The organism is Bradyrhizobium sp. Mp19, assembly GCF_029952935.1.
In the GTDB taxonomy this organism is placed as follows: domain Bacteria; phylum Pseudomonadota; class Alphaproteobacteria; order Rhizobiales; family Xanthobacteraceae; genus Bradyrhizobium; species Bradyrhizobium elkanii.
Window position 1 is genome coordinate 1 of the sequence record NZ_JASAUT010000036.1, and the last position, 57,059, is coordinate 57,059.

57 protein-coding genes (1 of these 57 running past the window's edge) are annotated in these 57,059 nt (G+C 61.4%); 31 read left to right on the forward strand and 26 right to left on the reverse strand.

Annotation, left to right across the window (positions count from 1 at the left end):
* Positions 1–441: 441 nt before the first annotated feature.
* Positions 442–708, reverse strand: a complete 267-nt coding sequence (locus QJT82_RS30495; protein WP_244435628.1) for a hypothetical protein — start codon at positions 706–708, stop codon at positions 442–444.
* A gap of 30 nt (positions 709–738) precedes the next feature.
* Positions 739–1,140, reverse strand: a complete 402-nt coding sequence (locus QJT82_RS30500; protein WP_080583171.1) for a thermonuclease family protein — start codon at positions 1,138–1,140, stop codon at positions 739–741.
* Positions 1,141–2,691: 1,551 nt separating this feature from the next.
* Between QJT82_RS30500 and QJT82_RS30505 the strand changes: the two genes are divergently transcribed.
* The 4 genes from QJT82_RS30505 (at position 2,692) to QJT82_RS30520 (ending at position 5,583) form a co-directional block, all read left to right on the forward strand.
* Positions 2,692–2,898 carry a hypothetical protein gene (locus QJT82_RS30505; RefSeq protein ID WP_028342771.1) on the forward strand — a complete coding sequence of 69 codons (207 nt, stop codon included), beginning with the start codon at positions 2,692–2,694 and terminating at the stop codon, positions 2,896–2,898.
* Positions 2,899–2,908: 10 nt separating this feature from the next.
* Positions 2,909–3,616 carry an SOS response-associated peptidase gene (locus QJT82_RS30510; RefSeq protein ID WP_051448013.1) on the forward strand — a complete coding sequence of 236 codons (708 nt, stop codon included), beginning with the start codon at positions 2,909–2,911 and terminating at the stop codon, positions 3,614–3,616.
* Between the two features lie 530 nt (positions 3,617–4,146).
* On the forward strand, positions 4,147–5,037 hold the full coding sequence (locus tag QJT82_RS30515; RefSeq protein WP_028342772.1) for a 3'-5' exonuclease: 891 nt from the start codon (positions 4,147–4,149) through the stop codon (positions 5,035–5,037).
* Between the two features lie 162 nt (positions 5,038–5,199).
* Entirely contained in the window at positions 5,200–5,583 is a 384-nt protein-coding gene (locus QJT82_RS30520) for a hypothetical protein (RefSeq protein WP_245288819.1), read from the forward strand.
* A 412-nt stretch (positions 5,584–5,995) separates the two neighbouring features.
* On the opposite strand, the gene QJT82_RS30525 is transcribed toward QJT82_RS30520, so the two are convergent.
* The 6 genes from QJT82_RS30525 to QJT82_RS30550 all read right to left on the reverse strand — a co-directional run bounded on the left by QJT82_RS30525 (position 5,996) and on the right by QJT82_RS30550 (position 11,943).
* Positions 5,996–7,225 carry an ABC transporter substrate-binding protein gene (locus QJT82_RS30525; RefSeq protein ID WP_028342774.1) on the reverse strand — a complete coding sequence of 410 codons (1,230 nt, stop codon included), beginning with the start codon at positions 7,223–7,225 and terminating at the stop codon, positions 5,996–5,998.
* A gap of 78 nt (positions 7,226–7,303) precedes the next feature.
* Positions 7,304–8,083, reverse strand: a complete 780-nt coding sequence (locus tag QJT82_RS30530) for a fumarylacetoacetate hydrolase family protein (RefSeq protein ID WP_028342775.1) — start codon at positions 8,081–8,083, stop codon at positions 7,304–7,306.
* Positions 8,080–8,889, reverse strand: a complete 810-nt coding sequence (locus QJT82_RS30535) for an alpha/beta fold hydrolase (RefSeq protein WP_028342776.1) — start codon at positions 8,887–8,889, stop codon at positions 8,080–8,082. The genes QJT82_RS30530 and QJT82_RS30535 overlap by 4 nt, the downstream gene beginning before the upstream one ends.
* A 30-nt stretch (positions 8,890–8,919) precedes the next feature.
* Positions 8,920–10,434, reverse strand: coding sequence for an AMP-binding protein (locus QJT82_RS30540; RefSeq protein WP_035632342.1), 1,515 nt, complete (start codon positions 10,432–10,434; stop codon positions 8,920–8,922).
* A gap of 5 nt (positions 10,435–10,439) precedes the next feature.
* Positions 10,440–10,841 (reverse strand): hypothetical protein, encoded by a 402-nt coding sequence (locus QJT82_RS30545; RefSeq protein ID WP_028342778.1) that lies wholly within the window; start codon positions 10,839–10,841, stop codon positions 10,440–10,442.
* A gap of 73 nt (positions 10,842–10,914) precedes the next feature.
* Positions 10,915–11,943, reverse strand: a complete 1,029-nt coding sequence (locus QJT82_RS30550) for an amidohydrolase family protein (protein WP_063607106.1) — start codon at positions 11,941–11,943, stop codon at positions 10,915–10,917.
* A gap of 197 nt (positions 11,944–12,140) precedes the next feature.
* Here QJT82_RS30550 and QJT82_RS30555 point away from each other — a divergent pair, with 197 nt between their 5' ends.
* From QJT82_RS30555 to QJT82_RS30590, 8 genes are all read left to right on the forward strand, one after another.
* Positions 12,141–13,352: an FAD-dependent oxidoreductase gene (locus QJT82_RS30555; RefSeq protein WP_028342779.1), complete on the forward strand. Its 1,212-nt coding sequence runs from the start codon at positions 12,141–12,143 to the stop codon at positions 13,350–13,352.
* Between the two features lie 16 nt (positions 13,353–13,368).
* Positions 13,369–14,664 (forward strand): aromatic ring-hydroxylating dioxygenase subunit alpha, encoded by a 1,296-nt coding sequence (locus tag QJT82_RS30560; RefSeq protein ID WP_051448015.1) that lies wholly within the window; start codon positions 13,369–13,371, stop codon positions 14,662–14,664.
* A gap of 10 nt (positions 14,665–14,674) precedes the next feature.
* Positions 14,675–15,160, forward strand: coding sequence for an aromatic-ring-hydroxylating dioxygenase subunit beta (locus QJT82_RS30565; RefSeq protein WP_035632344.1), 486 nt, complete (start codon positions 14,675–14,677; stop codon positions 15,158–15,160).
* A gap of 13 nt (positions 15,161–15,173) precedes the next feature.
* Positions 15,174–15,935 (forward strand): SDR family oxidoreductase, encoded by a 762-nt coding sequence (locus tag QJT82_RS30570; RefSeq protein ID WP_028342782.1) that lies wholly within the window; start codon positions 15,174–15,176, stop codon positions 15,933–15,935.
* Positions 15,932–16,255, forward strand: coding sequence for a non-heme iron oxygenase ferredoxin subunit (locus QJT82_RS30575; RefSeq protein ID WP_028342783.1), 324 nt, complete (start codon positions 15,932–15,934; stop codon positions 16,253–16,255). The genes QJT82_RS30570 and QJT82_RS30575 overlap by 4 nt, the downstream gene beginning before the upstream one ends.
* A gap of 154 nt (positions 16,256–16,409) precedes the next feature.
* Entirely contained in the window at positions 16,410–16,988 is a 579-nt protein-coding gene (locus tag QJT82_RS30580; RefSeq protein WP_028342784.1) for a TetR/AcrR family transcriptional regulator, read from the forward strand.
* Positions 16,985–17,875, forward strand: coding sequence for a hypothetical protein (locus QJT82_RS30585; protein ID WP_051448016.1), 891 nt, complete (start codon positions 16,985–16,987; stop codon positions 17,873–17,875). Before QJT82_RS30580 ends, QJT82_RS30585 begins: the two co-directional genes overlap by 4 nt.
* Before the next feature lie 26 nt (positions 17,876–17,901).
* Complete coding sequence (locus QJT82_RS30590; protein WP_028342786.1) at positions 17,902–18,750, forward strand: VOC family protein; 849 nt, start codon at positions 17,902–17,904, stop codon at positions 18,748–18,750.
* 483 nt (positions 18,751–19,233) lie between these two features.
* Here the strand turns inward: QJT82_RS30590 and QJT82_RS30595 are convergent, their stop codons facing one another.
* The 4 genes from QJT82_RS30595 to QJT82_RS30610 all read right to left on the reverse strand — a co-directional run bounded on the left by QJT82_RS30595 (position 19,234) and on the right by QJT82_RS30610 (position 23,616).
* Complete coding sequence (locus QJT82_RS30595; RefSeq protein WP_028342787.1) at positions 19,234–20,340, reverse strand: nitronate monooxygenase family protein; 1,107 nt, start codon at positions 20,338–20,340, stop codon at positions 19,234–19,236.
* Between the two features lie 32 nt (positions 20,341–20,372).
* On the reverse strand, positions 20,373–21,182 hold the full coding sequence (locus tag QJT82_RS30600) for an enoyl-CoA hydratase-related protein (RefSeq protein WP_035632348.1): 810 nt from the start codon (positions 21,180–21,182) through the stop codon (positions 20,373–20,375).
* A gap of 68 nt (positions 21,183–21,250) precedes the next feature.
* Entirely contained in the window at positions 21,251–22,396 is a 1,146-nt protein-coding gene (locus QJT82_RS30605) for an acyl-CoA dehydrogenase family protein (protein WP_028342789.1), read from the reverse strand.
* Positions 22,397–22,410: 14 nt separating this feature from the next.
* Entirely contained in the window at positions 22,411–23,616 is a 1,206-nt protein-coding gene (locus QJT82_RS30610; RefSeq protein WP_028342790.1) for an ABC transporter substrate-binding protein, read from the reverse strand.
* Between the two features lie 280 nt (positions 23,617–23,896).
* On the opposite strand from QJT82_RS30610, the gene QJT82_RS30615 reads away from it, so the two are divergent.
* Positions 23,897–25,510 carry an AMP-binding protein gene (locus QJT82_RS30615; RefSeq protein WP_028342791.1) on the forward strand — a complete coding sequence of 538 codons (1,614 nt, stop codon included), beginning with the start codon at positions 23,897–23,899 and terminating at the stop codon, positions 25,508–25,510.
* Between the two features lie 11 nt (positions 25,511–25,521).
* On the opposite strand, the gene QJT82_RS30620 is transcribed toward QJT82_RS30615, so the two are convergent.
* Both QJT82_RS30620 and QJT82_RS30625 read right to left on the reverse strand, forming a co-directional pair.
* Positions 25,522–26,163: a TetR family transcriptional regulator C-terminal domain-containing protein gene (locus QJT82_RS30620; protein WP_028342792.1), complete on the reverse strand. Its 642-nt coding sequence runs from the start codon at positions 26,161–26,163 to the stop codon at positions 25,522–25,524.
* 239 nt (positions 26,164–26,402) lie between these two features.
* Positions 26,403–26,576: a hypothetical protein gene (locus QJT82_RS30625; RefSeq protein ID WP_155258656.1), complete on the reverse strand. Its 174-nt coding sequence runs from the start codon at positions 26,574–26,576 to the stop codon at positions 26,403–26,405.
* 696 nt (positions 26,577–27,272) lie between these two features.
* Between QJT82_RS30625 and QJT82_RS45630 the strand changes: the two genes are divergently transcribed.
* The 3 genes from QJT82_RS45630 to QJT82_RS30640 all read left to right on the forward strand — a co-directional run bounded on the left by QJT82_RS45630 (position 27,273) and on the right by QJT82_RS30640 (position 29,519).
* Positions 27,273–27,812: a hypothetical protein gene (locus QJT82_RS45630; protein ID WP_155258657.1), complete on the forward strand. Its 540-nt coding sequence runs from the start codon at positions 27,273–27,275 to the stop codon at positions 27,810–27,812.
* 93 nt (positions 27,813–27,905) lie between these two features.
* A complete protein-coding gene (dinB, locus tag QJT82_RS30635) occupies positions 27,906–29,009 on the forward strand; it encodes a DNA polymerase IV (RefSeq protein ID WP_028342794.1) in 1,104 nt (367 codons plus the stop codon).
* Between the two features lie 282 nt (positions 29,010–29,291).
* Positions 29,292–29,519 (forward strand): hypothetical protein, encoded by a 228-nt coding sequence (locus QJT82_RS30640; protein WP_155258658.1) that lies wholly within the window; start codon positions 29,292–29,294, stop codon positions 29,517–29,519.
* A gap of 29 nt (positions 29,520–29,548) precedes the next feature.
* Here QJT82_RS30640 and QJT82_RS30645 read toward each other — a convergent pair whose 3' ends face one another.
* Positions 29,549–29,881: a hypothetical protein gene (locus QJT82_RS30645; RefSeq protein ID WP_225162473.1), complete on the reverse strand. Its 333-nt coding sequence runs from the start codon at positions 29,879–29,881 to the stop codon at positions 29,549–29,551.
* A 226-nt stretch (positions 29,882–30,107) separates the two neighbouring features.
* Here QJT82_RS30645 and QJT82_RS30650 point away from each other — a divergent pair, with 226 nt between their 5' ends.
* Positions 30,108–30,365, forward strand: coding sequence for a hypothetical protein (locus QJT82_RS30650; protein ID WP_028342797.1), 258 nt, complete (start codon positions 30,108–30,110; stop codon positions 30,363–30,365).
* A 345-nt stretch (positions 30,366–30,710) separates the two neighbouring features.
* Here QJT82_RS30650 and QJT82_RS30655 read toward each other — a convergent pair whose 3' ends face one another.
* Positions 30,711–30,833 carry a hypothetical protein gene (locus QJT82_RS30655; protein ID WP_259244196.1) on the reverse strand — a complete coding sequence of 41 codons (123 nt, stop codon included), beginning with the start codon at positions 30,831–30,833 and terminating at the stop codon, positions 30,711–30,713.
* 104 nt (positions 30,834–30,937) lie between these two features.
* Here QJT82_RS30655 and QJT82_RS30660 point away from each other — a divergent pair, with 104 nt between their 5' ends.
* The gene (locus QJT82_RS30660; protein ID WP_245288820.1) at positions 30,938–31,093 is read left to right on the forward strand and encodes a hypothetical protein; all 156 of its coding nucleotides are present in this window, start codon (positions 30,938–30,940) and stop codon (positions 31,091–31,093) included.
* Positions 31,094–31,297: 204 nt separating this feature from the next.
* On the opposite strand, the gene QJT82_RS30665 is transcribed toward QJT82_RS30660, so the two are convergent.
* Positions 31,298–32,890, reverse strand: coding sequence for a recombinase family protein (locus tag QJT82_RS30665; RefSeq protein WP_259244198.1), 1,593 nt, complete (start codon positions 32,888–32,890; stop codon positions 31,298–31,300).
* Positions 32,891–33,432: 542 nt separating this feature from the next.
* On the opposite strand from QJT82_RS30665, the gene QJT82_RS30670 reads away from it, so the two are divergent.
* Positions 33,433–34,197, forward strand: a complete 765-nt coding sequence (locus tag QJT82_RS30670; protein WP_196238205.1) for a TetR/AcrR family transcriptional regulator — start codon at positions 33,433–33,435, stop codon at positions 34,195–34,197.
* 7 nt (positions 34,198–34,204) lie between these two features.
* Here QJT82_RS30670 and QJT82_RS30675 read toward each other — a convergent pair whose 3' ends face one another.
* The gene (locus QJT82_RS30675; protein ID WP_051448019.1) at positions 34,205–35,017 is read right to left on the reverse strand and encodes an enoyl-CoA hydratase/isomerase family protein; all 813 of its coding nucleotides are present in this window, start codon (positions 35,015–35,017) and stop codon (positions 34,205–34,207) included.
* A gap of 69 nt (positions 35,018–35,086) precedes the next feature.
* Here QJT82_RS30675 and QJT82_RS30680 point away from each other — a divergent pair, with 69 nt between their 5' ends.
* Positions 35,087–37,033, forward strand: coding sequence for an AMP-binding protein (locus QJT82_RS30680; protein WP_028342800.1), 1,947 nt, complete (start codon positions 35,087–35,089; stop codon positions 37,031–37,033).
* A gap of 102 nt (positions 37,034–37,135) precedes the next feature.
* Here the strand turns inward: QJT82_RS30680 and QJT82_RS30685 are convergent, their stop codons facing one another.
* Complete coding sequence (locus tag QJT82_RS30685; RefSeq protein ID WP_028342801.1) at positions 37,136–37,945, reverse strand: enoyl-CoA hydratase/isomerase family protein; 810 nt, start codon at positions 37,943–37,945, stop codon at positions 37,136–37,138.
* 132 nt (positions 37,946–38,077) lie between these two features.
* Here QJT82_RS30685 and QJT82_RS30690 point away from each other — a divergent pair, with 132 nt between their 5' ends.
* From QJT82_RS30690 to QJT82_RS30735, 10 genes are all read left to right on the forward strand, one after another.
* Complete coding sequence (locus QJT82_RS30690; RefSeq protein ID WP_028342802.1) at positions 38,078–39,619, forward strand: AMP-binding protein; 1,542 nt, start codon at positions 38,078–38,080, stop codon at positions 39,617–39,619.
* Positions 39,616–40,797: a thiolase gene (locus tag QJT82_RS30695; protein WP_051448020.1), complete on the forward strand. Its 1,182-nt coding sequence runs from the start codon at positions 39,616–39,618 to the stop codon at positions 40,795–40,797. Before QJT82_RS30690 ends, QJT82_RS30695 begins: the two co-directional genes overlap by 4 nt.
* On the forward strand, positions 40,797–41,213 hold the full coding sequence (locus QJT82_RS30700; protein ID WP_028342804.1) for a Zn-ribbon domain-containing OB-fold protein: 417 nt from the start codon (positions 40,797–40,799) through the stop codon (positions 41,211–41,213). The genes QJT82_RS30695 and QJT82_RS30700 overlap by 1 nt, the downstream gene beginning before the upstream one ends.
* Positions 41,214–41,389: 176 nt before the next feature.
* Entirely contained in the window at positions 41,390–42,988 is a 1,599-nt protein-coding gene (locus QJT82_RS30705; protein WP_348652250.1) for a carboxyl transferase domain-containing protein, read from the forward strand.
* A gap of 15 nt (positions 42,989–43,003) precedes the next feature.
* Positions 43,004–44,998 carry a biotin carboxylase N-terminal domain-containing protein gene (locus tag QJT82_RS30710; protein WP_028342806.1) on the forward strand — a complete coding sequence of 665 codons (1,995 nt, stop codon included), beginning with the start codon at positions 43,004–43,006 and terminating at the stop codon, positions 44,996–44,998.
* Positions 44,999–45,029: 31 nt separating this feature from the next.
* Positions 45,030–45,800, forward strand: a complete 771-nt coding sequence (locus tag QJT82_RS30715) for an enoyl-CoA hydratase-related protein (RefSeq protein WP_035632350.1) — start codon at positions 45,030–45,032, stop codon at positions 45,798–45,800.
* Positions 45,801–45,893: 93 nt separating this feature from the next.
* On the forward strand, positions 45,894–47,096 hold the full coding sequence (locus QJT82_RS30720; protein ID WP_028342808.1) for an ABC transporter substrate-binding protein: 1,203 nt from the start codon (positions 45,894–45,896) through the stop codon (positions 47,094–47,096).
* 108 nt (positions 47,097–47,204) lie between these two features.
* Complete coding sequence (locus tag QJT82_RS30725; RefSeq protein WP_028342809.1) at positions 47,205–47,999, forward strand: enoyl-CoA hydratase-related protein; 795 nt, start codon at positions 47,205–47,207, stop codon at positions 47,997–47,999.
* A gap of 4 nt (positions 48,000–48,003) precedes the next feature.
* A complete protein-coding gene (locus QJT82_RS30730; protein WP_028342810.1) occupies positions 48,004–48,822 on the forward strand; it encodes an SDR family oxidoreductase in 819 nt (272 codons plus the stop codon).
* Positions 48,823–48,904: 82 nt separating this feature from the next.
* Positions 48,905–49,324 carry a DUF2000 domain-containing protein gene (locus QJT82_RS30735; RefSeq protein ID WP_028342811.1) on the forward strand — a complete coding sequence of 140 codons (420 nt, stop codon included), beginning with the start codon at positions 48,905–48,907 and terminating at the stop codon, positions 49,322–49,324.
* 209 nt (positions 49,325–49,533) lie between these two features.
* Here the strand turns inward: QJT82_RS30735 and QJT82_RS30740 are convergent, their stop codons facing one another.
* A complete protein-coding gene (locus QJT82_RS30740) occupies positions 49,534–50,328 on the reverse strand; it encodes an enoyl-CoA hydratase/isomerase family protein (protein ID WP_051448021.1) in 795 nt (264 codons plus the stop codon).
* Between the two features lie 189 nt (positions 50,329–50,517).
* Between QJT82_RS30740 and QJT82_RS30745 the strand changes: the two genes are divergently transcribed.
* Complete coding sequence (locus QJT82_RS30745) at positions 50,518–51,027, forward strand: ParB N-terminal domain-containing protein (protein WP_028342812.1); 510 nt, start codon at positions 50,518–50,520, stop codon at positions 51,025–51,027.
* A 217-nt stretch (positions 51,028–51,244) separates the two neighbouring features.
* Here the strand turns inward: QJT82_RS30745 and QJT82_RS30750 are convergent, their stop codons facing one another.
* The 6 genes from QJT82_RS30750 to QJT82_RS30775 all read right to left on the reverse strand — a co-directional run.
* Positions 51,245–51,646, reverse strand: coding sequence for a zinc ribbon domain-containing protein (locus QJT82_RS30750; RefSeq protein WP_080686862.1), 402 nt, complete (start codon positions 51,644–51,646; stop codon positions 51,245–51,247).
* Positions 51,647–51,729: 83 nt separating this feature from the next.
* Positions 51,730–52,926: an acetyl-CoA acetyltransferase gene (locus QJT82_RS30755; protein WP_259244206.1), complete on the reverse strand. Its 1,197-nt coding sequence runs from the start codon at positions 52,924–52,926 to the stop codon at positions 51,730–51,732.
* Positions 52,923–54,206, reverse strand: coding sequence for a CoA transferase (locus tag QJT82_RS30760; protein WP_028342814.1), 1,284 nt, complete (start codon positions 54,204–54,206; stop codon positions 52,923–52,925). Before QJT82_RS30760 ends, QJT82_RS30755 begins: the two co-directional genes overlap by 4 nt.
* A gap of 53 nt (positions 54,207–54,259) precedes the next feature.
* Positions 54,260–55,483, reverse strand: coding sequence for an ABC transporter substrate-binding protein (locus QJT82_RS30765; RefSeq protein ID WP_028342815.1), 1,224 nt, complete (start codon positions 55,481–55,483; stop codon positions 54,260–54,262).
* Positions 55,484–55,510: 27 nt separating this feature from the next.
* A complete protein-coding gene (locus tag QJT82_RS30770; RefSeq protein WP_080686863.1) occupies positions 55,511–56,476 on the reverse strand; it encodes a PDR/VanB family oxidoreductase in 966 nt (321 codons plus the stop codon).
* Positions 56,473–57,059 carry the final stretch of a Rieske 2Fe-2S domain-containing protein gene (locus QJT82_RS30775; RefSeq protein WP_028342817.1) on the reverse strand. The gene runs 733 nt beyond the window's last position, so 587 of the gene's 1,320 nt are visible here — the last part of the coding sequence; its start codon lies off the right edge, out of view; the stop codon is at positions 56,473–56,475. The genes QJT82_RS30770 and QJT82_RS30775 overlap by 4 nt, the downstream gene beginning before the upstream one ends.

The following is a 57,059-nucleotide window of genomic DNA, read 5'->3' on the forward strand; positions in this document are numbered from 1 at the left end:
CCTCATGCGCGGCGGCGGCTCGACTGTGACGGAGACCGGTGGCGCCGCTATGCTGGCGCTAAAGGACATACGGACTTCCCTCTCATCGATGAGAACGCTGGACAGCTCGGCAGAGGTTGGGACTCAAGGTGAGAGTGAGAAAGCCAAGGAAGGCAGCCGCCGACGGGGCAGTGATAGCGACGCGGGCATGCAATGGCCGCGGGCCCCGAGGCGACTGCAGTCGCAAGACCGGTCAACAAGGTACCCGAGCGCGGGACAGTGATAACGACGCCGGCATGCCAAGACGGCGGGGCCCGCGGGCGAGTGCCTCCGGCGAGCGACACATGATGGCGCGCGGGGGATCGAAGCCGGATGGCCGAGACGCCACGCGGCTCGGTTCACGAGGGCCCGCCGCGGCGACGGCCGCACGCGCGCAAACTAAATCCTGAGAAGACGCGGGGTTCAGGGAATCCGGATTTCCTCCCGAGCCTTGGTTTCCGCGTCATAGATTCTCACCTGAAGCCTTGGAAAACGCTTCTTGAGCTCTTCGCCACCTGCCCTGGCGCCGGCCTGGGTTGAGAATTCGACTTTCAACCGGCCATCCACTTCGAGCCCGTAACCCGAAGTTGGCAATTTAGGAGTGGCTGCAACCATGTCGTCCCCGTCGTGCAATGAAGGCAATCGAGGGCGATTTGGTAACGTGAGTCGCCCGAACCAGGCCAGCGTCACTTCCGCCAACAACCGGATTGTCCGCCTGTATCAAGGATGCGCGTTCGCATCGTCCGAGCAGGAGGACGGCTTACCATTCGCCCGGACGCAGGCGCGATAGAGCCACGGCTCCACATAGCTCCCCTTCCAGATACCTCGACCGGCGCGCTCTGCGTCCTGCTGAGCTGCGTCATATCTGCCCTTCGAGTATCGAGGCCAATCCAGTGCAAGGCCACTGCGCACAAGCCATTCCCCGAGATCGGCACCGCCGACCGAACAGGTCCCCACCGTCCGACCATATGGATCGAGGCTGAGCGGTATGCAGTCGACCGATCGTCGGCCGATACAGGCGTCGAGGTCGTTTGCCGCCGGCGCGCCACAGCGATACTGAAGACTGTCCTCGCCGCGGCAGAGCTGGCTGCTCTCCGGCGCGTCAATTCCCCGGAGACGGATGCGCTCGTCGCGTTCATCGTCAGCTTAGGCTGGCTTCTGATCGGCCGAACTGTCGTACCTCATGGATGTGACTCAAGCTTGGTCTCAGCGCTCTCCCGGGCGCTAGGGCCTTTTCTTTGGGCGACATCTCGTCACCGGGATTCTACGGAATCCACCTCTACGTCATTGGGCGCTAACTTTGCTCTTGCCGGGGCTAGATTTCATTCCGAAGCAATTTTCAAATTTCCGGTAGAGGGGCCGTCTCGCGACACGGCCCCTTTTCATTTGGCCCTCGCTGGGGCCGTTTCTTTGGTGCAAGAAAATGCCCGCCATCGCGGCGGGCTTTCGGATTAGGCGGCTTTCTTTAGCCTGTGGTTGCTTGGGTCCGTGCCATCGATGATGGCGCTGGCGGAGCTGTGCCCTGTATGCACCACCCAGAAATCTCTGTGACTTTGGTATCAGTCGGTAACCCAAGCATCTTGACCCGCTCGACGGCCCCTTAAGGCCGATTGCGGGGTATTCCGGGCTCGCGCCATGGTGGCGTCGACTTGCCGTTTCTCTTAAGGGCGTTGCCCGCTCGTGGTATGACCGGATCTGACGAAGAGGCCGCCAACTGAGGCGGCCTTACTATTGAGCGGCCCCAGCAACTTTGGGGGCATGGGGGCCGTTGCTGGGGCCATCTACCGAGCCCGATGCTCCGAGCCAGGTTTGTGAAAGGCTACTGCTGGCCAACTGGCCAATCTTTTCGCTGCGTCCACGATCTGAGTTTGAGAGTGGATTTCTAGCTTCCTAAGCAAGCGAAGGCGCTGAACCGATACCTGCGCTTCGGTGCCGCCGATCTGCACGGCAATCTCAGCATCGCGCCGCCCGAGAGCCATGCGTCTCAGGAGCTTCTTTTCACGCGGGCTCAGTATCAGCGCCGTCACGGCGCGAACATCACTATGCCGACGATGATGAGTGGACTTAGTCCGAACAGAACAATGCAAGCGCCTTTAAGTATGTCACTGCCCATGACACAACCCCTACGGTTGGGGGTTGAAATCCTATTCCCGAATGCCGGATGGCCGCTAGTGCAATTTGTGCCATGGCAAAGCGCCGTGAGGTGGTAAATAGCTGGTTCTCGGAGCATATTAGCCTTTATGAGACCGTGGCTAAAAATGGCGCTGATGGTTTTCGGCTTGTGCGCAGGCTGGATGGTCGTTGGTCTATTGACCGTCGACGACGACGACGAATTCCACCAAGTCATCGCGGTATACAAACCGCGCTAACTGGGGGACTGGCACTCCGTTCACCCACGGAGAACCCCGGACACCGTCGCTGTTCCGCTCGTTGAGCTAAATCAAGAACGGATGGCGTCCCATGGAAACTGATGGGGCCAGAACATCCAATGGCGCTCTCGGTGGTCCTATTGAGAACAGCGGCCAAGCTACGGTTTCCGTTCGCTTAATCCGAACTAGGACACTCCCAAAATCAGCTTAGGACACCGGGGCTTAAATACGGACGGCACCGCTTGACTCCATGAGAACAAAATAAGAACATGAGCCATCGACGGTCAACCCGGAAACAAGACCAATGTCCTCGGTTTCCAAGCCGAACGAACAGGACGATGGACTTGAGGCTGCCGTCGACCAGGCGATCGCTGTTTGCGGCGGCGATCTGCGCGCGACCATTCGTGCCCAGATCGTTGCGAACAATTTCCTGGAAGCCGAGATTGTAGAATTGAGAAAGGCAGTTTCGCACGCCTTCACGCGGGGGCGGTTTCGGACCCACACGGGATAGACGACGCCGGATGTGCAATCTCTATTCGATCACGACCAACCAGGCGGCGATCGCCGGCCTGTTCAGGCACATGAATCGCTATGTCGGCAATCTTGCGCCGATGCCCGGTGTGTTTCCAGACTACCCTGCACCGGTGATCCGCAATGCCAGCGACGCCGCGGAAATGATGCTGATGCGCTGGGGCATGCCTCCTCCACCCAAGACCGGGGGGCCGCCGGTGACCAACATCCGCAACACCTCCTCGCCGCACTGGCGCGGCTGGCTGAAGCCGGAGCATCGCTGTCTCGTGCCGGCGAACAGTTTCGCGGAGTACGCCCCCGAGCCAAATCCCGAGACCAAGAAAAGAGACGTCGTCTGGTTCGCGCTCGAGCAAAGCCGGCCGCTGTTCTGTTTCGCCGGGATCTGGACCGAGTTCAGAGGCGACCGCGGCACCAAGTCGAAGCCGATCCCCGGCCCTCACCTCGTCTACGGCTTCCTGACGACGTCGCCCAATGCGATTGTCGAGCCGATCCATCCAAAGGCAATGCCTGTCATCCTGACCACCGCGGAGCAGCGTGATGTCTGGATGCGCGCTTCCTGGGATGAGGCGAAGGCGCTGCAGCGCCCCCTGCCCGATGATCTGCTGCAGATCGTAATGCGTGGCCCTGATAAGGAGGACGTCACGGCCGCCCCCTTGAACTCTAGACCGCAGGTCAGCCACCGCCGCTACGGCTCTTGATCCACAGGGCCATTGCACCGACCAAGGCCGTCAGCACTCCACTCCACCAGATCGAGCGCGGCCGCGCGGCGCTGATCGAACTGAGGTACAGAAATGCTCCGAGCACGACACCATAGTGCTTGCGAAACTCACCGCTTCTGCGAGCGATTTCGACGAGGTCCGAAGACCTGACTTGCGGATCTGCCATCACGACCACCTAACCGTCCGAAGGCACCATGATAAAAGTGAGTTGGGTGTTTCGTCGAGTCTTATTTCGTCTTTTCCGAATTTTGTGATCGAGGCGCGCCCGGTTGCTGCGCGAGAGATCAAAGCCGCTAGGCCGTGACGCGAAGCGGCACGGTCACGAGAGCCGCCCGCATCCGCCGGCGCTCAAAACTGCTCCATCACCAGGCCAATTTCACGCAAGGCCTTCTCTTTGCCGGGTGCCGGCAGTGAGCCGGGACCTATCCACAGGCGCAACGATGCCGGTTCCGGCTTGATCGGATAAGCTTGCCCGCCGCCACAAGGCCCCACCCCGATCACGCTCGATAATGACCGTTCAACCGACCCTCGCTGAGACCGCCGCCATGCTGGAACAGTCGCCCGACTACCGGGTGCTGCGACGGCTGGTTCCACGCGCCGAATTCACGCCACACGGACAGCCAGAGAAGACCGCGATCCTGCTCGATGTCGAAACCACCGGCCTCGATACCACCAAAGACGAGATCATCGAGCTCGGGATGGTCAAGTTCAGCTATCTTGCCGACGGCAGAATCGGTCGGGTCATCGACACCCTTAGCGGCTTCAACCAACCGTCGATCGCAATTCCCGCCGAGATCACCGCGCTGACCGGCATCACCGATGAGATGGTTGCTGGTCACAGTCTCGATGAGGACCGCATCAACGCGTTCGCTTCCGAGGCGGTCATCGTCATCGCACACAATGCCGGTTTCGATCGCAAGTTCATGGAGCGTTACGCGTCTTTGTTCGCGCACAAGGCCTGGGCCTGCTCGGTCAGCGAGGTCGAATGGCGCAGCCACGGCTTTGAGGGATCGCGCCTGTCCTATCTTTTGATGAAAGCCGGGCTGTTTCATGAGGCGCACCGGGCGGTCGACGACTGCCAGGCGCTGCTCGAGATCCTGGCGATGGCCCTGCCCGAGCTCAATCGCACCGTGCTCTCGGTGCTGCTCGAGCGCGCCCGCCGCAAGACGGTCCGGGTCTGGGCCGAGCAGTCGCCCTTCGAACTCAAGGACGAGCTCAAGCGGCGCGGCTACCGCTGGAGCGATGGTGCCGATGGCCGGCCGCGGTCTTGGTACATCGACGTCGATGATGGCCATCAAGCTGCCGAAATCAAATACTTGCAGGAAACGATCTATCAACGGGACGCCGGAATCCGAACCGAGATCCTGACTGCGTTCGACCGCTTTTCCGCGAGGATCTGATCCTCTACCCCGCTCAAGCGGTCGCATGCTTATCGCGCGATGCGGCTGAGTCCGCCAACAGGGATCCACGACGTCCCTAAGACTTTAGTCACATCGGCATTGATCTCGCCCTCTGGTCGCGCTTGGTGTCCCGATCGCTGGGGGAAATCAAGAATTAGACTTTTGAGTGTCGCCGCCGCCTGCGCAGTGCTTGCTGGCTGCGCCGCATCCAAGCAGGACGTCGTAGCAAGGCTCGGTGATCAATACATCGGCCAGAACATCGATAGACTTGTGGTGCAGTTCGGGCCGCCAACCAGCACATTCAGAATGAACAGCGGCCAATCATCCTATGTCTGGCAGCTCTCAGCCGTGACCGATATTGCAACGGATCGAGGCTGGGGCACCGCGAGCACGCGCTATTGCACGGTAAGCGTGATCGCCTCGCCGACCGGAATTGTCGAACAACTCAATACCGAAGATTCGAATGCCGGACATGGCCTCGGTGGAGTCGTCGGCATGTATGGCAGCATTTGCGGCCAACGCCTGGGAATGAAGCCCCAAGGCTAGCAGTCCATCAGCCGGCGATTCCGAAAGCAGTTGCCCCGTCTTACCCGACAATAAGCTTCGGAGCATTACGATTCGGCCGAGTGTTGGCACCCGCTTCCGTTCGCTCGCATTTCACCCTAATTCCTCGGCACCTTAGAGAGGAAATCTCCACCTTTTGAGCCCTAGCTTACCGCTACCCTTGAAGGTCACTGACATGCGGGAAGCGCCCGACTGGAGAAAGGCCACGCCGAATGGATCGCGCGCAGCGAAGTATGTCCGGATGTCGACGGACGAGTAGGACTACTCAACGGTTGTGATGACGCTGCCCCTCTTGGCCTTGCGCGCCTCCGGTGACGAAGTAGCAGCTGAGCCTGACCTCAGCGTCTAATGTCTATGATCCCGCGGTCCGCGCATTGGGCCGACGCCACTGCAATCACGACGCGATGCCGTCGAGATCAACCATGTCACCGATCGGGACCCAGTTGGCACCGTCAAAACGGGTGATTTGAAGGTTGTGGACGGCGCGATAGTCAGTCGCCGAATTGCCGACCTTGATGCCATCAAGAAACAGCGGCGGTTGCTCGTCCTTCAGCGAGGTCGCGTGCCGGAGCAAATTCTCTCGCGTGAGCTCATTGCCACATCGCCTGAGGACCTGCTCGATCATATAGGCATTGTTGTAGCCAGGCGTTGCCGTGTTGTCGTCGATGCTGACTGACGGCATGTACTTCTTCATAAACTCCACATAGGCCTTGACGCGAGGCTTGTCCTGCTGGCGTGGGTCAGTGGCTATGACTTCCCACCACGCCGAGACTAGCCCCTTCGCATTGTCGAGCCCTGCTGGCGCCAACGTTCCTCCGATCGAGCTGCAGTTCGAATTGATGATGTGCAACGGCTTCCACCCAAGCGCGGCCACCTTGCGAATGCCCTGCGCCGCAAATTTTGAGTAGGTCAACTGCACAAAGACGTCGGCACCTGCTCCCTTGCAATCGGCGACCTGGTTGTCGATGGTCGGCTCGGTGATCTCGTGACTGATTTCCTTGATGACGGCGCCGGCCTTGCTACCAAGACCTTTTTTCAAGCCGCGGAGAAAGTCCTTGCCAAGATCGTCGTTCACATACTGGATCGCAATCTTTGCATCGGGCTTCTCGCTCACGATATGTGCGCCCAGCGCGGCTCCCTGCGCGACATAGATCGGATAGAACGGCACAATCCAGGGATATTCCTTGGGATCGTTGAAGCGTTCGGCCCCGGAGGTCAGGAACAGGTTCGGCACCTTCTTGGCGTTGAGATATTTCATGACGGCCGCATTTGCCGCCGTTCCCAGGAAGCCAGCGATCGCAAACACCTCCTCCGATTCCACGAGCTTTCGGGTCTGCTCGACGGCCTTCGGCGGCGAGAACGCGTTGTCGAGCGAGATCAGGTTGACTTTCCTCCCGTTGATACCGCCATTGTCGTTGATCATCTGAAAATAGGCCGTCTGCGCCTGCCCGTAGACGCCGTATCCGGACGCGGGGCCGCTGTAAGGTGCAGTGGTCCCAAGCTTGATTTCGGTATCCGTAACGCCGGGTCCATAGCTTCCGGCGCGTGCCCTTGACGTACTTCCAATTGCAAGCGCGCTCGCTCCCAACCCCGCAATGGCGGATCTTCGCGAAATCAACGTCATGTTCAATCCTCCCGATTATCGTTTGTTGGTGATTTGAAGTCTTGAAGTGGCTCTTGATAGCCTCCTGATCCCCGGCGACTATGTGAAGGTCACGCAAACTGGGCCGAAGCCGGAGATCTTCGCCTCGTAAACTTCGCCGGCCGACACCGGTGATACCGGACCAAGCGCGCCCGTCAGCACGACATCGCCACCTCGCAGGGGCTGGCCAGCGCGTGCCATCGCCCGGGCTAGCCAGAGCCCGGCACGCAAGGGATGGCCGAGGCAGGCCGCGCCGCAGCCGAGGGATGCGATCACACCGTTCCGTGTCATCGTCATGCCGCAGCCCTCGAGATCCAGGTCGGTCAATCGGCGCGGCGATGCGCCGAGCACGTACCGCGCGCTCGAGCCGTTGTCGGCAACGGTGTCAAGAATACTGATTCTCCAATCCCGTACCCGGCTGTCGACCACTTCGAGCGCAGCAACGGCGTAGGCCGTCGATCGCATCAATTCGCCGAGCGTGACGTCCTCGCCGGAAAGGTCGCGCTCCAGGACGAGTGCGATCTCCGCCTCGATGCGGGGCTGGATGAGCCGCGTAGTGTCGATCGCCTCGCCGGTCGGAACTTCCATGTCGGCGAACAGAGCGCCATAATCGGGTTGATCGACGCCGAGCTGCTGCTGCACCGCCTTCGAGGTGAGGCCGATCTTTCGGCCGACCAGCCGTCTGCCGGCAGACAGGCCACGGCGGGTCACCTCGGACTGCACGGCATAGGCAATCTCGATATTGCCAGCGCCGATCTCGGCCGCGATCGGGTCGATCGCACGCCGCGCCGATTCCGCTTCCTGCAGGCGCGTTGCTAGCTTATCAACGATCGCGTTCATGGCCGATCCAGGAAGTCGGCGACCAGCGCGTTGAACTCATCGGCCTTTTCCCACTGCGCCCAGTGACCGCATTTGGGATAAACGTGGAGCTCGGCGTTCGGCACTGTCTTGAGCAGGATGAAGGCAGAGTCGAGCGGAACCACGCGATCGTCCCGTCCCCAAACGATCAGGGTCCGATGCTTCAGCCCGGCGAGATTTTCGCGCCAGATATCGAGCGGCGGGCGCTTGAAAATGTCGATAACGTCCTTGCGCATCGCGGCCTTCAACCGCTCCTCTAGCAGCGCATCGGTGATCGATTTCGAATCGAACACCAGAAGCTCGATGACGCCTTTCAGCTTCTGCATTGACGGTCCATCGCCACCATGGAACATTGCCATTCGGCGCAGCCCCTCGGTCGGCATCGGCGTAAAGATCGCCTGGCTGCCTCCGGTGCCCATCAGGACAAGGCGGTTGACCCGCTCCGGGGCCTCAAGCGCGACCATCAGCGAGGTCGCGCCGCCGAGCGAATTGCCGACAAAACTTGCCTTCTGGACGCCAATCGCATCCATGAAGTTGCGGACGAACTCACCCATGGCCGCAAAGATCGGCCCGTCCTGCAGCTTGCCTTCGGTCTCGCCAAAGCCGGGGAGATCGACGACGATGACCCGGCGGCTTGCCGCTAGCGGCTCGACATTCTTGCGATAATTGCTGAGACCCGACGCACCCGGTCCACCACCATGAATCAGTATCGTCGGCTCACCCTGCCCGACGTCATGATAGCGCGTGCGGGTCCCTCCGACGTCGATGAACTTGTCACTCAGATCCACGCTTCATCTCCTGTAATTGACAATAGGTACTCAGACCGGCCGAACGCCGGTTTGAAGATAGTGGTCGCGCAGTTTCCGCTTGAAGATCTTGCCGCTCGCCTCCCGCGGCAGGGCATCGTGGAAAACAAACCGCTTGGGAACCTTGAAGCGTGCGAGGCGCTGCTCCAGGAAAGCCGTGACATCATCCGGTGCGGGCCAGCCGTCCGGCTCGGCTTCGATCGCCGCGATCAGGCTTTCGCCGAATTCAGCGTCGGGCACGCCAAACACTGCGCAGTCCCGCACTCCGGGGCAATTGACCAGCACGTTCTCGATCTCGGCCGGGTAGATGTTAACTCCGCCCGAAATCACCATGTCGCGCTTGCGATCGCAGATGTAGAGGAAACCGTCGGCGTCGAGATAGCCGATATCCCCGCACGTCACGAGCCCTGCGCGATCGACCTGTGCGCGCTGCTCCGGGCGGCCGTGATAGGTAAAATCCGAATAGGCTTCAGTCCGCAGATAAATCTCGCCGACGCCGCCCGCAGCAACATCGCCGCCTTCCTCATCGTAGATTCTGAGCTCGGTCCCCGTCATAGGTCGGCCGACCGTGCCTGGATGGGCGAGCCATTCTGCCGTATTGCAGCCGACCGCGGCGCCGGTCTCCGTCGCGCCATAGGTCTCGTGAATCACCGGTCCCCACCAATCGATCATTCCGCGCTTCACGTCGGGCGGACATGCAGCACCGGTGTGCGTCACCCAGCGGATCGACGAGAGGTCGTAGGTGCTGCGAACGCCGTCGCTAAGCCGTAGAAGGCGGACGAACATGGTGGGCACCATTGTCAGATGCGTAATCCGATGTTCGGCAATGACACGCAGCAGATCTTCGGGATCGAAGCTCTGTTGCAATACCGTGAGGTCGGCGTGCTGGAAGGCCTGTCGCGCGAATGCACCGGGCGACGCGTGGTAGAGAGGACCACAGACGAAAGCCCGCATGCCGGCTTCGATGCCGTAAATCTCACGAAGCAGCGTCGCGTTCTTCTTGATCTGCTCCGGTGTCATCGGCGCACGCCGTACACCTTTCGGATGTCCCGTCGTGCCAGACGTATAGATCATCGTGCCCCGCGGCGCGCGATGAGGCTGCACCCAAGGCGCAGCCTCATCGCGAAATGTGTCCCAATCCTGATTGTTTGAAGCCGATAGCGCCGACGGCGCGGCGGAAGCGGCGGGATCGTCGATGACAAAGGTCGGCAATGCCGCAGGAACGACTTGCGCGACCGCCGCGATCAGATCGCGGTGTCCGATCAGGGCCCGTGGCGTGCAGTCCGCCAGGATGTAGGCTATTTCGTCGGCTTTGCTATGCCAGTTCAAGGGGACGACATAGGCGCCGAGCAGCGCGGCAGCATGCAGGATCTCGAAATAGCAGGGATCGTTGCGGATCAGGAGCGCGATCGCATCGCCTTCGCGGACGCCGACTGCCTCAAGCGCGGTGGCGGCACGGCTGCCGCGGTCGAGCAGATCCTGGCGGGCAACATAGCGATTTCCGATCAGGATCGTCTTGTCGGCCATCGTACTCACTCCAAACACACTGTCACCTCGGCACGCGCTGGCGGTAGCAAGACGCTGTCGAGCAGGGCGAACTCAGCCTCCGTGAGCTCAAGCGGAACTGAAAAAGTCAACGCATCCATGTGGCCGCTGAGAATTGTCGGGTAGTGCCATTCCGCTCTCGCGATCGTTCGACCGCGGCCTCGGAATTCGAACACCATCGGTTCGTGTGTGCTTGCGCCATGTCCAGCCTGATAGCCGTCTCCGATGGCGTAGACTTCGCACGCGAAGCTTCCCGGTCCACGGCACTGCACTGCGACCTCGATGTCGAGCAGGCCGAATGCCGGGTCGGCCGCCGCGCCAGTCTGATAGAAGTAGACGAAGGGGATGCGGCCGTATTTGCTTGCGCCCCGCGCCGCGTCGGATGGCACCTGGGCATCGCTACGGCCCGGAGTTCTCGGCGGAATTGGACCCAGCAGGCACATCTGCGGCAGTGAACGACAGTCAGCCATGGGCTGGCCCCGCCTCGCTCGTCCCTGGCGCTTCCGTGGCTCGGAGCACTGCCACGTCATAATGCCGGCCGAGGAAACCGAAGGAATTCTCGGCAAGCACGGCATCGCTGCCGAGCGCCCGCCTGGCGAACGCGCCGGGCTGTTTCTGCCGTATCGTATAGGGATAGTCGGATCCCACGACGATCCGACTCTCTCCTACCGCATTGCCAAGAAACGACAGCGACGCCGGATCGTAGAGAAGCGTGTCATACCAGAATTGCCTGGCCAGTTCGGAAGGTGTCCGCGTCATCTTGCCTTTCGCACCCAGCAACCAGCCAAAATCCATTCGCGGCAAGATCCATGTCAGCGCGCCACCGCCATGGCTGAGCAAGATCCGGAGCCGTGGAAACCTTTCCGGAAGGCCGGCGGCCAGCAGTGAGACCGAGGCAAGCGCCGTCTCGAGCGGAAACACGGCTGTGGCAGCGAATTCCGGACTACTGCCCACGCGCTCCATGCCGCTCGGGTGCAGCGGATGCACGAAAATGCCGAGATCGAGCGACTGAGCAGCCTCGTAGACCGGAAACAGGCTTTCGCTACCGAGTGCCACGCCGTTGATGTGCGTTCCGATCTCGATCCCCGCGAAGCCGAGTGCCTTGACTTTCTCCAGTTGCTGGACGGCGCGCGGCACATCCTGCATGCACACCATGCCTAAGCCCGCAAAATTGCGCGGCGCCTGCGCAATCATGCCCGCGATCTGATCGTTCATCGCTGCCGCAAGATACTCGGCGTCGTCAGGCGGTAGCCAATGCGACAGCAGCTCCGGCATCGGCGAGAGCACCTGCATGTCGGTGCCATCTTCGATCATGTCAGCAAGCCGCCGCTGCACATCCCACGACCTGGCATCGATCTTTCGAAAGACTTTCCCGGCGATCATCACCGACGCCTGGTCGCCGGTAGAATGCTCGATGCTCGGCCAGCGCGGATCCCGTTTTGGGTCCGCGGCGAGCCGCGCAGGCACAACATGCGTGTGAATATCGATCACGGCGCCCAACACGCTCTCCCTGTTGCCCGCTTGCGAGCTTGTTGTCGCGATCCCAGCCCGCGCCATCCGGCGCGTGGCAGAATTCACTTTACAAACAGGATTGATTGTTTTTATCTTCACTGTCAAGACGCCTTCGCGTCAAAGCAGCGGCAGCGAAAATGCCGCAAGCCGAGAAACGGCTAAGGGAGCGAACAACGTTGGATTCGCAGCAAGCGCGCATCGTGATCGTGGGAGCCGGACAGGCCGGTGCCCGGGCCGCCGAGGCATTGCGTGCAGCCGGACATCGCGGCCCGATCAGCCTGATCGGCGAAGAAGAGCATCTTCCCTACGAGCGCCCGCAACTGTCGAAGGCCATGCTGATCGACCGCGAAGCCGTTCCGGCCCTGATCCGGCAGGCTCGGGAGTGGCGTGACCTCGACATAGCCCTGCTCACCTCGTCGCGCGTGGTGGCCGCCGATGCACGGCGGCGCGCTGTCGTCCTTGCAAACGGGCAAGAGCTTTCGTTCGACCGACTGCTGCTCGCGACCGGGACGCGGGTGCGGCGACTGCCCGAACTCGACAATGGCCCCCTTCCCGTCCGCTATCTCCGTGGCATCGGCGATGCGCTCGCTCTGCGCCGGGAATTGCAGCCGGGACGGCGAGTGGCGCTTGTCGGCGGCGGGGTCGTCGGCCTCGAGGTCGCCTCCGCCGCAACTGGGCGGGGTTGCCAGGTCACGATCATCGAGAGAGCCGAGGGCCTGTTGCCTCAGATTGGCTCCCCCTCGCTCGGCCGATTTCTTCGCCACCTCCATTCGTCGAAGGGTGCGGAGATTATCTGCGGCGCCGTGGTAGTGCGAACCACGTCTTACGGACTGGAGCTCGGCGACGGCCGAACCGTTCCCGTCGATATCGCCCTGGTTGGAGTCGGCGTCGAACCGGTCACCGAGCTTGCGGCCCAATTGGGCCTCGAGTCCCAGCACGGGATTCGCGTCGCGCCGACCGGCGCCACCGCCGCCGATGGAATCTTTGCCGCAGGCGACGTCGCTGAGCAATGGAGCCGAAACCATGAACGCTGGATGCGCGTCGAGAACTGGGCAAACGCCCAGAACCAGGCGATCGCCACCGCCAGGTGCATGGCTGGAATAGAGACCGCCTATGACGCACCGCCCTGGTTCTGGTCCGACCAGTACGACGCCAACATCCAGGTTGTCGGCAATCCAGCCGGCGGACACGAGATAGTCAGGGGCGACGTTGACGCCGGGCGCTTCACGACGATCAGCGTCCGCGATGACGAGATCATCGGCGGCACCACCGTCAATGCCGCGCGAGACATGGCGGTACTGCGCCGTCTCGTCGCCGCACGAAAGCCGGTTCGAAAAAACGAACTTGAGAATCCCGCCTTTCAGCTGAAGCGCTTACTCGCCGCCTAGGGAAGAGGATACCGCAATGAACGCAGAACACCCGCAGCCCGCGCTGCTCGTCGATCCGGTCCAGCGCATTTTCAAGGTGGCGCGACGCAACTTCGTCGACCCCGAGATCTTCAGGGCCGAGAAGGAAAAGATATTCGACCGCTCGTGGCTATACCTCGGGCATTCGTCCGAGCTTCCCAAGCCCGGCGATTTCGTTACCCGCAAGGTGGCCGGCCGGGGCATCCTGTTCACCCGGGACAGCAAGGGAGACCTGCGTGCGCTGCTCAACACCTGCCCGCATCGCGGCGCTCAGGTTTGCCGCGAGCGCAAGGGCAACGCCAAGTCATTCCAGTGCTTCTATCACGGCTGGGTGTTCGGCGCGGACGGCAAGCTCCGTAGCCAGCCGGGCGAGGCCGCCTACCCCGAGGGTTTCAAGGGCCGCGACACCTCGAACATGCAACCGGTGCCGCGGTTCGAGACCTACCGTGGCTTCAACTTCGTCTCATTCGATAGCGACATTATTCCGCTCGTCGACTACCTCGCCGGCGCGAAGGAATACCTCGACGTGATCTGCGATCAGACCGACGCCGGAATGTCGATTGTCGCGGGCAGCCAGGAATATTCGATCCGGGCCAACTGGAAGCTGCTCACCGAAAACAGCATCGACGGCTATCATGCCGCGACAACCCACGCGACGTACTTCGATATCCTTATGAGCTCGACCGATAATCTTGCCACCGGAATGGGCGGCGGCGGCTATGGCTACGATCTCGGCAATGGCCACGCGGTGCTTGAATATGGTGCGCCGTGGGGACGGCCGGTCGCACAGTGGATTCCCGGCTGGGGAGAAGCCGGCAAGTCCGAGATCGATCGGATCTACGCCGATCTCGTCCAGCGTCACGGCGAGGCGCGCGCCGAGCGGATCGCGCACAAGAACCGCAACCTTTTCATTTTCCCAAATCTCGTCGTGAATGACATCATGGCATTGACCGTGCGCACCTATTACCCAATGGCCCCCGACTACATGGTCATCAATGCATGGGCGTTAGCGCCAAACGACGAATCCGCGTGGGCGCGAAAGTATCGGCTCAATAACTTTCTCGAGTTCCTTGGCCCCGGCGGCTTTGCCACGCCCGACGACGCTGAAGCGCTCGAGCATTGCCAACGTGGCTTCGAGAACTCCAAGGAAGCTCTTTGGAACGACATCTCGAAGGGAATGGGCAAGGACAAGGCCCATCACGACGACGAGCTACAGATGCGTGCGTTCTGGACGCAGTGGAACAAGCAGATGTTCCCCGCACCGACATCCGGCATCAAGAGTGTCGCGGCCTGAGGAGAACGAAATGCAATCCGTAAGCCGCACCGAAGTAGAAGATTTTCTGTTCAACGAGGCCGAGCTGCTCGATCAATGGCGATTGCCGGAATGGCTGACACTCTTCACCGAGGACGCCAGGTACGAAGTGCCCTGCACCGACCTGCCGGCGGATGCATCGTCGGACAGCAATCTGTTCTACATCGCCGACGACCGCATGCGGCTTGGCGAGCGGGTCAAACGGCTGATGAAGCGTACCGCGCATGCGGAGTTTCCGCATTCGAAGACCAGCCGGATCGTCGGCAACGTCCGCATTCAGTCGCGACATGAGGATGAGCTCGACGTCAGCGCCGTGTTCCAGACGCTACGGACCAAGGACGGCGTCACCGATCTCTACTTCGGGACGAACAAATATCGCCTTGCGCTGCAAGGGGAAGGCTTTCGCATCCGGGAAAAGCGCTGCCTGCTCGGCGGCGAAGGCCTGCGGCCGAGCGGCCGCATCAGTATCGTTCTTTGACAGGTCAGATTAGATGAATTCCCGCTTCAAAGGACAGACGGTCGTGATCACCGGTGCTGCCAGCGGCATCGGTGTCGTCATCGCTCGCCATTTTGCCGATGCCGGCGCCAACCTCGTGCTCTCGGATATTGACGAGAAGCGCCTTGGGACAGTCGCCGACGACATCTCCAGGAGCGATGTCCAGCGACCGGTCGTAAGAGCCGGCGACCTTTCGCGGGAGGACGTCGCAAGCGGCGTCATCAAGGCTGCCGTCGAGACATTTGGAACTCTCGACGTGCTCGTGAACAACGCCGGCGGGGGGATTATCAAGCCGTTCCTCGATCACACGCCGGCCACGTTGCGGACCACGATCGATCGCAATCTCTGGACAACGCTGTGGTGCACCTGGCACGCCGTCCCGATCATGAAGGCCAAGGGTTACGGCCGCATCGTCAACATCGGAGCGGACTCGGTCCGCAACGGGCTTTGGGATCACGCCGCCTACAATGCCGCGAAGGGTGGCGTGCACGCGATGGCGACCGGCCTCGCGCGTGAATTTGCCAAGGACGGCATCACTGTGAATGTCGTGGCCCCCTGCATCGTCGACACCCCCCAGGTGCGGCAAGTTACACTCAAGGCGCCAAAGGCACTGCAACGCTTCATCGACGTGGTGCCGATGGGACGCGCGGCCGAGATGGACGAAGTGGCATCGATGGTATGCTATCTGGCTTCGAAGGAGGCATCGTTCGTGACTGGACAGGTTATCAGCGTCAATGGCGGAAGTACGATGCTATGACGATCACGACCAGCGGCATTCTCATCGGCAGGGTTGAGGACTTTCCTGAGGGGGAGATTCGTCCCGCGGCGATGCCGGACGGGACTAATCTGGCCATCTACAACGTCGGCGGTGCGATCTACGCCACGGCGGACCTGTGCACCCATGGCGAGGCCTCGCTATCCGACGAAGGCATCCTGACGGGAAACATCGTCGAATGTCCCTGGCATTTTGGTACATTCGATGTCACCAGCGGTGAGCCGACCGGCATGCCGTGTACGGTTCCTTTGAAGACCTTCCCGGTCAAGGTGATTGAAGACGGCGTCTATGTCCAACTCTGAAGACCCCAAGCTGACCTCTCGCCGGGGCCCCCAGGCACCCAGGGCACCGGCACCCCGGCAAAAGCTGAGATCGCGCCGGGACAGCACGGCCGAGCCGAAATACTCGCCTCGGCGAACCCAGGCAGAGCGCAGCGAGACTACGCGTAAGCAACTGATGGAAGCCGCCGTCAAGCTTATTCGCCGGAACGGGCTCGGCGGCCTGCGTACCATCGAAGTTGCCGACCTCGCCGGCGTCTCGCGCGGCGCACTAATGCATCACTTTCCCAGCAAGCACGAACTCGTGGTGGCTGTGTTGGCCTATGTCAACGAGGTCACGTTCACCCAGAGCATGCGCCGTGCACAATCGGCGCGGCACGACGGCGGCGATCCGATCGACGGCATCATCAAGGACGCCCAGGACTTCTTCTTCGGCGACTATTTCTTCATCGAGCTCGCTGTCGCAATGAGCGATGACAGTACCCGGCAGCTGAGGCGCGAGACGCACCAGTTTGCCCGGCAGACGCGCTTCTCGATCGAGGCAACCTGGCTCGATACGCTGATATCGTCGGGAATTCCGGAGCAGCTCGCGAAGGATGTACTTGCCTTGACCCTGAGCGTGGTTCGCGGCTTCTCGGTCAGGATGCTGATCGAGAAGGATCCGGATCGCTTCTCGCGCCTTCTTGGTGTCTGGCGCACGATCGTCCGGCAGTACATCGAGGATGCGATGCCCACGCAGTCGAGAAAGCGGACATGACGGGACGGGTTTCGGCAGAAGGAACGCCGCACGATTCACTGATCGGGCTCTGCTACGTCAGATTGGCCGTCCGCGAGCCGCAGCCGGCGGCAGCATTCGCCGCCGACATCCTGGGGCTGCAGCCGGTGCCCGACAAACAGGCCCTGCTGTTCCGATCGGACGACCGCTATCACACGTTGTCGCTTGTGCCGGCGACGGCATCATCCTCGGTCGGCATCGAGGTTTCCGGTCAGGCTGCTCTCGATCGCGTGGAGCAAGCACTTCAGAAGAGCGGCTTCACGGCGCGCCGGGCAGACCCCGACGAGTGCAGGCAGCGCTTCGTGCGCGATGCACTCATCGTGCGGGATGCCAGCGGCAACGAGATCGACCTGGTGCTACGGCCGGCGCAAAGCGGCCGCCGCTATTTTCCCAGCCGAGACGCCGGCATTACCGGACTGCAGGGCGTGGGACTGCGCAGTCTCACGTTGAAGGACGACCAGCAATTCTGGAGTTCCATTCTTGGCGCCCGGATCAGCGATTGGGCCGGCGACGTGACCTACCTCAGGCTCGACCGGAAGCACCACCGCCTTGCCCTCTACCCGTCTGATCGAGCCGGCATTCTCTATGTCAGCTATGGCGTCGATAGCCTGGATGCGATCATGCAGGGCCACTATTTCGTGCAGGAACGCCAGATCAAGATCCTGCACGGTCCCGGACGCGAGCCCGCATCCGGACAGATCTTTCTGAGATTTGAAGGGCCAGAGGGGTATGTGTTTTCCTACACCCACGGCCTCAAGGACGTCGATCCCGATCACCACCCACGGCAGTTCTCCGCGCACCCCTCCTCGCTTTGCGAATGGGGCAGTCCATGCCAGGGCATCCCCGAAATACAGCTGGCTAGCGATTGACGTACGCTGAGATATGGAGGCGCAACATGATTGAATTGCGGGATCTCGCTTATGTACGGCTGGGCGCTTCCAACCTCGAGGACGCGCAAAGTTTCGCAACCAGGAGCCTCGGCCTGCAGGTTGGCGAGCAGGCGAAGGCAGCGCTCTATCTGCGGTCCGACGACCGGGCCCACACGCTCTGCTATTTCGAGGGCGATCCGCAGGACCAGACGGTGGCTTTCGAAGTCACCGATGAAGACAAGCTCAACGCTGCCGGCGCGGTCCTCGATTCGTTGGGACATGCCGTCTACGCCGGTACGCCGGATGAGTGCGCGCTCCGCAAGGTCAGGGCCTTCATCGGTTTCAAGGATCCGACCGGAAATCAGATCGAGCTGGTGGTGCGCCCCGAGCGCAGCGGCAAGCGATATTTCGCCACCCGCGATGCGGGAATTACCGGATTCAGTCATGTAGGACTATTTACGACTGATCCCGTGCGGGACGAACTGTTCTGGACCCAAGTGTGTAACGCGCGGGTCAGCGACCGCATCGGCGACATCGCGCTGATGCGGGTTAACGCGATCCATCACACTGTCGCGCTCGCCCCCGGTCGGGGGCCGGGTGTCCACCACATCAACCATCAGGTCGAAAGCAACGACGATGTGCTGAGGTCATATTATCATCTGTCTGGCCAGCGCGTTCCGATCGTCTTTGGTCCGGGCCGCCACCCGACCTCGGGCGCGCGGTTTCTGTATTTCCAGGGCCCAGACGGGATGGTGTTCGAATATTCAGTCGGCGTTGATGAGATCGAGGACGAAGCGACGCACCGCCCTCGACAGTTCGGCTTCGAACCCTCAAGCCTTTGTATGTGGGGCGCAAAATCGGGTCGCGCGCGCTAACAATCCCTTGCTCGCGTTGCTGCGCGTTCAGCCCGCAGTCCCGCTATAGTGCTCGCGCGAAATTGGCGAAGAACTCATTCGCGAGCTTCTTGCGGCCCCGTTGATAACTCGTTGCTCCAACTGCGGCCGATCTTCGCGCCAACGTGGTGGCGCAAGAGCGAGCCTTCCTCGCGCTCGACGGGATCAACCTTGGCCGGTGAAGCTCGGCGGATATGGGACACAGCATTTCTGGCGGTTGAGACCCCGCGATACTCGATCACCTTTCGAACCATGCTCGGTGCCGAGGCGCCAATGGCCGACGGGAAACAAGCTTCGAAGCGTCGAACGGTTGGCCAACGTGCATTCGCGGCCAACAGGATGCTGCGGCAAACGGCCGGGCAGCCCTTGCTTCGCACAAGCGCAAGATGGCTCGCAGTCATTCGCATCGGCGATCAATACCAGCAGCTGCCTGCGGCGTACGCCGATTCCGCGCAGATTCTACAGCTAGGATTTTGAGCTTAAAGTCTTCAGGACGGCCAGGCACTCGGATGTCATGCTTTGCATGATATCGCGAACGGGCCGTTCAGCCTTGATGCTGCCGACAATTTGCCCTGACATGTAACCCATGTAGTCGACCGCGTTGGCCAGTTCGAGCCGCTTGAGCGCAGGTGCCACAAGCAGCTTTTGCGCTGCAAGCGGCAGCGGCTCTGGTGCGTCAGGAGCATCCCACGCGTCTGTCCACTTGCTGCGCAAGCCGCGCAGCGGCTTCCCGGTGTCGTATTTGCGCTGGATGGCGTCTTGGGAGCGCGCCGCTACGAACCTCTTGCGCATGTCGGGAGACAGCTCACTCTCGGAAGCGCCGAGCCAGATCGTCCCGCACCACACGCCCTCGGCTCCCAGCGCAAACGCGGCTGCGACATGCCGGCCGCTACCGACGCCCCCCGCGGCCAGCACCGGAATCGGCGCGACCGCTTCGACCACTTCCGGCCAAAGTACCATTGAGGAGATCGTACCGGTGTGTCCTCCTGCTTCGCTTCCCTGCGCTACGATCAGATCAACGCCAGCCCGCACATGCTTGAGCGCATGTTCGGCGCTGCCGGCCATCGCACCGACCTTGATGCCGCGGCTGTGCAGCCTATCGACGACATAGGCTGGCGGCGCGCCCATAGCGCTCAGCACGAACTTCGCCTGCGGATGCCGGACCACGATCTCCAGGACCTCGAGAACACCCTCTTCGGTGTGCCCGTGGCCCGGCGGCTTCTCGCGTAGCATCTCCGCCTCGACTTCCGGCGGCAATGGCGGGATTCCTGCGTTGTTCAACAGCTTTTCGACGAACTCGATGTGCTCCTTTGGCAGCGCCTTAAGCCGTTCCGACATTGGTGTGACCTGCCCGACCTTGTTAGCGAACAGAACATCAATGCAATAAGGGCGTCCGCCAGTCTTCTCATCCATGTCGGTGAGGATGCGTTCGAGCTCGTCCGGCTGATAGTAGCTGGCCGCCAGCGCGCCCATTCCTCCGGCATTGGTCACCTCGATCGCGACCTCAGGTTTGTGCGTAAAGCCGAAGATTGGGACCTCGATCCCGAACATTTCAGTAATACGGTTGCGCATTGGCACTCCAGTCTACGCGTTGCAGGTTCGGTTCAAGCCTGACCGAACTTCGGCTTGCGCTTCTCTTTGAACGAAATCGTCGCCTCCTTGTGGTCGGCGGTCTCGAACGTCACCTGCTCAAGCGCCATCGACGCCTCGAGCAGCAGGTTCACCCGATCCTTGACGATCTGGTTGATCGACAGTTTGGTCCAGCGGATCGCCCAGGTCGGCCCGTTGGCAAGCTCGACAGCGATCTCGCGGGCCATGGCCAATACCTCGGTGCGCGGCGCGACATGGTTGACCAGCCCGACCCGTTCCGCTTCCCTGCCCTTCAGGAGCGTGCCACGGATCAGGAATTCCTTGGCTTTGTTGATACCGACCAGCAGCGGCCAGATCACGGTGCCACCGTCGCCGGCGACCAGGCCGACACGCGAGACGTGGGTGTCGCCGATCCGCGCATCCTCCGCCATCACGGTGATGTCACAGAGCAGCGCGTGGGTCGCCGCAAGCCCGATGGCATCGCCGTTGATCGCCGCGATGATCGGCTTGTCGAGCTCGAGCTGGCGGGTAACGCCGCGCCGGCTGATCATGGGGTCATGCACTTCGCCTTCCTCAAGCACGTCGCCGCCAGGTCGCTGCGACATCGCCTTCACGTCGCCGCCGACGCTGAAGAAGTCGCCGGCGCCTGTCAGTATCACGACATTGACGGCATGATCGTCGGCGAGGTCGTCCCAGATCGTCCGCAGCTCGCGGATCAGTCTTTGGTTGATGGCATTGCGCGCTTGCGGCCGATTCAACGTCACGGTCGCGATCTTGTCGGCAACCTCTACCTTCAGGCATTCATATTTGGAGTACTGGTTCATCGTCGACTCCAATCAGGATGGTTGTTCTCTGATCTCTCGCGCGGCCGGGTCTGGTCCCGTCGTTCTGGTTACAAAGCCCGCGCAATCAATTCCTTCATGACCTCGTTGGAGCCGCCCCAAATCTTCTGGATACGACCGTCGCACCACATCCTCGCGACAGGATATTCCAGCATGTAGCCGTAACCTCCGTGCAGCTGCACGCATTGGTCTATGATCTCGCACTGCTTCTCGGTCGCCCACCATTTCGCCATCGCCGCGGTTTCCGCGTCGAGTGTTCCGGCGATCAATCGTTCGATGCAGGATTCGAGAAATGTACGCGTAACGGAAGCGGCGGTCTTGGCTTCGGCGAGCACCATCCGCGTGTTCTGGAATTCGATCAGACGCTTGCCGAATACTTTCCGCTCTTTGACATAGGTGACGGTTTCGGACAGCGCAGCTTCGCTCAAGGCAAGCGCCTGCATGGCGATATTGATGCGCTCCTTGGCGAGTTGCTCCATCAGCTGATAGAATCCGCGGCCCTCAACGCCTCCAAGCAAATTGCCGACCGGCACGCGCGCATCATCGAAGAACAGCTCGGCCGTGTCCTGTGCCTTGAGGCCGACCTTGTCGAGCCGGCGTCCGCGCTGGAATCCGGCCGTGTTCGCGGTTTCGATGACCAGTAGGCTGAAGCCGCGAACGCCGTTGTCGTCAGCGGCATCGGTCTTGACGGCGAGGCAGATCAAATCCGCGGTGTGGCCGTGCGTGATAAAGGTCTTCTGCCCGTTGACGACATACGCGTCGCCGTCCCGACGCGCATGGGTCCTGATGGCCCTGACGTCGGATCCGGCGCCCGGCTCACTCATCGCGAGCGCCGCCACAAGGTCGCCGCTGGCCATGCGCGGCAACCAGCGGCGCTTTTGTTCCTCGGTGCCGTACTGAGTCAAATAAGGCGCCAGGATCACATTCTGCAGCGGTATGCTGAAATCGGGGAATGCGATCCGCGCCAGCTCCTCGATGATGACGGCCTCGTGCCAGAAATCGCCGCCGCCACCGCCATATGCCTCTGGAGAGCTGGCGCAAAGCAGGCCGAGCGCGCCTGCCCTGCGCCACAGATCGCGGTCGATATATCCCCTCGCACGCCACGCATCCGCGTTCGGTGCGACTTCCTCTGCAAGGAAGCGACGAACAGTCTCACGGAAGAGATCAAGTTCGGCGGGATCACACGTCGCGGTCATGCGCTGATCCGGGGTCATTGACTTGCCAGCGGGCAACCGCCCTGATCGAGCGGCCGCACCGCTTTGTCTGCAGGGATGACGGCGATCTGCTTATAATAGTCCCAGGCGGCCTTGGATTCCTTCGGCGACTTCACCTCGAAGAGGTAGAGATCGCGGAGTACGCGGCCATCGGCCCGCAGCTTGGCATTGTGCGACATGAAGTCGTTGATGGGCATCTCCCGCATCTTGGCCATCACCTTATCGGGATCCTTGGAGCCGACGGCCCTGACTGCCTTCAGATAGTGATTGACGACGCTGTAGGCGCCGGCCTGCACTTGCGTCGGCATGGCATTCATCCGCTCATAGAACCGCTTGGCGAATGCGCGCGTCTCGTTGTTCTGGTCCCAGTAAAACGCTTCGGCAACGATGATGCCCTGGGAATCCTTCAGACCGACGCCGTGAATGGCGTCGATCGTGGCCATCAGCGCCGCGAGACGCTGGCCCCGTGATTTAAGGCCGAACTCCTCGCCCTGCTTGAGAACCGTGGCAAGATCGGCACCCGCCTCAACGACGCCGATCACTTTCGCTTTGGAGGCTTGCGCCTGCAGCAGGAACGACGAGAAGTCCGTCGCGCCTGTCGGCGTACGCACCGAGCCGATCACCGTGCCTCCGCCGGCCTTGACCGCCGCGGACGCATCGCCTTCAAGGCTCGCGCCGAACACGGTGTCGTTGGTCAGGAAGAACCATGAATTCTCGCCGCGACTGACGAGACCAGTGGTCGGCCCATGCCCCAACGAATACGTGTCGTAGGTCCACTGCGCGACATAGGGCGAGCATTTCGTGCCGGTAAGCTCCGAACTAGCCGCCGCATTGAACAGCGCGAGCTTCTTCTTGCTCTTGGTCATGTCGGCGATAGCCAAGGCAAGGCCCGAGAACGGCACGTCGATGATCGCGTCCACATTCTCCTCGTCGTACCACTTCCTCGCGATCGCAACGCCGACATCGACCTTCAGTTGGAAATCCGCCGAGACGATCTCGACCGGCTTGCCGAGCACCGGCCCCGCATCTTCGGCTGCGAGCTTTGCCGCCTCGACGCTGCCTCGCCCCCCGGCAGCGGAATAAACCGACGACTGGTCGCCGAGAACGCCGATCTTGACAGGCGTATCTTCGCTGGCCGGCGCGGCCACCGGCCCCACGACCAGCAGCGCGATGACCCCAATCCCGGTCCATCTCCAAAGCATGCTCACCTCCCCACCGTTGTTTGATTATTGGGCTTCCATCGCCATGATGGCATAATTTGTCGGACGTTCAACAAAATTATTATTGCCTTCTTCCGCCGCCCCCTTAGGATCGTTCTGGGAGCCAGAAGAAGCGGAACAAGGCGATCGATGCGACCTGCCGCCATGGAACGCGCAAGTCGGGCGTGCCCGATCGGTAGATAAAATTGCGGCTAGTCGCGGCCTGGGACCGGCCCAAGCGGCTGGTCGAACTTGCCCGCAATGGCCTGGGAGAAGGACGACAGTGGCCGAGACGATCTTCGAAGCATTTCGCGCGAGTACTGCCGCAGCGCCGGACAACGCCTTCATCTGCGTGCCGGCCGGCACCTCCTACGCCTCCGATGGAATTGAGTGGACCTATCAAGATGTCATGCGGCGCGTGGCGGCTCTCACCGAATGCTACAGGCACGCCGGATATGGGCTTGGACATCGCGTCGCCTTGCTCGTCGAAAACAGACCCGACTATTTTCTGCACTTGCTTGCGCTCAATGCCGTGGGAGCAAGCGTGGTGCCGGTTAACCCCGATCACCGACACGCCGAACTGCTCTACCAGATGCAGCACAGCGGCGTGGTCCTTGCGGTCGCCCTTCCCCATCACGTTGAACGGCTGACTGCAGTTGCGGACGAATTGGCAGGTCAGTTCGTCGTCCTCACCGTGGACAGCTTGCCGGAACGGCTGCCCTCGCCGGCACGACCTGCGGCCACCGGCACGCTCGATCGACAAACCGAGGCAGGGATTTTCTATACATCCGGCACGACTGGCCGCCCGAAAGGCTGCCTGACCACAAACGACTATTGGCTCTCCGCCGGCGAATGGTTCTTTATTCTTGCAGGAAGCGGCGGCCGCTTTTCGATCGCGCCGGGCCAAGATCGCCTATTCAACCCGATGCCGGTCTTCCACGTCCATGCTGGCGTAGTCGCCCTGATGCCGATGCTGCTGTCGCAGGGATGCGTAATCCGTCCCGAGTATTTTTCGGCGAAGCGTTGGTGGAACGAGGTATCAACCACCCGGGCGACCATCGTGCATTACATCGGAGCCGTACCACAGGCATTGGTCGCCCTGGAAAGTTCGCCGGACGAACGTGCGCATGGCGTCCGATTTGGCTTTGGCGCAGGAATGGAGCCTTCCATTCACCGCGAATTCGAGGAACGCTTTGGCATCCCTCATCTCGAGGTCTGGGGCATGACCGAGGTTGGACGCTGGACGGCCAACGATCAGGATCCGCGGCCAATCGGCGTGCGGGCGATCGGGCGTGCGGTTGGTCCACTCGAGGCAAGGGTCGTCGGCGAACACAACAGCGACGTTGCGGCAGGAGCCGAAGGCGAGCTTGTCGTCCGGCTGGCCGGCGAAAATCCTCGCAAAGGCTTCTTTGCCGGCTATCTCGATGACGAGGCCGCAACCGAGGCCGGGTGGAGCGGAGGCTGGTGGCATTCGGGCGACATTGTTCGCCAGGACGAAGACGGGATCATCTATTTCGTCGATCGGCGCAAGAACATGATCCGGCGCTCTGGCGAAAACATTGCGGCCACCGAAGTGGAGACCGTACTTTGCCGGCACCCCGCGGTTGATCAGATTGCGATTCTGGCTGTCCCTGACGAGAAGGCGGGAGAAGAGATCTTTGCCTGCGTCGTCCCTGCCCCGAACCGTATGGCCGACTATCAGCTTGCGCACGACATCGCCAACTATTGCAAGGAGCAGCTCGCCTACTACAAGGCTCCCGGATGGATTCTGTTCCTCGATCGGATGCCAGTCACTGCTACTCAGAAGATCAACAAGGCGCAAATCTTCGCACCCGACTTGGATCCCCGGACCCTCGCCGGCGCAATTGACCTGCGCGGAATGAAGAAGCGCAGTTAGCTACAAGCTCCTCAGTTTGCCACTCTTCTTGGCGGAAAGAACGCGTCGAGAAGGTCGTGACAAGCCGCTTCTCCCTCCGCGGCGGATATCGTTCTTGGATCGGCAGCCCAGCCGGACCACAGACCTTCGGTAAGCTGAGTGAGCGTGATCGCAAGACGGTCGGGGTTGACTTTGGCACCCCGCGCATTCGCGGCGCGCTGCATAAGGTTGGCCAAGCCACGGCGATACGGCCGGTTCAGCTTGTGATAAATCTCGGCAAGATCAGGAGACCAACGCGACGTGCTGGCCAGAGCGACCCAGACCAGGACCCTTTCCGGCGTGAACACGGGCGCCCGAAAACTTGCGTTGACGATAGCGTGCAAGCGGTCCAGCGGATCTTGGCCGGCCGCCTCCGCCGCGGCTCTCGTCGCCAGTTCAAAATCCTTGGCCACTTCCCCTACCGCGTGAAGCAACAACGCGTCCTTCCCTGGAAAATAGTGCCCGATCAGACCGCGCGAAAAGCCGGCCGCCTCGCAAATGGTCGCCACTGTCACGTCCTTGTAGCCGCGCTCCGCGATCGCCTTCATGACTGCGATCACGAACTCATGTCGCTTTGCTTCCTGATCGGACGATCCCACCGGGCGTCCCCGCGCCCGTTTTTCCGTCTTCTGCAAGCAACGATCTCCTCTTCCCGGCTCACCGGGCACACTAAATCATCGAATTTCTTTGAATGTCCATTCAATTTCGCACCCGCGCCCATGTGAGAGCTTTTGCGCTGAAGCAAGGTGCCGGATCGCAAAAACCACGTTGGTTTTTCCCGTTAAGCTTCAGGAACGATGCAAACCATTTTCCGGTATTTGGCCTGGATTAGGCTAGCATTGCCTGCATTCGCAGGAGAGTGGAGCCCGGCACTTCAGCTCTCTCTGCCAGGCCAGTACTTCGCCTTGGTTGCAATCCAGCGCTCCGCGTCGGCTTCCGTATCAAAATCTCCGATGTGAGAATCCGGCCCATTGCCGGTCTTGACCGCTACAAACCAGCGACCGTCTTTTGTCTTCTCCGGCTGAAAATGAGGCGTCTTGGTCGTCATGCCACTCAGTATGCGATGTTGATGTCCAACATTCCACACGCCGCGACTGCGACGGAGGCTTAGCCCATTCGGGGCATGACAATAACGTATAAGGTCCATCAAGGACGCGGAGAGCGTCGCCGGAAACGAAGAGCCCGTATTCGCACGGATACAACGAGCGTGTTCTGAGGCCCATGATCGAACCCTCGGCGGATAGCGCATGGGACGTTCGCTATGCCAACACTGTCCAGGCAAGAGACGGAAGCGCTCGCATGCAAATGTGACGTTTGCGGTCGTCATATGGGCCTGTTGGCCGAACTACGCTCCGTTGGTAAGTACGAAGCGGTCCATGTGTTTCGTTGCTATGGCTGCAATTCAGTGAAGTCGGAGCAAGAGGCCCGGCGCTGATTGGGTATCTTTCGCGACGGCCTCATGCGAGGCATCTCGCAGGGAGATCTCGGCAAAAATCAATCACGGGCGCAGCAACGTTCGGTCCTGATCACTACTAGTTGGCCCGCTCTCCCGGCGCGATTCCTGGTGGTTTATCTCCCTGCGATTGGCGCAATCTCCGATCGTGCCTGAGACGCCAGTCGAATAGCGTCAGCCCGAAACTGTGGTGAGATCAAGCACCCACCGTGCGACGCAATATAATCCCTACTGCAGCCCCGCCCTCGTCGAGGCGACCAATCGCTTCGCCAGATTGCGATGATGATAACCATGCTGCCGGACGTCGTCGCGAATACCGTGGCTGACAGATCGAACGACACGCTTCTGTTTGCGCCACCTTCCGGCGATTGCCGAAGGGATAGAGCCACCCCGAATAACAACCAGAAGCTCGTTGCTCCTGTTCAAATAAACATCGTACATAACATTCCCCGCTTACTTGCCGTAAAGTCCAATCAACGCCTGGTTGCGAAGCAGCAGACCCTGCCCAGCGCGTTACGCTGGACGGTCTTCCGGAATCCCCTGCAAGGCCTGTCGAGCAACGCGCCCAAGAGCCCCAAGCGTCTTTTTCCCCTGCTGGGCGGCCCGCAGCAGCTTTCGCGCGATGAACTTCCTGGTTTCGTGATCGCCACCGCCGTTCGGGAGATCGCGGCAGACTTCATCCAGAACAACGTCGAGGTTAGCGGTCGTCCGCTCGTCAAACTGCTTCATGAAAAGGCTCGCAACGAAATGAAGACAAACACTCCGGGCGAAGGCCAAAACGTCCAAGCTTGGGCGATATCGCCGAAGTCCAATAGCGAGTTGGTAACATGAGGCTCACGACGTCCGACCGGCCAGTTCGGAACCGGACTTTTCCCCGTTTTCCCCGCCATTCCCGCGCGCGACGGCCTCGAGTACTGTCTCCGAATGAATTCGCCAGACCAGGCGCGGGACAGCGGCGAGGCCCGACCGCGCAAGATCATTCATATCGACATGGACGCGTTCTACGCGTCGGTGGAGCAACGGGACAATCCCGACTTGCGCGGCAAGCCACTGGCCGTCGGTGGCTCCGCAGAACGCGGCGTCGTGGCCGCAGCGAGCTATGAGGCCCGCAAGTTCGGGGTCCGCTCAGCAATGCCGTCGGTCACCGCAAAGCGTCAGTGTCCGGAGCTGGTTTTCGTGAAGCCGCGTTTCGAAGTCTACAAGGCCGTCAGCCGGCAAGTCCGGGACATCTTCGCCGAGCACACGGAAATCATCGAGCCGCTGTCGCTGGACGAGGCATATCTCGACGTCACCGAGAACATTCAGAAGATCGCGCTCGCAACCGAGATCGCTACCGCTATCAGGGCCAAAATCCTCGCCGAAACCGGCCTCACGGCCTCTGCCGGAATCTCCTACAACAAGTTCCTGGCGAAGCTCGCGTCCGACCATCGTAAGCCCAACGGCCAGTTCGTCATCACACCCGGGATGGGGCCTGCCTTCGTGGAGAATCTCCCCGTTGGCCGATTCCACGGCATCGGCCCGGCGACGACAGCCAAGTTCAACGGCCTCGGCATCTTCACCGGGCTCGACATCCGCAACCAGACGCTCGAGTTCATGAACGCGAATTTCGGCAAATCGGGCGCCTACTACTACTGGATCTCGCGCGGCGTCGACGAGCGTCCGGTTCGAGCGAACCGGATACGAAAGTCCATCGGCGAAGAGAATACATTCTCGAACGATTTGACAGCGTTCGACGCCCTGGCGGTCGAGCTCCGGCCGCTCATCGACAAAGTCTGGCGGCATTGCGAGAGCACCGGCAGCCGAGGGCGCACGGTGACGTTAAAGGTCAAGTTCTTCGATTTCGAGATCATTACCCGCAGCAGATCGGTGTCTAGCCCGGTATCTAACCGCGCTGACCTCGAGCGTCTGGCTATCGACCTGTTAGGGCACGAGATGCCCTTGCCAAAATCCGTACGCATGCTGGGCGTGTCGCTGTCAGCGCTCCATGACCAAGACCGAGCGGAACCTCAACTCGATCTCCCGATTTAGCACTCTCGATAGACGCACCTCTAATTTCAGATCGCCTGCTGCGCAAGCCGGCCCCGGATGACCTGACCGAGCGAAAACCGCCCTTCGGGCGAAATTTCATGGGTAGCATTCACGCAGAACTCGCCGGCCCCTTCCGCGCTCAGTCCATCGAACGACCGCCGCTTCCCATTGAACCATCTTGAGCTCTTTCCATTCTTTTCTCGCTGGACAGTGGGCAGAATTGGTCCAATCGTGCTGGGACAACGAGACGGCTTCATCGGTAACTCAGATCGGCTAATGGACATGAAGGCGAAAAAGCTCGCTGCCCTCTTCTTTCTGACGGCTTTCAACGCGTTGCCGGCAGGATCTGCCCTCACCTTGGAAAATATCAAGGCAAGGCTTGAAGCAGCTGGCTATTCGCAAATCCGCGAAGTGCCATCTGGCAAGATCAAGACGTTCAAGGCCACACGGGACGGGAAGGAACGGTCCATTCTCGTCGACAGCACCGGCCATATCCAGGAATTGCGATAGAGTCCTTGAGGCCCGAACCGCAATGGGGATCACCCGCGCAGCTGCAACGAGATCTCGGTGCTCGTGAACGTCCTCTCGGGTGTCAGCACCACCATGTCTACGACGGTCATCGAGCCCGGGTGGCTGTACACATATCTGACGTGCCAAAGCGGCCCGACGTCGGGTGAGATAACAAAATCTCCGGATTCGAGCGCGCGGGCGATCGTTCTGACTGCCACACTATTCTTTATCGGGAGGGAGAAAACTGCGTCGACAAGCGCCGCAAGGGTTACCCCATCAGCAAGGAAGGCGCGAGCAACGTTGTCCCCGTGAGCCTCCCGGAGGGCCGACACGATTGCGGCGACGGCTTCTGGGTTGTTCACTCTGCGCGCCTTGCTGAACCATGAGACGGTCAAAGGTAACCGGGCTTAACCGGTGACCTCATCCTCTTATAGGCCAGGAGCCCTTCCGTTGGTAACTCAAAGCGGACCGCCTTCACCCAGTCCGGAGCTCGCCCTTCGGCTCGATTCTGAAAAACAGCCCTTGCCACCAGCAGGAGGCGTAAACATCTATCATGTCGAGCAACGCAATATCCCTAACGGTAACAAGATGGACCTGACCGAAATCCAGAACTACGCGATACAGGCGAGAATGGCGTTCATCGTTGGCGCGGGAACGTTTGACCGCGTGTTCGCCGGCATCCGCTTTGCGGAGATCGACGGGTATCTTCTGTATGTCTACGCAAGAGACGAATCGAGCGCAGCCGAAATCGAGGACAATTTCGTTCTGCCCATCGCAATCGTTGCGTCGCAGATCGTCGGCCGGGAAATCGATGTCGTTGTCGTGCTACCGAAGGTCCTCCAGTGAGGGTCCCGCCAAGCGCCTGTTAGGCTTCTGCCGCCGCGGCTGCAGCTGTCGGATCGCCGCATACTGCACTTGTCCCAGCCACGTCTCGTTCGACGGCCAGAACACCGTATTGATCCGGATTTCGCGAGAGGCAGGACGGCCGTAATACAATCCCTGCCGATGTTATCGTAACTTGCAGAGCATTTTTCACCTTTCGAGTTTTTACAGGCCCATTGCAGCCGGCCGGAAAGGACCGCCCCTTGGACGGTCCTTTTCGATTCCACGGTCCGTTTCAGCGGCCATTGCGGGGATTCACCTTTGACGAAGGAGCAACTCGCTCGATACGCGGCAGACATCTTCCGACTGCTACGGGCGTTCCGCGCGATTAAGGATCGAGCCGCGCGGCGAAACGTTGTCGAGGCTGTCGAGGCAATGGCCGAAGGTCGCGTAGCCGACAAGGCCCTCGACGACAAAGGCGGAAAGCCTCATGCTTGAGCGATGTGCTGCGGGCTGGCTTAAGCCGGAGAACCGCTCTTGCCGTTCAATAGCTTCGGTGTGCTCCGGAGCCGAACCTGGAGACCAAGAAAAAGGACGTGGTTTGGTTCGCGCTTGACGACGATCGGCAGCTGACGGCCTTCGCCGGCATCTGGACCACGATCAAGGGGGTGATCGGGCACCAAGTCAAAGTCGATCCCAGGTTCTCACAACGTTTATGGCTTTTTGGCGAGGCCGGCGAACGCTGTCGTTGAGTCAATCCACCTCTAGGTCATGCCCGTTGTCCTCACTACAGACGAGGAGCGCGACGTATGGATGCGACGCCGTGAGATGAGGCAAGAGCGCTGCAACGACCTTTGCGGGACGAAACGCTTTGCGACTGTGAACCAGGGGACGGAACGAGGACCCGGCTACGTCATGAGCCTTGCTGTTGGCAAGCGCTCCGGAAGCGGCGCCAGCTATTTGACCTTGCGAGTTCCCGTTCGTCCAAGCGAAAGCTTTCGATGTATCCCCATCGACAGGGTATGCGGCGACTTGAAGATCTCAAAACCAAGGCGGTCTCGCGCGGCATCGCTTATTCTTACGCCATCTCTCGTATCTGGTTTGACCAAGCCTGTTTTCGGGATCAGCACGTAGTCGAGCACCGACTTGGCGTCGTTGGTCAGCCTGATGACGACGACCCACCGGCCGATCACCTTTCGAATGAATGGAATGCGGTACTGGTTTAGACACCCGGGATAGCGGTATGCGCGAGCAACGCGAAAGTCCAGCAAGACCTCCCTTCCGATAAGGACTTGGTCGCCCGATGAGTTTGCTTTTATGCCGAGCGCTTTGAGATCCGCCACGATCTCCCGGCGCAGCGCTCCTATCTCCTCTGCCCAATGCTCTTTCGCATCAATGTATGTATGGTCCCGTTCGGAAGTATAACCGATCAACCGGTAAGCTTCTCGAATAGTTCCGAAATGGCGAATGAAAGTGTGGAAGCTCGGCAATCCGACAGTGCTATTGATGATACCGGTGCTCAACCGTCCTCTTTTTTTGAGGGTCCGGCGCAATCGAACTAGCATTTCAGTTTCTGATACCTCGACACGCCGGTTAGCAAGAATCTTTTGGACGCGTTCGAAGGTGGACACGCTGATCACCGGGTCAATGCACCGTTCCACGCGAATCCACTGGTCGGGTGGATTGATGACTCTTGGCCCCTTAAGTTTGCGCGAGACTCGATTGTAAAGGAGGTTTCCGATAAAGGCTTCGTTTTTGAGAATGCGATAGATGAGCGCAGGATTCCAAGGGTGCCCCGTGGATGTCTCCACATTGCGGCGGTTCAGCTCTCTCGCTATCCATGCATCGCATTTTCCCTTGAGACATTGCGCGAAAATCCATTTGACGATGGTGACCTGATCCGGAGGCCCCGGCCGGATCTTCACGCGGTCGGATTGCAAAAATTTGGCTTCGCCCTTCTCCAGAAACATCTTCGGCCGCTGCTTCTGGTCAACCAGCTCGCGTCTGAGACCGTAGGTCTTCGGAGCACCTACCGAGAACCCTTGCCGGATAACCCGCGAGTGGGAGGCATGCACCCTGGCGGATAGATCGCGACTGAAGTCGGCGGCCTGCGTTCGCTTGAGATACTTTCCCAAGGTAGAGGCCAAACTGAAGTCATTCTTGAATCCCTCGGCGCAATATTCGACCTCCACCCCGGCTTGCCGGCAGAGGAACTCGTAGTGAGCACCTTCGTCTAGATCTTGAAACCGCCCCCACCGGCTCACGTCGTATACGAGAAGCTGACCATAATCGGCTGCGCCTGTTGTGACATCGCTTATCAACCGTCGAAGGCCTGCTCGGTTCTTGATCTGAAGGCCGCTTTTGCCTTCGTCCGCATAGGTCTTGACGATCGCCAGACGGTGCGCGCTGGCGTAAGCCGCGATCACTGCCATCTGGTTTGCGATTGAGTAGACTTGCTTTTCGGTAGACATGCGAACGTACTGCGCCGCTCGCCGTTCCATGTCACCTTTTGGAAGGTGATCCTTCCTTATCGTAAGTGCATTTGCCATGGGCACCCCGACGAGGCCAGCTTACTCCATCTTTGCCATGCCCCAAAACCAACTTTGAAAATATTCTCTTTGCCGTTGGGCAAATCATCGATCCAATCACACACCCGATCAATTTGCCGGCAGGCGCTGATCTCATATCGGTTCTATTTCCCGCACCGATCGGGGGCCTCGCCGAAGCCTGACGCCGGCACGCCCAAAGGTGCATCAAAGCGATAGCCGCCCCCGAGCCGGCCACTCCATGCGCTGACATCAGGAACTGGTCACCACCGCGGGATAGTGAAAAGCCGATCTTAAGTGAGTGACAACGTTGAACTTAGCTGAACGCGAAAGAGACGGCGACAGAAACGCCGCTTAGCCAGGAATGACTTCTCAACTCCCGCGGCATCGGAGGTTGTGCCGAATGTCGCCTGCCGCCTGCCAGGCGAGCCGCCACAGCCGCGCGGCTTGCGGGCCCTGTGTTTTGATGCCGTCAGGTACCATCGGGCTGTTACCTGCCGGATATTGCCATGCTCCGCGGAATCTGCTTCGACAACGATCATTGGTTGCACGAGCCGGCAGCCTGGTATGTCGACACGGAGCTTGCGGGAGATATGAAAACGGTGCGGTCATCCTTGCGTTCCGGTGACCGGTCTGGCCCGAGGCCGGCGACGCGCCGGCCGAAAGCCCCGTCCGCAAGCCGCGGACGCAAGGCCGAGTCCGACAAAGGCTCTGCGGCCGCAACGCCCAAGTCAGAGCGGTCGCGGGACCTCATCCTGCATTCCGCGGCCCAGCTGTTTCGTCGCCAGGGGTTTTCGGCAACGACGCTGCGCCAGATCGCAACCAGGGCCAAGATAAAGGCCGGTAGCATCTACTACCATTTCGACTCCAAGGAGCAGATTCTCGACGAGGTGCTGGACCGCGGCCTCCGCCACGTGTTCGAGACGGTGAAGAACTCGGTCGAGCGCGCCGGAAAAGTATCGCACCGGCGCAAGATCGGTCTTGCGATCGAGGCCCACCTCGTCGCGCTCCTCGAGACGAGCGATTTCACTTCAGCCAACATTCGAATCTACGGGCAATTGCCGGAGCAACTGAAGAAGCCGCACCGGCCGCTGCGGCGCGCATACGCGGAATATTGGGACCAGCTCTTCATCGATGCCCGGCGCGCCGGCGAGATCCGCGCCGACATGGAGGTGGTGCCATTGCGTATGTTCGTGATCGGAGCTCTCAACTGGACAATCGAATGGTTCAGGCTGGAAAACAGGGATGCCGTGCTTGAATTGGCCCGTCGCACGGAGACGCTGATCTTCGAAGGCGTCAATAAGCCCTGATCCCAATCTATCTGCCCTGCCAGACCGGCTTGCGCTTCTCTGCGAACGCTTTCGGCCCTTCGATCGCATCAAGACTGGCATAGGCCTCCTCATGCAGGCGCTCGGCCGCGACGAGGCCCTGCGCAAACCCCAGGTCCATCGCGGCAAGCATGCTCGCTTTGGCCGCCTTGACCGACAATGGCGCGCCCTCGACGATTTTCCGCGCCAGCTCAAGCGCACGTTCGCGCACGGCCTTTGGTGTATCCTCAAGCGAGTTCACGAAACCATGCTCCGCGAGCCGTTCGATCGCGATCGTCTCGCCCGTCAGAACCATCTCCATCAGTAGGGGTTGCGGCACCATCCAAAGCATCGGCACCGCCCACGGGGACCCGCGCCCCATCTTGACCTCGGTTATTCCCGCACGGGTGCCGCGCAGCCCGATCCTCAAGTCGCACTTCAGCGCAAGCATCATCCCGCCGGCCATCAAAGATCCCGTCATGGCAGCAATGATGGGCTTGGAGACCTTCCGCATCGCGTGCTGCATGGGATCACGCATCAGCGTCAGGACATCCACCCCGTCCCTCGCCCGGATTTCCGCGGCCTGCTTCAGATCCAGCCCTGCGCAGAATACCCCGCAATCCGCTGAGGTCAGGATGATCGCGCGGACCGAGGCGTCGGTTTCGACCCTGTCCCAGGCGTCGGTCAGGCCGTTCATCGCCTCGACCGAGAGCGCGTTCTTGCGTTCGGGGCGGTCTATGGTCACGGTCGCGATGCCGTCTTCGACGGAATAGCGGACTTGCTCTTTTTCAGCCACGATATCTTCTTCCTTGAATTCTAACATTTGTTAGAATACATCGCCGCACGCCAGATGCAAGAACATGGCGCAGCTCTTGAGGCAGGAGGAAGCAAGATGGCGTATCTCTGGACGCCCCCCGCGGAACTGGTGGAGCAGAGCAACCTGAGCGCGTTTCTTCGCGCCACCGGGCAGCCGGACTACGACACGCTGGCGGCCAAGGCCGACATCGATCCAGCCTGGCTCGCGCAGGAAGTGTTCGGGTTCTGTGACGTTCGCTTCTATCGCAAGCCCGAGAAGATCCTTGATCTTGCACGGGGCGAACCGTGGGCGCGCTGGTGCGTTGGCGGGACCACGAACATCGTCCTCAATTGCATCGACAAGCACCGCGGAACTGAAGTCTGGGACAAGACATTCCTGGTCTGGGAAGGCGAAGACAGGCGCGAGCAGCGGCGACTGACCTACGCCGAGTTCGCATCCGCTGTCGAACGGCTGGCATCGGGCCTGCGCAAGCTCGGCATCGGCAAGGGCGACGTCGTCGCGATCTACATGCCCAACCTGCCCGAAACCTTTATGGCTTTCTTTGCAATCCTGAAGATCGGGGCGATCGTGATGCCCCTGTTCTCCGGCTTCGGTCCCGACCCGATCCGGGCGCGGCTCAACCATGGTGAGGCGAAGGCCGTCATCACCGCGAACGGTACCTGGCGCCGGGGCGCTCCTGCTCCGCTTAAATCGGTTCTCGACGAGGCCCTGGAGACCGCACCAACCGTCCAGCATGTGATCGTGGCAAACCGCGGCGGGCTCGGCATCGACACACCCATCCAGGCGGGACGCGACCACTGGTGGGATGAGATCGCAAAGGAGGAAGCAAATTTCCCGACCGTCGAGATGGACGCGGAAGATCCCGCCATCCTTCTCTACACGTCGGGTACGACCGGCGAACCAAAGGGCTGCGTGTGGACGCATATCAGCTTCATTGGCTCAATGGTGACGCGGGATATGATCATCTGCGGCGACTTCAAGCCAACGGACCTGTTTTTCTTCTTCAGCGACATGGGATGGATGGTGGGCGCGATGTGCGCCTGCATTCCAAGCTTCGCTGGCGGCAGACTCCTCGTGGCCGAGGGGACGCCCGATTATCCCGATACGGGACGCTTCTGGCGCCTGATCGCCGATCACAAGGTCACCTATCTCGGTGTTTCACCGACCATCGTGCGCGGCATGATGCGCCATGGCGAGGAGGTCCAGCGGTACGACCTCTCGAGCCTGCGAATGACTGCTTCGGGCGGCGAGGCCTGGACGGAGGCACCGTGGCGATGGTTCTTCGAACACGTCTGCAAGTCAAAGATCCCAATCATCAATATTTCCGGCGGAACGGAAGTCGGCGGCTGCATCTTTACCGGCACCCCGAACCATCCAATGAACCCATGTTCGTTCTCCCGGCCTGCCCTCGGAGTCGGCGCGGATATCGTCGACATGGCGGGTAACCCTGTCCCCGACGGCGAGGTCGGCGAGCTGGTGCTGCGTCATGCATCGATCGGGCTCACCAAGAGCCTTTGGAAGGACGACCAGCGCTATCTCGAGAGCTACTGGAAGACGATTCCGGGAATCTGGGTGCATGGCGACTTTGCCATGCGCGGCAAGGACGGTCTCTATTACATTCTTGGCCGCTCGGACGACACCCTCAAGATTTCGGGCAAGCGCGTCGGTCCGGCAGAGCTCGAGGGCGTGCTGACCGCAACCGGCAAGGTCGCGGAAGCTGCCGTCTTCAGCGTCCCGCATCCGGTCAAAGGCTCCGCTATCGTTTGTGCTTGCGTGCCGAGTCCTGGTGCGAAAGACCCCCGCGCGCTGTCGGAAGAGCTTGCCCAGGCCCTGGTGCACGGAATGGGCACCTCGTACCGCCCGGAAAGGGTATTGCTGGTCGATGACCTGCCGAAGACGCGTAACATGAAGATCATGCGCCGCGTGCTTCGCGCAGTCTTCGAAGACAAGGACCCCGGCGATCTGTCGGCGCTCGCCAACCCCGAGGCGATCCACCATATCCGTCAGAAGCTCAAGGGATAGCTGCCGGCCCGGATTGGCCCGGACCAGGCGACGACGCATGGTGTGAAGTGAGACATCAAGGCAACCACTCAGGTCGGTTGCCTTGATGTCGATCAGACGATCCTAGATCGGGCAATCCTTGGGGAAAGCTGGCTTGCGCTTCTCAAGGTGCGAGGCCAGGCCTTCGCGGGCCTCATTGCCGGCAAAGCCGAGGATTTCGAGGGCGGTTGACGTGTCGAACAGCGGCCCGTTGACGCGAAGCCAGTTGTTCAACGCATATTTGGTCCAGCGGATCGCACTCTGTGCGCCGGTGGCGAGATCCTGCGCCGTTTCCAATGCGATGCCTTGCAGCTCCGCATCTTCGACGCACAGCGAAACCAGGCCGATCCGCTCGGCTTCCTCACCCGACAGCGGCTTGCACGTGAGCAGATAGTACTTTGCCTTCGCCAGTCCGCAGAGCAGCGGCCAGATGATACAGGCGACGTCGCCAGCGGCGACACCGAGCCGGGTGTGGCCGTCCACGATCCGCGCCGATTTGCCACAGATCGACACGTCGGCAAGGATCCCGACGACGAGGCCGGCGCCCACGGCGACGCCATTGATCGCCGAGATGATTGGCTTGTTGCAGTTGATGACGTTGTAGACGAGATCCTTGGCCTCTTTCCAGGTCGCCATCCGCGCGGCCGGATTGTCGAGCAGTGACTTGATCAGCTCGAAATCGCCGCCGGCCGAGAATGCCTTGCCCGCCCCCGTGACAATCACGGCGCTGATGTCGGGATCGCAGTCGATGTCTCTCCAGATGTGAGTGAGCTGTGTATGGGTCTCGGCGTCGACGGAGTTATAGGTCTCCGGCCGGTCGAAGGTGATCCGAAGGATCCGTTCAGCCGGATAGTCGAGCTTCAACCTCGTGTAGGCCGCGTACCGATTGGACATATTGATCTTCCCGCTTTTGGCGCCTAAGAAGCGCTACCAATTATTTCTAACAGATGTTAGAATTTGTAGTCGGCCGGCGCAAGCACTGGCTCGAAACAAGAATGTCGAAAGACAGCGCTCGAGGAAACGTTGATGGAAACCGGGCTCAGTATCCAGACAGGCGGCGGATCCGGCATCGGAACCGTCGGTGCACTGTTCGAGGTCTGTGCGGAGCTTCATGCCAACAGGCCTGCGATCGAATACCGCGGCCGGCACGTGACCTATGGGGAGTTGCGCGACCGGGTCCGTCGGTTGACCGTCCTGCTTGCCGCGCGGGGCCTGCAACGTGGCGACCGGCTTGGCCTGCTGTCGCGCAACCGTCCCGAATATCTCGAGATCGAGTTGGCGGCCGCCAATCTCGGGATCATCACGGCTTGCCTTAACTGGCGGTTGTCGGAGCGCGAACTCTCCTATTGCATCGAACTGGTGTCGCCCAAGCTGCTGCTGGTCGAGGCCGACCTCGCAGCAAGCCTCCCGCCGGCCGTCAAGGCGAATCCAATCCTGGAGATCGGATCTCAATACGAAAGCGAGCTTACGCGAGCAGACGGGCGGGCATCCCCGTCTGTCGCCGAACCGGAAGATGGGCTCGTCATTCTCTACACCAGCGGAACGACCGGCCTGCCGAAAGGTGCCGTGATTTCGCACCGCGCGATGGTCATGCGGGCGTTGGTATTCTCCTCCGAACTCGGTATCGCTCCGCACGACACATTCGTCGCATGGGCCCCCCTGTTCCACATGGCCTCGACCGATCATGCGCTCGCCACCCTGCTGCGCGGCGGAACTGTCGTTGTGATCGACGGCTTCCAGCTGGAACCGCTGCTGATGGCCGTTTCCCAACACGACATCGGCTGGCTGGTCCTCATTCCCGGCATGGTAGAGGCGCTTATCGATGGTCTGAAAGCGCAACGCACCAAGGTGAAGGGAGTGCGGGTGTGCGGAGCCATGGCGGATCTGGTCGCCCCGCACGCCATTGCCGAGGTCACCGAAATGCTCGGCGCCCCCTATCTCAACAGCTTCGGCTCGACCGAGACCGGCCTGCCGCCGGCGACGCGGGCGCTGATTGCGCCAGGCGATGTGCCGGCCAGCCTGTCCAAGCGGCAAAATGCGTTCTGCCAGATCAAGCTGGTGGATACCTCCGACAACGAGGTCGCGCCCGGCGAGCCCGGCGAGTTGGTCATTCGCAGCCCGACACTATTCTCCGGCTATTGGCGCGCGGACGAGACCAACACGCGCGACTTCCGCGGCGGCTGGTTTCACATGGGCGACGTGTTCAGGCGCAACGCCGACGGATCGCTCGATTTCGTCGACCGCGCCAAATACCTGATCAAGTCGGGCGGCGAGAATATCTATCCCGCCGAAATCGAACGCGTCCTGCTAGGCGACGATCGGATCGCGGAAGTCGCAGTGGTCCGCGCTGCCGACCCAAGGTGGGGAGAGGCCCCCGTCGCCTTTGTCGCGTGCCGCGAAGGGGCTGCAATGACGGTAGCCGAGCTCACCGAACTGTGCCGCCGCGAGCTGGCGAGCTACAAGCGGCCGCGCGAATTCCGTTTCATTGCCTTTGGTGAATTCCCTCGCTCGACAAGTGGCAAGGTCCAACGCCACGAACTCGAACGCCTGTTGAAAGCTTCCACATGAGCGACACCAGCCTGAGAGGAAAGGTTGCCGTCATCGGCATCGGATTGTCGGCGGTCGGCAAGGTGCCAGGCCGCAGTCCACTCTCGCTTGCGGCAGAGGCCGCGGCAAACGCACTCACCGACGCCGGCCTCGCCAAGAGCCAGGTGGACGGCGTGCTGTCGAGCCATGCTTTCGCCTCCCCGTTCCATCGCTTCAGCGTTGCCTTCAGCGAGTATTTTGGAATCCGTCCGACCTTCTCGAACACGTTGCAGGTGTCCGGCGCCACGGCGGCGACGATGTTCAGCATTGGTGCGGCCGCCATTCACGGCGGCCTCGCCAAGGTGGTGCTACTGGTCGCGGCCGACAGCCTGATGACGGGGCTGACGCCGGATCTGGCGCTGCGTTCGCTCACCGAAAGCCGGGATCAGCAATACGAGATGCCGTTCGGCATTCCGGTTGTCAACACTTTCGCAATGACCGCGCACCGGCATATGAGGGAGTTCGGCACCACGCCCGAGCAGTTGGCGGAGGTCGCCGTCGTGCACAGGCGTCACGCGGCGCGGACCCCCGGCGCGCAGCAGACGGCGCCGATCACCGCAGCGGACGTGCTCAATTCGCCTATGGTCACCACGCCCTATCACAAGCTCGACTGTTCGCTGATCTCGGACGGCGGCGCGGCATTTGTCCTCACGTCGGCCGAGCATGCGAAGGCCCTCGGGATCGAGAAGCCGATTTTCGTCCTCGGTTGCGGCGAATGCTACACCCACGAGCACATCTTCCTGATGCCGTCCCTGACCACGACCGGTGCCGTCGAATCCAGCCGGCGGGCCTACGCAATGGCCGGCTACCAGCCGCGCGATATGGATGTCGCCGGCATCTATGACTGCTTCACGGGCACCGTGGTGATGATGCTTGAGGACCTCGGCTTCTGCCGGAAGGGTGAAGGCGGCCCGTTCGTCGCCGACGGACAAATGAGCTACGGCGGCCAAATACCCTCCAACACCCATGGCGGCCTGCTGTCATTCGCGCATTCCGGAATGCCTGGCGCCCTGTTCCACTTCCATGAGGTGATCGCGCAGCTGCGTGGGCAATGCGGCGAGCGGCAGGTCGACGGCGCCGCGCTCGGGCTGGTGCACAGCCTCGGAGCGGGATTCGCCACCAATGCCACGGCCATTCTGGGCACTGAGGGAACGCTGTGATGGCATCCGAGAATTCCACCCGAAAGCCCCTGCCCGCTCCGGATGCCGATACGACCGCATTCTGGCATGGCTTGCGCCACGGCAAGCTCCTGCTGCAGCACTGCCGCCGATGCCGCAACGTGCAGTACTACCAGCAAACCACATGTCGCGAGTGCGGCGGCGAAGAGCTCGAGCACAGGCCCGCGACCGGCCGCGGCAAGGTGCACTCCTTCAGCGTGGTCTATCGGGCTCCCGGCCCCGCATTCAAGGCGGATGTCCCTTATGCCGTGCTGCTCGTCGAACTCGACGAAGGGCCGCGCATGATCAGCACCCTGACGGGGAGCGATCCGGCGGACGTCACCTTCGACATGGAGGTCGAGCTCGCATTCGACCAGGTCTCCGACGACATAACTCTGCCGCGCTTCCGGAAAGCCTGAGGGATCCGCATGAGTTCTGCTTGCATCCGCGCGCGATCAATTCTAACAACTGTTAGAATTTTGCAGCACCTCGATTTTGTGGCGCTCGCACCGCCGACCCACCGGTCGATTTACACCAGCGGCAGGTCACCGACGGACTTGCCGCGCAGCCGCCAGGACCACCCGCAATGGCAATCATGAAATCGGACGTCGTCACCTCGACCGAGGACTACGCCCGCAACCGCAGCGCCTACGCCGAACGCGTTGCGGATCTCAGGCGGCGCCGGGCCGCGGCAGCACTGGGCGGCCCGGAACGGGCACGCAAGCTTCACAAGGAACGCGATCAGCTGCTCCCGCGCGAGCGGATCGCGGCGCTGATCGATCCCGGATCACCGTTCCTCGAATTCTGTCAGTTGGCCGGCGACGGCCTTTACGAAGGCGTACCGCCCGGCGGCAGCATCATTACCGGCGTTGGAATGATCTCCGATCGTCCCTGCATGATCATCGCCAACGAGCCCACCGTAAAGGGCGGCACCTATTACGGTATCACCTGCAAGAAGCATGTTCGTGCGCAGCGCTTCGCCTGGCAGCACCGCCTGCCCTGCGTGACCCTGGTCCAATCCGGCGGCGCCAACCTGCCCGACCAGCCCAATATCTTCCCTGACGATGGCCAGTTTGGCTCGATCTTCTACAACCAGGTCAGGATGTCGGCTGAAGGCATCCCGCAAATTGCGGTGGTGCACGGTCCCTCTACCGCGGGCGGCGCCTACATTCCCGCGTTGAGCGATGAGACCGTCATCATCAGAAACCAGGGCGCCATGTTCCTCGGCGGGCCGCAGCTGGTCTATGCGGCGACCCGCGAAGAGGTCGGCATCGAGGCACTCGGCGGCGGCGAGATGCATAGCCGCGTGAGCGGTGTCACTGACCATCTCGCCGAAAACGACGCCCATGCAATTGCCATCACGCGCGAGATCGTCGCCAGTCTCGGCGAGATTCCCCGGCAAACCCGGACCGTCGCCCCGGTGCGCGAGCCACACTTCGACCCCAACGAAATCTACGGCCTGATCAGTTCGGATCCGCGCATTCCCACCAATAATCGCGATGTCCTCGCGCGTCTCGTCGACGGCAGTGAATTCCATGAGTTCAAGCCGCTCTATGGCGACACGCTGGTGACCGGCTTTGCGCGAATCATGGGCTTCGAGATCGGCATTCTCTGCAACAACGGCGTGCTGTTCTCCGAAAGCGCGCTGAAAGCGACGCACTTTATCGAGCTGTGCTGCAAGCGCGACATCCCGCTGCTGTTCATGGCGGATGTCACGGGATTCATGGTTGGCCGTGAAGCCGAGGAAGGCGGCATCACCAAGAACGGCGCAAAAATGATCACGGCAATGGCAAGCGCCAATGTCCCGAAATACACGCTCATCATGGGTAATGCCTACGGCGCAGGCTACCTCGCGATGTGCGGCCGGGCGTTCCGGCCAAATGCCATGATGATGTGGCCAAATGCCCGTTCCGCCATCATGGGTCCCGACCAGGCCGCGACCACGCTCGCGATGGTTCGCGACGAGGTGCACAAACGCGAGGGCACGAGTTGGACGGACGCCGAGCGCGAGGCCTACATGGCGCCGACCCGGCGAACGTTCGAGGATTTCGCCAATGCCTACAATTTCGCCCGCAACACCTGGTGCGACATGGTGATCGATCCGCTCGAAACCCGCAGCGTGATGGCGCTGTTGCTTGACCTCGCCGGGCGCGTCCCGCGTCAGCACACCGATTTCGGCGTGTTCCGGATGTAGACGAAGGGGGCCGCCATGTTCAGGAAAATTCTGATTGCCAATCGAGGCGAAATCGCCTGCCGCATCGCCCGCACCTGCCAACGGCTCGGCGTTGCGGTTTCCACCGTGCACTCCACCGCAGATGCCGACGCCTTGCACGTCAGGGTTATCGGTGAATCCATCGGGATCGGCGGCGCGCCGGCATCGGAAAGCTATCTGCGGATCGATGCCATCATCGCCGCCGCGAAAACCACCGGCGCGGAAGCGATCCATCCTGGCTTCGGCTTCCTGGCGGAAAACACCGATTTTGCCCGCGCGGTCGAAGCAGCCGGACTGGTATTCATCGGACCGACGCCGGATACCATCGAGCGGCTGGGCGACAAGGCATCCGCGAAGCGGGAAGCCGTCACCGCCGGTGTCCCCACGGTACCCGGAAGCGAAGCTCCGAGCGAGGATCGCCTCGAAGTCGAACGCAGCGTCCGCCGGCTCGCACTGCCGGTCATGCTCAAGGCCGCGGCCGGCGGCGGCGGCAAGGGAATGCGGGCGATCTCGACCTATGACGGACTTGCCGACGAAATCGAGTCCGCGATGCGTGAGGCAAGGAATGCTTTCGGCGACGCAAGGCTGATCGTCGAGAAACTGATCCTGCAAGGCAGGCACATCGAGGTGCAAATCGCGGGTGACGGCGACGGCAACGTGATCCACCTGTTCGAACGTGAATGCACGCTGCAGCGTCGCCACCAGAAGCTCATCGAGGAAGCGCCAGCTGCCAACCTGGCTCCCGCCTTACGCCAGCGTATCCTCGACGACGCTGTCCGGCTCGGACGCAGGCTCAGATATCGTGGCGTCGGCACGGTCGAATTCATCGTCACCGGCACCGACCATTATTTCCTGGAGGTCAATCCCCGGCTCCAGGTCGAGCATCACGTAACCGAGATGGTTACCGGCATCGACATCGTCGAGGCTATGCTCCGCATCGCCGCTGGCGAAGGCCTGCCGGTGAAGCAGGGCGGAGTGTTGTGCCAGGGCCACGCGATCGAGGCGCGGATCTGCGCCGAAGATCCGAATGACGGCTTCATGCCATCCACTGGAGAGCTCGCCCATGTCAGGTTCCCGTCCAGCGGCATTCGCGTCGAGACCGGCGTCGAAAGTGGGTCGATCGTTACGCCCTATTACGACTCGATGCTCGCCAAGCTGATTGCTCATGCCGCCTCCCGCGATCAGACGCTCGACCAACTCGATCGCGCGCTCGGTGAAACCTCGATCTTCGGTGTCGTCACCAACCGGGATTTTCTCCGGCGATTGATCGCCTTGCCTGCGACCCGGGCCGCGACTTTTCATACCCGTCTGATCGACGAACAGATCGATGCGCTCGCGGCCACCGCTGGCGACATTGACCCGGAAGCGCTGGCGGTTGGTGCGTTTTTTTGGATGATGCGCCAGCGCGCTGCCGCTTCCGGCAACCCCTGGCAGTCCAACAGTCTGACCGGCTGGCAGATGGCGGCAGCCGACGACGGCTTGTCACCGATCCCCATTCTCCACCTCGAGGCCGCAGGCGACAGCGCGGAGATCCGCTTTGCGCCCTTGCAGCCAGATGGCGCGATGTTGATCGGTGTCGACGATGACAGGATTCGGGTGCAGCTGTCGCCGCTTGCCGATGGCATGTTCGCAGCCACAGTCAACGCGCGCTGCGAGACCGTGCGGATCGTACAGAAAGACCAGGCGATCTTCGTGCACGATCCGCGCCGCGCCCATACCATGACCGCGATCCCCTACCTCAGATACATCAGCACCGACGCCGAGATCAGCGGCGAACTGCGCGCCCCGATGACCGGCGTGGTGTTGAAGATCAATGTCACGGTCGGTAGCCGCGTGAAGGCAGGCGATCCGACCGTTGTCATGGAATCCATGAAGATGGAACTGCGCATTGCCAGCGAGGTGGACGGCGTCGTGACCGCCGTCCACTTCAAACCCGGCGACACCGTCGAGCGAAACGCCGTCGTCGCCGTCGTCGAGCCTGACCCGCAATAGCCAACTCCTCACGAACCCTTCAGGAAAGCACATGTTACGATTGGGAAGTGTAAATTATGATGTTCAGGGCAACATCGCGATCCTGACGCTCGACGAACCCAAAAAGCTGAACGCACTGACCAGCGGCATTCGTATGGGTATCCGCGAAGGACTACAGCGGGCCGACCAGGACGATGCGGTACGTGTCAGCATCATCACCGGCGCCGGTGGCATGGCATTCTGCGCTGGCGCCGATATCGGCACCTTCGATTTCGATCCGGAGAACGCCCGCGCGTTCTTCATCGACGCCATGGAGGTCCTGAGCGCTCCCGAACGGGCCCTCAAGCCGGTGATCGCCGCGGTCAACGGAATAGCCTATGGCGGTGGATTTGAGCTCGCCATTGCATCCGACTTCATCCTGGCGGCCGAGAGCGCTCGCTTTGCCGTACCCGAGATCAAGCTCGGGCTGCTGCCCGGCTTCGCTATCGTTCGGCTTCAGGACATCGTCGGGCGCGCAAAAGCCAAGGAAATGAGCATCCTCGGCGACCCTGTCGACGCCGCGGAAGCAAGTCGTCTTGGACTCGTATCGCGCGTCGTTCCCGACGAACGTCTTCTCGTCGACGCAATCGCGTTCGCGCAACGCATCGCCTCACAGCCCCGCCTTGCCGTTCAGATGGCCAAGTCCTTTTACAATCGCGGTCTTGGCGGCAACGAGATGCGTCATGCGATCGATGGGTTTCCGTTCCTGCTGATGCACGCCGATGCACGCGAAGGCATCAATGCATTCCGGGAAAAGCGCGAGCCGCGATTCGATAAGACGTAGCCGTAACGGCTGCGTTCGGCCCGACCACATCGTCGCGCAGACATCTGGGCGGCCGACCATTCCACTGTCCGATAAAACAATAAGGGAGAACACGTGAAGAGGAATTTCCTGGCCCTGGCCATCCTGGTTGCGACAGCGTCGACCGCCTCCGCCCAAATCTCGAATGACGTGGTCCGGATTGGCGTGCTGACTGACCTGTCAAGTTGGGGACGCGACAACAGCGGTCCCGGCTCGGTCGAGGCGGCGAAAATGGCCGTTGAGGAGTTTGGCCCGACAGTGCTCGGAAAGCCAATCGAGATCGTCAGCGCCGACCACCAGATGAAGACCGACGTCGGCCTGCAGATCGTTCGCGACTGGTTCGACAACGGCAAGGTCGACGCGGTAGCGGACATTCCGAACTCGGGAATTGCGATCGCCGTTCACAATATGGTGCGGGAGCGCAACAAGATCGCGCTGCTGTCCGGCCCGGGCGCGAGCTCCCTGACCGACGAATTGTGCAGCCCCAACACCGTACATTTTTCTTACGATACCTACGCGCTATCCAAAGTGACAGCGTCGGCTGTTATCAAGGAGGGTGGCAAGTCCTGGTTTTTTGTCACCGCCGACTACGCGTTCGGCCAGCAACTCGAGAAAGACGCGACGCGCTTCATCAAGGAGCTGGACGGCAAGGTACTCGGCAACGTGCGGCATCCGACCAACACAGCCGACTTCTCGTCTTTTGTACTGCAGGCGCAAAACTCCAAGGCGGATGTTGTGGCCTTTGCCAATGCTGGCCAGGACACCGACAATGCCATCAAGCAATCCGGTGAATTCGGCCTGGTTCAGGCCGGCCAGAAGCTTGTTGGCCTGCTGATGTTCGATACCGACGTGCACGCTGTCGGCCTGCAGGCCGCACAAGGCACTTACATGACGACGGCCTCCTACTGGAACATGGATGACAAGACCCGCGCCTGGTCAAAGAGGTTCTTCACCCGGACCAACGTCATGCCGACCATGATTCACACCGGCGTCTACGGCTCTGTGCTGCACTATCTCAAGGCGATCAAGGCTGCCGGCACAGATGATCCCGCCGCGGTCATGGCCAAGATGCGCGAACTTCCCGTCGAGGACACATTCGTACATGGCGCCAAGCTGCGCGAGGACGGGCGGGTCATCCGTGACATGTACCTGGCGCGCGTGAAGAAGCCATCAGATTCGAAGGAGCCGTGGGACTATCTCGAGATCGTCAAGACAATCCGGGGTGAAGACGCCTATCGGCCTGTCAGCGAGTCGAAGTGCGCGCTTCTCAAGAAGTGAAACGACCTGATCGGCGCAAAGAGCGAGCGAAGGCCACTGCTTGGCCGGGCGGATTTTGGGAAACAAGTAAGGCAATTCATTGCCGAACATCGGAAGGACCATCAGTTCGTGACCACAGCATCATCTCCAATCGAACTCGTCGTTGCCGACAGGATCGGGACGATTTGGCTGAACCGGCCGGAGCGAGGCAATGGGATCGAGCTCGGGCTGGCGACTGCGCTCAGGGCAGCTGCCTTCGACCTCGAACGTGACGCCAGCGTCAAGGTCGTCGTCATCCGAGGCCGCGGAGCAAATTTCTCGGTCGGCGGAGATCTTCGAGCTTTCTCCGCTGCCGGCGCCACCTTCCCGCGGCTTGCAATGGACATCATCACTGCTTTCCACGACGCACTCGTTTCACTGAGACGCTCAGGAAAGCCGGCTATCGCCGCGGTGCACGGGGCTTGCGCCGGCGGAGCAATGTCCCTGGCGTTGGCCTGTGATTTCGTTCTAGCCGCCGACACGGCACATTTTTCAGTGGCGTACCGGCGGCTGGGCGTTCCCGCCGATGGCGGCATGAGTCACTCGCTGACGCGCCTGGCGGGGCCAAGACGAGCGCTGGAGTTGATGCTCCTCTCTGACCGCACAAGCCCAAGCGAGGCACTGTCGCGCGGATTGATCACGAGAGTATGTGCAGAGCAGGAGCTCGAGGCCGAGCTGACCCGAATGGCGCGGGCGCTAGCCGATAACTCACCCGCCGCAAGCCGTGCGGTGAAAGCCCTGGTCTGGAGCGCCGATACCGCAACGTTCGACGAACAACTGTCGGCCGAGCTAGCTTCATTCGTCGACTGCGCCTCCTCGGCGGACTTTCGCGAGGGCATGAAGGCGTTCAACGAGAGGCGGCCGCCAATATTCGCAGGAGAGTGAGAAGATGGGATCCCTGGACGGTAAGGTCGTTTTCATTACAGGCGTGAGCCGCGGCATAGGCCGGGAGATCGCGCTCAAATTCGCATCGGAAGGAGCGCGAGTTGCGCTCGCAGCCAAATCGAGCGAGCCCCATCCCACCCTTTCCGGAACTATCCATACAGTGGCCGAGGAGATCCGTAAGCTCGGTACCGCCGCCCTTCCCCTCCGTGTCGATGTGCGCGACGCAGACGCACTCGCAAACGCCATCGAAAGGACGGTTCAGGAATTCGGCGGATTGGACATCCTCGTGAACAATGCCAGCGCCATCAGTCCGACCGGCCTCCTCGATACGCCGGCCAGGAAGTTCGATTTGCTGAGTGCGGTGAACGGCAGGGCGACCTACATCTGTGCCTATCATGCTGTACCGCACCTGAAGCGATCGTCAAATCCCCATGTTCTCACCTTGTCGCCGCCACTGCCAAAGTCGGCAATCTGGCTCGGCAAGTATCCGGCGTACGCCACCTCGAAGTACAGCATGACGATGTACACGCTGGCGCTGGCCGAGGAATTTCGATCGTTTGGAATTGCCGCCAATGCTCTTTGGCCAAAGACCATGATTGCAACCGACGCCGTGCGCGTGCATTACCAGTCGGATTATCGCCGCAGCCGCTCGCCTTCAATCATGGCCGATGCGGCACACTTCATCGTTACGCAAGACAGCCGCGCATTCTCGGGCAGAACCTTGATCGACGAGGAGGTTTTGCGTTTGCAGGGTGTCGACGACCTGTCGGTCTATGCAATAGATCCTGCCAGCCAGCTTGCGCCAGACATCTTGATCGAATGACTGCAGCAACGATCGGGGAAAGCTTCCCTGCAGGGAGGCACCGAGCTACTGGGACTTACCCGGCTGCAGGAATGGCTTCCGAATGAACATCGTCAGCGCGCGCGTCGCCATTATTGTGAATCCAGCCTTGCCGCTTGGGTTGATTGCGAACACAGTTGCGGCCTTGGGCATCGGTATCGGCGCCGCGGAGCCGGACCTCGGAGGAAACCTCTTGACCGACGGTAACGGGCTCACCGTCCGGACCAGTGCAGACCGTCCGGTACCAATTCTGCAAGCCACGCCCGAAGCGCTGTCCGTACTGCTGACGCGCGCGCAGCCATTGGCGAGCGGCGCCGTTTTGGTACCTTTCCCGCAATTCGCCAGGGGGCTCCACCGCTTTGAGGACTATCTCGCCGAGTTTCCGCTGCGCGCGCTCTCGAACGAAACGATTGACGGCTTGGGCTTCTACGGGCCTGAGAAATGGGTTCGGTCGCTCACCGGCAATTTGAAGCTCTTGCGCTGAAGATAACGCCCCGTCGTGAACCTGAGGACTGACCTCATCATGAGCATGGTCGTGCACCCTTACGCCACGGCGCCATCCCCGCTCAAGCTTAGCTGTAAGGTGCCCTCGCTGGGAGATTAAGATCTTCAGCCCTCGTGAGCCACGTTTCAAGCTCACCGGGAAGCCCTCGAGTGCGAGCGGCCGGCTACCTCAAGGGGAGCCGTGTGACATTAGAGCTTCTGGATTTCGGCTGGTGGCCGGCCGGCCCGCAGGCCTTCCCGAGCCGAAGCTGTCCTCATCACGGTGGAAAAGCTTTTGCGCTCGTCAGCCAGGCCTTCGGCCAACGGACGGTCGAGAGCTGACCGGGTAAGGCGCTTGGCAAAGGCCAGGCCTTCGGCACTTCGGCCCGACAGCTCAGCGCCGATCTCAAGGGAGCGCGCGAGCGGATCGGCGACGACCTCATGCACAATTCCGATTTCGTGCGCGCGCTGTCCCGTCACTGTCAGGCCACGAAGGATCATCTCGAGCGCCCTGGCCTCTCCAACGATCCTGGGCAAACGCTGTGTACCGCCACCACCTGGAAAGATGCCGATGCGCGTTTCCGGAAGTCCGATCGCCGTAACACTGCTCCCGGCGATGCGCAGGTCGCATGCCAGCGAAAGCTCGAAGCCACCTCCCATGCACAGGCCATTGATTGCCGCAATGACCGGCTTGTCGACGGCTGCAATCGCATCCGTCAGCGCGTGGAAACCAGGTGGTCGAGGACCAGGCGACGACGGGGCTCGAGACGCTCCGCGCTCAATGGCATCTGCGGCCTCGGAGAGTTCCCCCACGTCGTAGTGACGGATGAAGATGCCGGGTAGGCCCCCTGTAATGACAATGACCCGCACCGATGGGGCCATCCCTGCAGCGGCTACCGCATCGAACATCTCAGCCGCCCCGACGGCCGTCATGGTGCCGAATGGGGCGTTAGCATAGGTGATGACACGGACCGCGTCGTGATCCTGGGTGGAAACAAGGGGCATAGCCTACCCTCACCGCAACCGCTCGCCGGACAATCACGCGTTGGCGCTGCACCGCTCAGAATGCGCCCGGCTCCCGCACCGATCAAGCCTCGGCGCGCTAAGATTGCCATTGCAGCCGCGCGGTTCATTCTTAAAATCCCGCCTCCCCGGCATGCGTTTCGGACGGGCCTGTACAGCGGAGTAGACGTTATGCCCAAACCGGAAAGCTTCCCAATCGATAAGATCTACGTTCCCGTGAAAAGAAGGAAGACAATCAAGCCTCAAGTCGTCGAGGAGATCGCTGGAAGCATTCTGGAAATCGGACAACAAACCCCCATTCTCGTCAGGCCCGACGAAGACCGCTTCGTTCTGGTCGAGGGACTACAGCGGCTCGAAGCTTGCAAGGCGCTTGGAGAGACGACGGTTGTGGGCATCGTGGTCTCGGCGGAGGACGCTCAGCAAAGGACGCTCTTGTCCGAGGGACCCGAAGCAGATGCAGAACGCGACAAGATGGCGCGATTGAAAAAACTGCGTCTCGAGAAGGAAGCTGCAGAAGGTTCGATTGCTGCCTTGAACAGGACGGATAAGGAGCGAGCCCGCCCGGCAAGAGGCACCGGCGAGAACCCGAGAACATCGCCAAGCCGGGCCTCAGCACCGACGCCGAAGAAGACGTTGTCGGAGTGGATCGCGCAGCAAAAGCGCGACGGTGGCCATTATTGATTGCCCGCTTCGGTCTTGCATCCGACGCCATCCATCCGGCGATGGATTTTTCTTGATCTCTCGCTGCTCAAGCGATCTTCCAAGTCACGGCAATACTTGAACTTTCGCCCCATCCATCCTGCGCTTGTTTGAACCAGCTTAAGCCAAGGAAACAACGTCGACACACCGGGTCCGGCTCGTCTGCGTCTGGATCATTCTTGCCAATCCACAAAACTTGTTAGCCGGTCGAGTGACCGTCCACCCGGTCAGCGCCTTGCTTCAGCCGCCATTGCAGCAACGAAAAGGATGGATCGGACTCCGGGTGATGTTCGAAGACTCCTCCAACCTCAGTTCCGATGACCACGGTCTGGCGCGGATCGCCCAGCAGATTACCCACCATGCGCACGCCACCGGCGTGTGGCAGCTCGACGAGCAGCGCGAGATACGGGCCGTGCTGCTTTAGCGCCGGGTGCGACGGATGCCAAACGCGTTCCCAACTGTAGATGCGGCCGGTTGGCTCGACGTCAGTCCACGTAAGGTCAAAGGAATGACAATTGTGGCAAATCCATTCGGGGCCGAATTGCCAGGAACGGCAGCCGGCGCAGCGTTGCACCAGCAGGCGGTTTTCCCGCAGGCCCATCCAATACGGCGCCGAAAGCCCATCTGGGTCACTGACCGGAATAGGCAACCCGGCAGGAAGATAGTGCGCACGTGAAGACCCACTCATAGCGTCGCCTCTGAACCCAGAATGAGGTTGCTGGCCGGCGTCACCATCGGGCCGCCGATCACGAGCGCCACATCATTTCGTCGAGCCTGGCTCGCCGACGCGCCACGCACCTGACGAACCGCTTCCAGCACGAGCTCAAAGCCGTGCACGTAGCATTCGGCAAGGTTGCCGCCACTGGTGTTGAGCGGGAGCCTCCCGGATGGAGCGATCAAATTGTCGAAAGTCAGGAAGTCGTTGGCCTTCTCGGGCCTGAAGAAGCCGTGCTCCGCCAGCGCCATCACGACACCGCCGGTGAAGTTCTCGTACGCCTGGACCACACCGACATCCGACGGCCCTACCCCGGCCATGCGGTACAGATCGGATGCAACGGTGCCGAAGTTCGCGGTGGCGTAGAGCGGCGCGTTGTGCGCCGTTGCCGCCGCACGATGCCCGGATCCGAAGGCCGCACCGAGCAGATAGGCCGGCTTGTGCCGGAAGTCGCTGGCGCGCTCTGCCGACACCAGCACCAATGCCGCTGCGCCGTCATTTTCCATGCAGCAATCGTAAAGATGGAAGGGCTCCACGATCCAGCGCGAGGCATCGTATTTCTCGACATCCAGCGGCTTGCCTCGCATCACCGCGCGCGGGTTGGCCTGGGCATGATGATAGGAGGCGAGCGCAATCGCGCGCAAAGCCTCTTGTCGCACGCCATGCTCGTGCATGTAGCGTTGCACCCGCATGGCAAAGCGCTGCGGGGGAGCCAGCACCCCATAGGGCATCAGATAGGACCGTTCGCCCGAAACGGTGTGAATCCCGGCTGCCTGTCCGAAACGGCCATATTGGCCCTGAGCCAATGAGCGGAACACCACGACACAATCGGCAAGGCCCGCGACGATCGAGGCGGCCGCATTGGCAACCGCCGCGCTGCAACCGCCGCCGCCTCCGCCCCATTGCATGGTCGCGGAGCGCAGTCGATGCGTCCCCAGCGCCGCAGCCAGCCGTGACGCCTCGCTGCGATCGTCGCTGTAGGACGAGAAGCCATCGATCTCGCGGGGATCGAGCCCGGCATCCTCGCAAGCCGCCAGGATCGCCTTCAACGCGAGCTTGAATTCCGGATCGGGAGAAGCGCCATGACGATAATATTCGGTTTCACCGATCCCGATCACGGCCACACGCCCCCGCAGCGTCCGCTCGTCTCGCGCGCGCCCGGTCACGGTTTGGCATCCTGTCGCGAAGCCTCGCTGCCGAACGCACCGCCTCCGGCAAGGCGCGCGATCTCCCTCTTGTCGTAGCCGAGCAACTCAAGCAGCACGTTCTCGGTGTGCTCCCCAACTGCCGGTGCCGCAACGGGATCCACGATCGGTGTCCGCGAATACCGGATCGGCAGGTTCACGTTCGGCACCCACCCCACCGTCTCATGCGGGATCCGGGTGACGATCCCGCGCTCCCTCGCCTCGGGCGAACGGATCGCCTCGCCGACGGTGCGCAGCTGGCCGCAGGGCACGCCGGCCGCCCGCATCCGCGACTGCCAGTGCGACCAGGGCCGCCGGGCAAAGGCATCGCCGAGGATCGCGAACAACTCCTCGCGCCGGCGGATTCGATCGGGGCCGGTTGCATAGATTGCGGCCCCCGCGAGATCCTCGCGCTCGAGAACCTGCGCCATCAGGCGCTGGAAGATCTTGTCATTGCCGCAGTTGATATAGAAGGAGCAATCGCTGGCCTCGAACACACCTGACGGACACGTGTCCGGGCTGGTATTGCCGCTTCGCTTCGGATCGGCGCCGCTAAAGAGCGACTGCGTGGTCGCGTAGCCGGTCATCAGGACGGCGTTCTCGAACAATGACACCTCGATGGCCTGGCCGTGCCCGCTGCGCTCGCGCGCGAACAAGGCGCCAAGGATCGCATTGCTCGCCATCATGGCGGTGCTGATGTCCATCACCGGCGACAATGCCCGCACGCCTTCGCGGTCGGCATAGCCGTTCATCGACACGAAGCCGCTCTCGACCTGCGCGATCGGATCAAAGCCAAGCCGGTCCGAAAATGCCCCGTCGCGGCCATAGGCCGACACCGAGCAGTAGATGATCTCGGGTTTGAACTTGCGGCAGCTCTCGTAGTCGAGCCCCAGCCGTGCCATCACGCTCGCAGAAAAATTCTCGACAAGGACGTCCGCCGTTGCGATCAGCTCGCGCGCGATCTTCAGGCCCTCCAGGGATTTGAGATCGAGGGCGACGCTGCGCTTGTTGCGGTTGGTCCACAGGAACGGCGCGCCGTGCCTGAGATCGGGATGCACCGGGGGATAACGGCGCAGATCGTCGCCGCGGCCCGGCGCTTCGATCTTGATCACCTCGGCCCCCATGTCGGCGAGGATCATGGTGGCAAACGGCCCCGCGATGAAATGCGAGAAATCGATCACCCGGATCCCCTCGAGCGCCTTCGGCGCTCCAGCGGGACGAGGCGTGTGCTCGGGGAAGTCGGCTTCAAGCTGATCCAGCATCGGGATATCCGTCAATTTGAGCAGTGTTGATCCAAGGATCGCGGCCGTCGTCGTCAATTGCTCTTCGGCGGGTCGACGAGCGAGCAACCGCCCTGGTCGAGCGGCCGGAAGGCTTCCGGCCCGGACAGCACGCCGACTTTCTCGAGGAGATCCCACTTGCTCTTCGACGCATTGGGGCTCTTCACTTTCAGGATGTACATGTTGTGAATGGCGCGGCCGTCGGCGCGCACCACGACCGGCCCGAACAAGGCGTCATCGATCAGCTTCTCCTTCAGCTTCTGGATCACGGCTGGCGCGTCATTGGTTCCTGCCGCCAGCGCCGCGTTCAGATAGGCCAGCACGGAGGAATAGACGCCGGCGTGGAAGGCGGTCGGCGACTGCCCATGCTGCCGCTCGCTGAATTTGGCCGACCAGGCGCGGCTGGCATCGTCGAGGTCCCAGTAGAACGGCTGCGTGATGATCAGCCCCTCCCCGACCGCAAGCCCGCTCGACTCGACATCGTTGGTGGTGGTCAATAGCGCGGCGAAGGTGCGTCCGCTCTGCTTCAGCCCGAATTCGGCGGATTGCTTGATCAGGCTGACGGTGTCGCCCCCGGCGGTCGCGAACGCGATCACGTCGGCGCCCGAACCTTCGGCCTGCAGGATGAACGAGGCATAGTCCGCATTGTTGATCGGCACATTGACCGATCCGAGAACGGTCCCGCCACCGGCACCGATCACCGCCGTCCCGTCGCGCACCATCGATTTGCCGAGCGCATTGTCGGTGGCGATGAAGTACCATTTCTTGCCGCCATGATGCACGAGATAGGCGCCGATGGTGTGAGAGGCCGCCCAGGTATCGAAGGTCCACTGAATCGTATTGGGCGAGCAGTATTTCCCGGTCAGGTCGGACGACGCCGCGCTCGATGCGATCAGCGCCGCTTTGGTGCCGCGCACGACCTCGTTGACCGCCAGCCCAACGGCCGAGTTCGGCACGTCGGCGACCGCATCGACCTTCTCCTGATCGATCCAGCGGCGCGCGATGGCGGCGCCGACATCGGCCTTGTTCTGGTGGTCCGCCGAGACGATCTCGACCTTGAAATCCGGATGAAGCCGCATGAAGTCCTCGGCCGCCATTTTGGCCGCTGTCACCGAACCTTCGCCGGCATTGTCCGAGTAAGGGCCGGACGCGTCGTTGAGTACGCCGATTTTCAGGGACCGCGCGGCGACCGCCGACGCCGGCGAACCGGTACAAAAGGCCAGGAGAGCTATTCCGGCTATCTGCGAAAGATACTTCATTGTTTCCACCCGTCGTATGTTGTTGTGTTAGAGATCGAGCACTAGCGTTCGGGACTTGGCGCCCGAGCAGCAGATCATGACGCTCTTGTTCGCCGCCTGCTCATCGTTGCTCAGGAACTGGTCGCGATGATCGGGTATGCCCTCGAGCACGCGCGTCTCGCAGGTGCCGCAGACACCTTCGGTGCAGGCATAGTTCGCGGCTATCCCGGCCTCCAGCAGCGCATCGAGGATGGTCTTGCCGGCCTCGACCGCGATGGTGCGGTTGCTTCGCGCCAGCTTGACGTCGAAGCCACCTTCGGTGGCTGGAGCTTCCCGGGCCTTGAAATATTCGACATGTACGTGATCGGCCGGGTGACCGGCCGTCGCCGCCTCGAGCGCCTCGAGCATGGGCACCGGACCGCAACAGTAGAGATGCGCGCGAGGCGGAGCGTTCATGACGAGCGCCGGGAGATCGAACGCCCGTCCCGATCGCTCGTCGTCGAAATCGAGATGTACCCTCGATCGGTACGTGCCGAGTTCGTCGAGGAATGCGGCAGCGGCGCGCGTCCTCGCGGCATAGAACAGCTCCCAGTGACGTCCAAGCGCCTCAAGCCGTCGGATCATCGACAGCAGCGGCGTGATGCCTATGCCCCCGGCGATCAGGACAGAATGGTCGGCCTCCTCACGGAGCGCGAAGTTATTCCGCGGCTCGGAGATCCTTATGACGTTCCCGACCCTGACGGTGTCGTGGACGAAGCTGGACCCACCCCGGCTCTCGCCATCCCTGTTCACCGCGATGACATACCGGTGCCGCTCGCATTGGTCGTTTACCAGCGAATAGCTGCGGATCATGCCGTTCGGCAGATGCAGGTCGATGTGGCTCCCGGCCGTGAACGGCGTCAGTTCGCCGCCCGTCGGGGCAATCAGCTCATACGAATTGATCCGCTCAGCCTCATATCCGATACGCTTGACCAGCACCTCCAGCGTACCAGCCGTATGTTTGAATGCGCTCACAGCTCGTACCCGAAATCGGCGCCAAGCTTCGCGCGCATGAACGGCGCGCCGACGTCAACCCAAGAATCCTCCGGCGGCAACCGCAGCGAGACCGCTCGCACCATGAACACGTCCGGGTCCAAGACTCCTTTGGGTTTGATCGCGTGATCACGATAGGCGCCAAGCGCTTCAAGAATGAAACGTCGCGTCATCGCGATGCCGGTATCACTTGAGCAGAGCGTCTCCTTGGTACGATCAAAGATCGGAGAGACGCCGCTTTGGCAGGCGCCGTCCTGCACCCAGAGCCCCGGCAGGCCCGAGAACCAGGTGGTCCGCTGCGCCTCATAGTCGAACTGAAAGCCGTTGTTCGGATGATATTTCGTCCAGTAGCCTGCGTACGGGACCGTCACCGGGTGCTGGACGAGCGCGTGGCGGCTGGCATGACCACTCTCGCGGCCCTTGTGCCCTTCGGCGAAGACCTGCCGGGTTTTCTCCAGCAGCGGCTCCGAGGGATGATAGGAGAACATGATGCAGAGCGTGTTCTCGTCATCGATCGGCACCCAGGCGTGCCCGCTCAAATCCGGGAACGGCGACAGCGGAGGCA

Excerpts from the sequence above, each read along its gene's own strand:
- QJT82_RS30600 (WP_035632348.1), bottom strand. The coding sequence starts at position 21,182 with ATGAACCAGTACTCCAAATATGAATGCCTGAAGGTAGAGGTTGCCGAC.
- QJT82_RS30675 (WP_051448019.1), bottom strand. The coding sequence starts at position 35,017 with ATGTTAGAATTCAAGGAAGAAGATATCGTGGCTGAAAAAGAGCAAGTC.
- QJT82_RS30685 (WP_028342801.1), bottom strand. The coding sequence starts at position 37,945 with ATGTCCAATCGGTACGCGGCCTACACGAGGTTGAAGCTCGACTATCCG.
- QJT82_RS30570 (WP_028342782.1), top strand. The coding sequence starts at position 15,174 with ATGAATTCCCGCTTCAAAGGACAGACGGTCGTGATCACCGGTGCTGCC.
- QJT82_RS30580 (WP_028342784.1), top strand. The coding sequence starts at position 16,410 with ATGGAAGCCGCCGTCAAGCTTATTCGCCGGAACGGGCTCGGCGGCCTG.
- QJT82_RS30695 (WP_051448020.1), top strand. The coding sequence starts at position 39,616 with ATGAGCGACACCAGCCTGAGAGGAAAGGTTGCCGTCATCGGCATCGGA.
- QJT82_RS30735 (WP_028342811.1), top strand. The coding sequence starts at position 48,905 with ATGAACATCGTCAGCGCGCGCGTCGCCATTATTGTGAATCCAGCCTTG.
- QJT82_RS30750 (WP_080686862.1), bottom strand. The coding sequence starts at position 51,646 with ATGGGCCTGCGGGAAAACCGCCTGCTGGTGCAACGCTGCGCCGGCTGC.
- QJT82_RS30595 (WP_028342787.1), bottom strand. The coding sequence starts at position 20,340 with ATGCGCAACCGTATTACTGAAATGTTCGGGATCGAGGTCCCAATCTTC.
- QJT82_RS30625 (WP_155258656.1), bottom strand. The coding sequence starts at position 26,576 with ATGACGACCAAGACGCCTCATTTTCAGCCGGAGAAGACAAAAGACGGT.
- QJT82_RS30690 (WP_028342802.1), top strand. The coding sequence starts at position 38,078 with ATGGAAACCGGGCTCAGTATCCAGACAGGCGGCGGATCCGGCATCGGA.
- QJT82_RS30715 (WP_035632350.1), top strand. The coding sequence starts at position 45,030 with ATGTTACGATTGGGAAGTGTAAATTATGATGTTCAGGGCAACATCGCG.
- QJT82_RS30590 (WP_028342786.1), top strand. The coding sequence starts at position 17,902 with ATGATTGAATTGCGGGATCTCGCTTATGTACGGCTGGGCGCTTCCAAC.
- QJT82_RS45630 (WP_155258657.1), top strand. The coding sequence starts at position 27,273 with ATGCTGCCGGACGTCGTCGCGAATACCGTGGCTGACAGATCGAACGAC.
- QJT82_RS30745 (WP_028342812.1), top strand. The coding sequence starts at position 50,518 with ATGCCCAAACCGGAAAGCTTCCCAATCGATAAGATCTACGTTCCCGTG.
- QJT82_RS30665 (WP_259244198.1), bottom strand. The coding sequence starts at position 32,890 with ATGGCAAATGCACTTACGATAAGGAAGGATCACCTTCCAAAAGGTGAC.
- QJT82_RS30610 (WP_028342790.1), bottom strand. The coding sequence starts at position 23,616 with ATGCTTTGGAGATGGACCGGGATTGGGGTCATCGCGCTGCTGGTCGTG.
- QJT82_RS30765 (WP_028342815.1), bottom strand. The coding sequence starts at position 55,483 with ATGAAGTATCTTTCGCAGATAGCCGGAATAGCTCTCCTGGCCTTTTGT.
- QJT82_RS30680 (WP_028342800.1), top strand. The coding sequence starts at position 35,087 with ATGGCGTATCTCTGGACGCCCCCCGCGGAACTGGTGGAGCAGAGCAAC.
- QJT82_RS30530 (WP_028342775.1), bottom strand. The coding sequence starts at position 8,083 with ATGAACGCGATCGTTGATAAGCTAGCAACGCGCCTGCAGGAAGCGGAA.
- QJT82_RS30585 (WP_051448016.1), top strand. The coding sequence starts at position 16,985 with ATGACGGGACGGGTTTCGGCAGAAGGAACGCCGCACGATTCACTGATC.
- QJT82_RS30705 (WP_348652250.1), top strand. The coding sequence starts at position 41,390 with ATGAAATCGGACGTCGTCACCTCGACCGAGGACTACGCCCGCAACCGC.
- QJT82_RS30760 (WP_028342814.1), bottom strand. The coding sequence starts at position 54,206 with ATGCTGGATCAGCTTGAAGCCGACTTCCCCGAGCACACGCCTCGTCCC.
- QJT82_RS30540 (WP_035632342.1), bottom strand. The coding sequence starts at position 10,434 with ATGGCCGACAAGACGATCCTGATCGGAAATCGCTATGTTGCCCGCCAG.
- QJT82_RS30650 (WP_028342797.1), top strand. The coding sequence starts at position 30,108 with ATGGACCTGACCGAAATCCAGAACTACGCGATACAGGCGAGAATGGCG.
- dinB (WP_028342794.1), top strand. The coding sequence starts at position 27,906 with ATGAATTCGCCAGACCAGGCGCGGGACAGCGGCGAGGCCCGACCGCGC.
- QJT82_RS30575 (WP_028342783.1), top strand. The coding sequence starts at position 15,932 with ATGACGATCACGACCAGCGGCATTCTCATCGGCAGGGTTGAGGACTTT.
- QJT82_RS30740 (WP_051448021.1), bottom strand. The coding sequence starts at position 50,328 with ATGCCCCTTGTTTCCACCCAGGATCACGACGCGGTCCGTGTCATCACC.
- QJT82_RS30710 (WP_028342806.1), top strand. The coding sequence starts at position 43,004 with ATGTTCAGGAAAATTCTGATTGCCAATCGAGGCGAAATCGCCTGCCGC.
- QJT82_RS30565 (WP_035632344.1), top strand. The coding sequence starts at position 14,675 with ATGCAATCCGTAAGCCGCACCGAAGTAGAAGATTTTCTGTTCAACGAG.
- QJT82_RS30525 (WP_028342774.1), bottom strand. The coding sequence starts at position 7,225 with ATGACGTTGATTTCGCGAAGATCCGCCATTGCGGGGTTGGGAGCGAGC.
- QJT82_RS30505 (WP_028342771.1), top strand. The coding sequence starts at position 2,692 with ATGTCCTCGGTTTCCAAGCCGAACGAACAGGACGATGGACTTGAGGCT.
- QJT82_RS30655 (WP_259244196.1), bottom strand. The coding sequence starts at position 30,833 with ATGAGGCTTTCCGCCTTTGTCGTCGAGGGCCTTGTCGGCTACGCGACC.
- QJT82_RS30640 (WP_155258658.1), top strand. The coding sequence starts at position 29,292 with ATGAAGGCGAAAAAGCTCGCTGCCCTCTTCTTTCTGACGGCTTTCAAC.
- QJT82_RS30605 (WP_028342789.1), bottom strand. The coding sequence starts at position 22,396 with ATGACCGCGACGTGTGATCCCGCCGAACTTGATCTCTTCCGTGAGACT.
- QJT82_RS30700 (WP_028342804.1), top strand. The coding sequence starts at position 40,797 with ATGGCATCCGAGAATTCCACCCGAAAGCCCCTGCCCGCTCCGGATGCC.
- QJT82_RS30515 (WP_028342772.1), top strand. The coding sequence starts at position 4,147 with ATGACCGTTCAACCGACCCTCGCTGAGACCGCCGCCATGCTGGAACAG.
- QJT82_RS30560 (WP_051448015.1), top strand. The coding sequence starts at position 13,369 with ATGAACGCAGAACACCCGCAGCCCGCGCTGCTCGTCGATCCGGTCCAG.
- QJT82_RS30730 (WP_028342810.1), top strand. The coding sequence starts at position 48,004 with ATGGGATCCCTGGACGGTAAGGTCGTTTTCATTACAGGCGTGAGCCGC.
- QJT82_RS30510 (WP_051448013.1), top strand. The coding sequence starts at position 2,909 with ATGTGCAATCTCTATTCGATCACGACCAACCAGGCGGCGATCGCCGGC.